The sequence below is a fragment of the Streptomyces sp. S4.7 genome (assembly GCF_010384365.1).
Lineage (GTDB): Bacteria > Actinomycetota > Actinomycetes > Streptomycetales > Streptomycetaceae > Streptomyces.
The window spans coordinates 6,171,961-6,229,631 of the sequence record NZ_CP048397.1; the positions used below are offsets into that span (position 1 = coordinate 6,171,961).

At 69.3% G+C, this 57,671-nt stretch carries 40 protein-coding genes and 1 pseudogene (2 of these 41 only partly in view); 28 read left to right on the forward strand and 13 right to left on the reverse strand.

Features of this window, described 5'->3' with window-relative positions:
* From SSPS47_RS27560 to SSPS47_RS27580, 5 genes are all read left to right on the forward strand, one after another.
* On the forward strand, positions 1-2,991 hold the 3' end of the coding sequence (locus SSPS47_RS27560; protein ID WP_164253311.1) for a DEAD/DEAH box helicase. Its footprint begins 3,723 nt before the window's first position; 2,991 of the gene's 6,714 nt are visible here — the last part of the coding sequence; its start codon lies off the left edge, out of view; it ends in the stop codon at positions 2,989-2,991.
* The gene (locus tag SSPS47_RS27565; protein WP_164253312.1) at positions 2,988-5,300 is read left to right on the forward strand and encodes a UvrD-helicase domain-containing protein; all 2,313 of its coding nucleotides are present in this window, start codon (positions 2,988-2,990) and stop codon (positions 5,298-5,300) included. Before SSPS47_RS27560 ends, SSPS47_RS27565 begins: the two co-directional genes overlap by 4 nt.
* A 99-nt stretch (positions 5,301-5,399) precedes the next feature.
* Complete coding sequence (locus SSPS47_RS27570) at positions 5,400-6,245, forward strand: DUF429 domain-containing protein (protein WP_203183152.1); 846 nt, start codon at positions 5,400-5,402, stop codon at positions 6,243-6,245.
* Between the two features lie 126 nt (positions 6,246-6,371).
* A complete protein-coding gene (locus SSPS47_RS27575; RefSeq protein WP_164253313.1) occupies positions 6,372-7,679 on the forward strand; it encodes a hypothetical protein in 1,308 nt (435 codons plus the stop codon).
* A 41-nt stretch (positions 7,680-7,720) separates the two neighbouring features.
* Positions 7,721-8,593: a hypothetical protein gene (locus SSPS47_RS27580; protein WP_164253314.1), complete on the forward strand. Its 873-nt coding sequence runs from the start codon at positions 7,721-7,723 to the stop codon at positions 8,591-8,593.
* A gap of 43 nt (positions 8,594-8,636) precedes the next feature.
* Here the strand turns inward: SSPS47_RS27580 and SSPS47_RS35670 are convergent.
* A pseudogene (locus tag SSPS47_RS35670) lies at positions 8,637-8,881 on the reverse strand (IS701 family transposase); the annotation flags it as partial.
* A gap of 244 nt (positions 8,882-9,125) precedes the next feature.
* Here SSPS47_RS35670 and SSPS47_RS27585 point away from each other — a divergent pair.
* From SSPS47_RS27585 to SSPS47_RS27610, 5 genes are all read left to right on the forward strand, one after another.
* Entirely contained in the window at positions 9,126-12,032 is a 2,907-nt protein-coding gene (locus SSPS47_RS27585; protein ID WP_239065076.1) for a putative dsRNA-binding protein, read from the forward strand.
* Between the two features lie 136 nt (positions 12,033-12,168).
* The gene (locus SSPS47_RS27595) at positions 12,169-12,624 is read left to right on the forward strand and encodes a hypothetical protein (protein ID WP_164253315.1); all 456 of its coding nucleotides are present in this window, start codon (positions 12,169-12,171) and stop codon (positions 12,622-12,624) included.
* A gap of 2 nt (positions 12,625-12,626) precedes the next feature.
* Positions 12,627-13,160 (forward strand): hypothetical protein, encoded by a 534-nt coding sequence (locus SSPS47_RS27600; RefSeq protein WP_164253316.1) that lies wholly within the window; start codon positions 12,627-12,629, stop codon positions 13,158-13,160.
* Between the two features lie 24 nt (positions 13,161-13,184).
* Positions 13,185-13,412, forward strand: coding sequence for a hypothetical protein (locus SSPS47_RS27605; protein ID WP_164253317.1), 228 nt, complete (start codon positions 13,185-13,187; stop codon positions 13,410-13,412).
* Positions 13,413-13,596: 184 nt separating this feature from the next.
* A complete protein-coding gene (locus tag SSPS47_RS27610; RefSeq protein WP_164253318.1) occupies positions 13,597-14,757 on the forward strand; it encodes a hypothetical protein in 1,161 nt (386 codons plus the stop codon).
* A 78-nt stretch (positions 14,758-14,835) separates the two neighbouring features.
* Here the strand turns inward: SSPS47_RS27610 and SSPS47_RS27615 are convergent, their stop codons facing one another.
* From SSPS47_RS27615 to SSPS47_RS27625, 3 genes are all read right to left on the reverse strand, one after another.
* Positions 14,836-15,621, reverse strand: a complete 786-nt coding sequence (locus SSPS47_RS27615) for a hypothetical protein (protein WP_164253319.1) — start codon at positions 15,619-15,621, stop codon at positions 14,836-14,838.
* A 424-nt stretch (positions 15,622-16,045) separates the two neighbouring features.
* Entirely contained in the window at positions 16,046-17,575 is a 1,530-nt protein-coding gene (locus SSPS47_RS27620; protein WP_164253320.1) for a UDP-N-acetylglucosamine 1-carboxyvinyltransferase, read from the reverse strand.
* Between the two features lie 139 nt (positions 17,576-17,714).
* Positions 17,715-17,915, reverse strand: a complete 201-nt coding sequence (locus tag SSPS47_RS27625) for a DUF4236 domain-containing protein (RefSeq protein ID WP_147875161.1) — start codon at positions 17,913-17,915, stop codon at positions 17,715-17,717.
* Between the two features lie 226 nt (positions 17,916-18,141).
* Here SSPS47_RS27625 and SSPS47_RS27630 point away from each other — a divergent pair, with 226 nt between their 5' ends.
* The 3 genes from SSPS47_RS27630 (at position 18,142) to acnA (ending at position 22,477) form a co-directional block, all read left to right on the forward strand.
* Positions 18,142-18,723 carry a YdeI/OmpD-associated family protein gene (locus tag SSPS47_RS27630; RefSeq protein ID WP_164253322.1) on the forward strand — a complete coding sequence of 194 codons (582 nt, stop codon included), beginning with the start codon at positions 18,142-18,144 and terminating at the stop codon, positions 18,721-18,723.
* Between the two features lie 189 nt (positions 18,724-18,912).
* Complete coding sequence (locus SSPS47_RS27635; protein ID WP_164253323.1) at positions 18,913-19,584, forward strand: dihydrofolate reductase family protein; 672 nt, start codon at positions 18,913-18,915, stop codon at positions 19,582-19,584.
* A gap of 178 nt (positions 19,585-19,762) precedes the next feature.
* Complete coding sequence (gene acnA, locus SSPS47_RS27640; protein ID WP_164255075.1) at positions 19,763-22,477, forward strand: aconitate hydratase AcnA; 2,715 nt, start codon at positions 19,763-19,765, stop codon at positions 22,475-22,477.
* 138 nt (positions 22,478-22,615) lie between these two features.
* On the opposite strand, the gene SSPS47_RS27645 is transcribed toward acnA, so the two are convergent.
* Positions 22,616-26,458 carry a GH92 family glycosyl hydrolase gene (locus SSPS47_RS27645; RefSeq protein ID WP_164253324.1) on the reverse strand — a complete coding sequence of 1,281 codons (3,843 nt, stop codon included), beginning with the start codon at positions 26,456-26,458 and terminating at the stop codon, positions 22,616-22,618.
* Positions 26,459-27,109: 651 nt separating this feature from the next.
* Between SSPS47_RS27645 and ngcE the strand changes: the two genes are divergently transcribed.
* The 10 genes from ngcE to SSPS47_RS27695 all read left to right on the forward strand — a co-directional run bounded on the left by ngcE (position 27,110) and on the right by SSPS47_RS27695 (position 40,936).
* Positions 27,110-28,558 carry an N-acetylglucosamine/diacetylchitobiose ABC transporter substrate-binding protein gene (ngcE, locus tag SSPS47_RS27650; RefSeq protein ID WP_147875157.1) on the forward strand — a complete coding sequence of 483 codons (1,449 nt, stop codon included), beginning with the start codon at positions 27,110-27,112 and terminating at the stop codon, positions 28,556-28,558.
* 48 nt (positions 28,559-28,606) lie between these two features.
* Positions 28,607-29,536, forward strand: coding sequence for a sugar ABC transporter permease (locus tag SSPS47_RS27655; RefSeq protein WP_164253325.1), 930 nt, complete (start codon positions 28,607-28,609; stop codon positions 29,534-29,536).
* Positions 29,536-30,459 carry a carbohydrate ABC transporter permease gene (locus SSPS47_RS27660; protein WP_164253326.1) on the forward strand — a complete coding sequence of 308 codons (924 nt, stop codon included), beginning with the start codon at positions 29,536-29,538 and terminating at the stop codon, positions 30,457-30,459. Before SSPS47_RS27655 ends, SSPS47_RS27660 begins: the two co-directional genes overlap by 1 nt.
* Positions 30,460-30,837: 378 nt before the next feature.
* Positions 30,838-32,037, forward strand: a complete 1,200-nt coding sequence (locus SSPS47_RS27665) for an ROK family transcriptional regulator (RefSeq protein WP_147875154.1) — start codon at positions 30,838-30,840, stop codon at positions 32,035-32,037.
* A 121-nt stretch (positions 32,038-32,158) separates the two neighbouring features.
* Positions 32,159-33,271, forward strand: coding sequence for a substrate-binding domain-containing protein (locus SSPS47_RS27670; RefSeq protein ID WP_239065077.1), 1,113 nt, complete (start codon positions 32,159-32,161; stop codon positions 33,269-33,271).
* A 196-nt stretch (positions 33,272-33,467) separates the two neighbouring features.
* Positions 33,468-34,256, forward strand: coding sequence for an ATP-binding cassette domain-containing protein (locus SSPS47_RS27675; RefSeq protein ID WP_164253327.1), 789 nt, complete (start codon positions 33,468-33,470; stop codon positions 34,254-34,256).
* Positions 34,253-35,545, forward strand: coding sequence for a sugar ABC transporter permease (locus SSPS47_RS27680; RefSeq protein ID WP_147875152.1), 1,293 nt, complete (start codon positions 34,253-34,255; stop codon positions 35,543-35,545). The genes SSPS47_RS27675 and SSPS47_RS27680 overlap by 4 nt, the downstream gene beginning before the upstream one ends.
* A 243-nt stretch (positions 35,546-35,788) precedes the next feature.
* On the forward strand, positions 35,789-37,726 hold the full coding sequence (dxs, locus tag SSPS47_RS27685; protein ID WP_164255081.1) for a 1-deoxy-D-xylulose-5-phosphate synthase: 1,938 nt from the start codon (positions 35,789-35,791) through the stop codon (positions 37,724-37,726).
* 185 nt (positions 37,727-37,911) lie between these two features.
* A complete protein-coding gene (locus SSPS47_RS27690; protein ID WP_164255083.1) occupies positions 37,912-39,375 on the forward strand; it encodes an amino acid permease in 1,464 nt (487 codons plus the stop codon).
* A 37-nt stretch (positions 39,376-39,412) separates the two neighbouring features.
* Entirely contained in the window at positions 39,413-40,936 is a 1,524-nt protein-coding gene (locus tag SSPS47_RS27695) for a glycosyltransferase family 39 protein (RefSeq protein ID WP_164253328.1), read from the forward strand.
* On the opposite strand, the gene SSPS47_RS27700 is transcribed toward SSPS47_RS27695, so the two are convergent.
* Positions 40,912-41,304, reverse strand: a complete 393-nt coding sequence (locus tag SSPS47_RS27700) for an NYN domain-containing protein (RefSeq protein ID WP_164253329.1) — start codon at positions 41,302-41,304, stop codon at positions 40,912-40,914. The genes SSPS47_RS27695 and SSPS47_RS27700 overlap by 25 nt on opposite strands.
* A 102-nt stretch (positions 41,305-41,406) precedes the next feature.
* Here SSPS47_RS27700 and SSPS47_RS27705 point away from each other — a divergent pair, with 102 nt between their 5' ends.
* Entirely contained in the window at positions 41,407-42,564 is a 1,158-nt protein-coding gene (locus tag SSPS47_RS27705; protein ID WP_239065078.1) for a hypothetical protein, read from the forward strand.
* A 654-nt stretch (positions 42,565-43,218) separates the two neighbouring features.
* Here the strand turns inward: SSPS47_RS27705 and SSPS47_RS27710 are convergent.
* From SSPS47_RS27710 to SSPS47_RS27730, 5 genes are all read right to left on the reverse strand, one after another.
* Entirely contained in the window at positions 43,219-45,354 is a 2,136-nt protein-coding gene (locus SSPS47_RS27710; protein ID WP_164253330.1) for a 3-hydroxyacyl-CoA dehydrogenase NAD-binding domain-containing protein, read from the reverse strand.
* The gene (locus SSPS47_RS27715) at positions 45,351-46,571 is read right to left on the reverse strand and encodes an acetyl-CoA C-acyltransferase (RefSeq protein WP_164253331.1); all 1,221 of its coding nucleotides are present in this window, start codon (positions 46,569-46,571) and stop codon (positions 45,351-45,353) included. Before SSPS47_RS27715 ends, SSPS47_RS27710 begins: the two co-directional genes overlap by 4 nt.
* 431 nt (positions 46,572-47,002) lie before the next feature.
* Entirely contained in the window at positions 47,003-48,286 is a 1,284-nt protein-coding gene (locus tag SSPS47_RS27720) for a ribonuclease D (RefSeq protein ID WP_147875146.1), read from the reverse strand.
* An 87-nt stretch (positions 48,287-48,373) separates the two neighbouring features.
* Positions 48,374-49,033, reverse strand: a complete 660-nt coding sequence (locus tag SSPS47_RS27725; protein WP_078074498.1) for a response regulator transcription factor — start codon at positions 49,031-49,033, stop codon at positions 48,374-48,376.
* Positions 49,034-49,278: 245 nt separating this feature from the next.
* Positions 49,279-49,953 carry a DUF3000 domain-containing protein gene (locus tag SSPS47_RS27730; RefSeq protein WP_164253332.1) on the reverse strand — a complete coding sequence of 225 codons (675 nt, stop codon included), beginning with the start codon at positions 49,951-49,953 and terminating at the stop codon, positions 49,279-49,281.
* 91 nt (positions 49,954-50,044) lie between these two features.
* On the opposite strand from SSPS47_RS27730, the gene hemE reads away from it, so the two are divergent.
* Positions 50,045-51,136, forward strand: coding sequence for a uroporphyrinogen decarboxylase (gene hemE, locus SSPS47_RS27735; RefSeq protein WP_147875144.1), 1,092 nt, complete (start codon positions 50,045-50,047; stop codon positions 51,134-51,136).
* Positions 51,137-51,141: 5 nt separating this feature from the next.
* On the opposite strand, the gene SSPS47_RS27740 is transcribed toward hemE, so the two are convergent.
* Complete coding sequence (locus SSPS47_RS27740) at positions 51,142-52,527, reverse strand: FAD-dependent oxidoreductase (RefSeq protein WP_164253333.1); 1,386 nt, start codon at positions 52,525-52,527, stop codon at positions 51,142-51,144.
* Between the two features lie 69 nt (positions 52,528-52,596).
* Complete coding sequence (locus tag SSPS47_RS27745) at positions 52,597-53,511, reverse strand: DUF4349 domain-containing protein (RefSeq protein WP_239065079.1); 915 nt, start codon at positions 53,509-53,511, stop codon at positions 52,597-52,599.
* A gap of 250 nt (positions 53,512-53,761) precedes the next feature.
* Between SSPS47_RS27745 and hemG the strand changes: the two genes are divergently transcribed.
* From hemG to SSPS47_RS27760, 3 genes are all read left to right on the forward strand, one after another.
* Positions 53,762-55,219: a protoporphyrinogen oxidase gene (gene hemG / locus SSPS47_RS27750; RefSeq protein ID WP_164253335.1), complete on the forward strand. Its 1,458-nt coding sequence runs from the start codon at positions 53,762-53,764 to the stop codon at positions 55,217-55,219.
* A gap of 4 nt (positions 55,220-55,223) precedes the next feature.
* Positions 55,224-55,940, forward strand: coding sequence for a hydrogen peroxide-dependent heme synthase (hemQ, locus tag SSPS47_RS27755; protein ID WP_147875140.1), 717 nt, complete (start codon positions 55,224-55,226; stop codon positions 55,938-55,940).
* A 1,343-nt stretch (positions 55,941-57,283) separates the two neighbouring features.
* Positions 57,284-57,671: the beginning of a hypothetical protein gene (locus SSPS47_RS27760; RefSeq protein ID WP_239065080.1), read on the forward strand. Its footprint extends 629 nt past the window's final position; 388 of the gene's 1,017 nt are visible here — the first part of the coding sequence; its start codon is at positions 57,284-57,286; the stop codon falls past the right edge of the window.

Sequence of the window (57,671 nt, forward strand, 5' to 3'; positions counted from 1 at the left end):
GTCCGCGGCATCCGCAGCGCGATTGAGAAGGCCGAGCGGGAGTGGGAGCGTGAGAACCAGAAGCTGCGCACCCGTATCCGTACGATCCGTTCCGCGATCGACGAGCTCAAGGACGGCGACGACGAACAGGCGGACACGAAGGCGGAGTTGGAGGCCGAACTCGGCGCCCTCTCCAAGCAGGGTGCCACGCGCCAGCGCCAGCCCTCGCAGACCGTGCTGTGCGACCTCGGCCTGCTGCCCAACTACGCCCTCATCGACGCCACGACCACCCTCGAAGCCACCGTCTTCTGGCCCGAGGGCACCACACCGGAAGGCCGGCCCCGCTACAAGTCGAAGTCGTTCTCCTACGGGCGACCGCGCGGCTTCGCCCTGTCCGAACTCGCCCCCGGCAACACCTTCTACGCCGAGGGCTACAAGCACCGGATCACCGGCATCGACATCGTCACCGGCCGGGACCAGGACTGGCGCCACTGGCGCTTCTGCCCCTCGTGCGGCTACGTCCGCACCGAGAACGCCGAGAACGACATCACGCCCTGCCCGCGCTGCGGGGAGGCGGGCATCGCCGACTCCGGCAGCCTGTGGCAGATCGTCCAGCCCAGCGTGGTGACGGCCCGCGACAAGCGGGAGGACGCCAGGATCGGCGACGAGAGCGACGACCGTGACCGCCGCTTCTACACCGTCGTCGACATGGTCGACATCCACCCCGACCACTTCGCCAAGGGCAAGTCCTGGCGGCACACCAAAGAGATCTTCGGCGTCGACTACACCCGCCGTGCCGTCATCCGCCGTATCAACACCGGACCGCTCAGCATCGGCGCCCAAGAGAACGACCAGCTCGCCGGAAAGCCGGTGCGCATCGCCCCCTTCCACGTGTGCACCGCCTGCGGAGCAGCGAGCGCAGACGGGCGACCCGTCTTCGACGACGACCGGGACGCCGTCGACAACTCCGCCAACCGTCAGCGCGAACTCAAGCACCACACCCCCTGGTGCCCGCTGCGGCGCGGCAAGAAGGGCGTACCCCAGGAACCGGTCCTGCTCGCCCACGAGTTGGAGACCGAGGCGCTGCGCATCCTGTTGCCGGCCGCGACCGTCCTCGTCGAGGAGAAGGTCCACTCCTTCCAGGCGGCCCTGCGCCTGGGCGTGGACGGCGCCTTCGGCGGCGACCCGCAGCACCTCGCCACCACCCTCGCCACCATGCCGGACCGTGACACCGCGGAGACACGACACTTCCTGGTCCTGTACGACCGCCTCCCGCACGGCACCGGCTACCTCGACCGGCTCACCGACCCCGCGGCCTTCCGTCAGGTGCTGGAGGGCGCGCGCCGGCTGCTCGTGGAGTGCCCCTGCAACGAGGAGGGCGGACCGGCCTGCCACCGCTGCCTGTACCTCTACGCCGACGAGCAGTACATCGAGCGCGTGTCCCGCCAGGCCGCCTTGGAGATCCTCGACGAACTCCTCGGCACCGACACCGACGCCTGGGACACCAAGAAGGTCGGCAACACCGATCAGATCGGTCTGGACGGACAGGTCGAGTCCGATCTGGAGGCACGCTTCCTCAAGGCCCTGCGCGGGTGGGTCGGACAGCGCGGCGACGCCGTGCTGGAGGAGAGCGGCGACAACAGCGCCTATCTGCGTCTCGACGAAGTCGGCACCGTGCACGGCTGGCGTCTGACCGCCCAGCGCAACGAGGGTTACACCCGTACCGACTTCACCTTCGAACGCGTCGACGGCCCCAAGCAGAAGATCACCGTCTATCTCGACGGACACCGCTTCCACGCCTCCCGTCGGCACAACCGGCTTGCCGGCGATGCCGACAAGCGCAACCGGCTCCGGGCCGAGGGACGTGCCGTCTTCCAGCTCACCTGGGACGACCTCGACGCCTTCGAGCGGCAGACGAACACGGCCGAGTCCGGCGCGGGGCGGGAGGCGGCCGAGCCGGTGTGGCCGCCGTACCCGCGCAGTGCCCAGGACCTCGCCAAGCAGCTCTTCGCCGACCGTGGCGGCGACGACCTCGCGGCAACTGCCTTCACCGACCCGATGACCATGCTCCTCGCCTACCTCCGCAGCCCGGACGACGCGGCCTGGGGCCAGCGGGCATCAGCCATGGTCGGCGGGCTCCTCGGGACCGGCCAGGAGATCCTCGTCGGCAACGGCACCCCCGACCAGACGTGCCAGACGCTCAGCGGGCTCCTCGACGCCTGGGGCCGCACCGACGGCATCGACCCGGCGCCCGTCCAGGGCACCGGCACGCTCAACCTGTTCCAGACCTGCGACCAGTCCGGTCTCCCCGTCGCCTTCCTCGTGGATGCGGCCACCGGCCACTGGTCCGCCCTGGCCTGCCTCGACGACACCGCGCTCGACCAGCTCGGCACGCCCGAACACAAGGCGCGCTGGCGCGCCTGGCTTCAGTGGTCCAACATCCTGCAATTCCTTGCCCACGACGGCGGCGACGGCATTCAACTCACCACAGCCACCGCCGTGCGCTTCGACATCTCGGTCCTCAAGGCATTTGGCGGCCTTGGTGAACTCGAATCCCTCGTCGTGCGGTACGGCACCGGCACACCCGCGCCGCAGCCCGTACCCGCAGAGGCCTCCAACGAGACTCCCCTCGAAGCAGCGGTGCGGGATCTGCTGTGGGACCAGGAGATCCTCGAATACCTCGACGAGGACGAACCCGACGCCCCCCTCACCCGCCTCGCCCACGTCTTGGCCGACGGCGGCAAGAAGGCCCCCGCTTACGGCTACGAGCTCGGCGAACGCGGCTGGCTCGCCGACTTCGTCTGGGACCACGGCACCCCGCAGATCGCCGTCATGGCCGAGCCGTACGACCAGGAGGACGAGGAAAGCGACAAGACCTGGAGTGCTTATCGCGACGCCGGGTTCACCATCCGCTCGGCCGACGACTGGCTCGCCGATCTCGATGCTCTGTTGAGCGTGCTCCCCGACGCCGCCGCCCGTCCCGACTCCGAAGAACAGAGTGCCTCACGATGACCGCACGCCTGAGCCTCTACCAGAAGGCCGAGAACGAGCTCTACAAGATGGACTCGTCGGTCAAGACGAAGTTCTACGACTTCTGCCACCAGTTCCGTATCGACCCGGATCACCCCAGCCTCGACCTCAAGCCTCTCAAGGGCGACGGCCGGATCTTCCGAGCCAAGATCGACCGTTCGTACCGGGCGCTGCTGGCCCGGGCGGGGGTCGGCGCCGACGGTGTCCAGCAGTGGCTGATCGTTGCCGTCCGCCACCGCAAGGACGTCTACGAAGAACTCACCGTCGCCATCAACCGGATCACGGGCGAGATCGAGTTCGTCGACCTCGGCGTCGTCGGTCAGAGCGTCCTCCAGCGCGCGGGACTCCAACTCACGCCGGCCCAGGACGAGCACACGGCACCGGTCGAGCCCACGCCCGCCCCCGTCGTGACGCCGCAACCGACCGCCCCCGCCGAACCGCTCCTCACCGGCTGCACCCCCGAGGACCTGCGCCGGCTCGGTGTCGCCGACGCCCTCATCGGCCCGGCCCTCGCCGTCACGACCGACGAGGAATTCGACCAGCTCATCGCCGGCGCCCCGCGCCTGACCGCCGAGGTCCTCACCGGCCTCGGCTCCGGCATGTCCGTCGACGAGGTCGAGCGTGAGATCACCGAGCCTGCCTCCACCGAGCTCGAACCGGGCTTCGAGAACGACATGGCGGCGGCCCTCACCCGTACCGCGGTCACCACGGTCGACGACGACATCCGCAATGTGCTGGCCGAGGGCGACTTCCGAGCCTGGAAGGTCTACCTCCACCCCACCCAGCGCAAGATCGTCGAACGGAACTACAGCGGCCCCGGCCGGGTCAGCGGCGGCCCCGGCACCGGCAAGACCATCGTCGCCCTGCACCGGGTCGCCCGCCTCGCCGCGGCTCTCCCGCCCGGCCACGGCAAGCCGATCCTGCTGACCACGTACACCAAGAACCTCACCGCCGACCTGCGCTCCCGGCTCACCTCGCTCATGGACCCGGCGCTGCTCGGCCGCGTCGACATCAAGCACATCGACCAGCTCGCCCAGAGTGTCCTCAACGAGAACACTGCGCCCGGCGCGCAGCGCAGCCTGATCACCGACGACCGGGCGCTGGACGTGCTGCGCGAGGTCCTCTTCGAGCACGACGAGCAGCGCTGGGACGCCGAGTTCCTCTTCGATGAATGGGAGCAGATCGTCCTCGGCCAGTCCCTCGGTACCCGTCAGGACTACTTCAAGGCCCGTCGCGCCGGTATGGGCCGCCCCCTCAACCGCCCCGAACGCGCCGTCGTCTGGAAACTGCTCGACCAGTTCGCCCTGCGCCTCAACGGCATGGGCCGGGAGACCTGGGCCCAGGCCGCCGAGCGCGCGGCGCGGTACGAGATGGAACGCGCCCGCAAGATCCAGACGAGAGCCGAACGCAAGGCGGACATCGGCGGCGGCGACCTGGCCCACCTCGACGACAACAGCTCCGCGATGCGCTACCTGCGTCACCGCTACCGTCACATCGTCGTCGACGAGGCCCAGGACCTCAGCCCCGCCCACTGGAAGATGCTGCGCGCCATGGTCGCCTCCGGCCCTGACGACCTGTTCATCGCCAGCGACACCCACCAGCGGATCTACGACCGGCAAGTCACCCTTTCCACCGTCGGCATCAACATCCGCGGTGGCCGCTCCTCGAAACTGACGCTGAGCTACCGCACCACCCAGGAGATCCTCGACCAGGCCGCCAAGGTCGTCCGTGGGGGCACCTACGACGACCTCGACGACGGCACCGACACCCTCGACGGCTACCACTCCCTGCTGCACGGCCCCGCCCCCGAGTACGTCGCCTGCGCAGACTGGACCGACGAGATCACGCAGCTCGCCGAAGCCCTCAAACAGTGGCGCGCCGACATCACCCAGCCCACCGAGGACGGCACCGTACGCGACCCCAGCGGCACCATGGCCGTCTGCGTCGCCGACGGCGACATGGCCGGCCGCGTCGCCGCCGACCTGGAGACGAAGCACGGCATCACCACAGCGACCCTCACCAAGGACGGACCGCAGGGCGGCGGCGAGGTCCACATCGGAACGATGCACCGATTCAAGGGACTTGAGTACCAGAAGCTCGCGATCATCGGCGCGAGCGACGGCATCCTCCCGCGCACCGCTGTCGTCGAGAAGTACGAGACGACCGACCCCAAGCGGTACGAACGCGAACTCAAGAAGAGCCGCAATCAGCTCTTCGTCGCAACCACCCGAGCCCGCGACGCATTGCGCATCTCCTGGCACGGCAGGTCTAGTCCGTTCCTGCCGTTGTAGGCCGAGTCGGACTCTGTGCCGCTGCGACCACCGCCATGGGTCAGCGCCGCTGTGACTGATCCGTGCACAACCCGGACAGGACACGGAGGGGAGTTCCAGATGCAGGTGAAGCCCGTGATAGCGCAGGCTGACGATGTAGTGGAGGACGGCGCCATGGTGACAGTGGGCGTTGATCTGGCCGGGCGCACCGGAACTACAGGCGTGTGCCGCGTGACGTGGGGTCGGCGACCTACGGCTGAACTGCTTCCCGCGAAACACGACGACGACCTGTTGGCAGCGATGCGGTCCGCGGACATGACGGGGCTGGACTCGCCCCTGGGCTGGCCGGTTGCCTTCACAGCCCTGCTCACTGCGCACCGGACCGGTGTCGAGCTACCTGCGCTCGCTAACCACGCAGCGTGCGCCGACGGTCGCCCCGGACTCGGCAATACCTTCACTCACCGGCTGACCGATGACGTGGCGTGGAAGCGCACTGGGGCGGGCAAGCAGCGTCCGCTGTCGGTGTCGGCCGACAAGCTCGGCATCGTCGCCATCCGCGCGGTCGGCCTGCTGGCTCGGCTGGCCGAGGGCGGTCCGGCGATACCGCGCGACGGCTCGGGTCCAGTTGTCGAGGTCTACCCGGCGTTCGCGCTGATCCAGTGGGGACTCGCCCCGGAGGGGACCTATAAGGGCAAGGACGCCACGGCTGCGCGGTCCCGGATTCTTGCCGGTCTCGAGGCCGGCCTAGACCTGGACCTGTCCGACCGGGTTCGTGTCCGGTGTGTGGCCAGCGACCACGACCTGGACGCCCTGATCTCGGCGGTCGTCGCACGGGCCGCAGCGTGTGGGATGACCCATTCGCCGACCACTGAGGAGGAGCATGCCATGGCCGCGGTCGAGGGCTGGATGCATCTCCCTCGACGAGACCTTCCGCTCACCGCTGTGCGGGACGGAGTAGCTCTCTGACCTCCTCGCGAATCCGCTCGACTCACACCGTCCGGTCCAGCTGGAGCACCACCTCGAGTCCGTGAAGGTCCTGCCCCGCCGAGGCAAACGGCCGGGCGCTATGCCGCGGCCGTCACCCTGCACGAGATGGCGAGCGGCGAGCGGCCGTTGTGGGGCGACGGGCGCACCGACCCGCTCACCAACGAGTCCGCCGAACTGCACATTGCCGGTGAACTCTTCCACCGCCTCTTGCAGTCGGGCCTGACCGCCTTCTTCCGGCGCGCCCTGCACCGCGACATCGAGCACCGCTTCGACACCCTCCGGCAGATGAAGGACGCCTGGCAGAAGGTGTTCCGGGACGCCGACAGCGACCTGCCGCCGACGACCCCGTCCACCGTGGGTTCCGAGGGGGAGGACGCGGAGCAGGCACGGGACCGCGCAGCCCTGGCAGCCGGCGCGGAGACGGAGCTGGAAGTCGCCGGTCTGTCGCCACGCGCGGTCACGGTGGCCGCGGGCCTCGGCGCAACAACGGTCGGGCAGCTGCTGGAGATCCAGCCGTCGGTCATCCACAAGACCCGCGGCGCCGGTCCGCTGGTCCGCAAGGAGCTGAACCGCCGTCGCAGTCAGTGGGCGGCGGCACTGCGCGGGAAGCCCGCCGCGGCTGCCGTGCTCAAGTCCGCCGCCTCCGTGAAGGAGGGGGGCCCGGAAGCGGGCGTCACCGGCATCCTGTCGGTCGACGACATGGCAGGGCTGTTGACCCCGGCGCCCGGCCGCAAGAGCTCGCACCGCGTCGACGTCGTACGGCTCACGCTCGGGCTGCCGCCCGAGGACGGCGGCCTCTCAGCACTGGGTGCCTGGCCCGTCCAGGCGCGGATCGCCGACCACCTCGACATCAAGCAGCCGCCGGTCTCCCGTCACCATCGAGCCGAGATCAAACGGTGGGCGGAGGCCGAGTGGTTGCGGCCGGTGTGCACCGAACTGGTTGAGATCGTCGCGAACTTCGGCCGCGTGATGACCGCCCCCGAGGCCGCGCAGGAGTTGCGTGCTCTCCACGGTGCCCAGGACGACACACCTGAACGTGTACTGGCCAGGTCACTGGCCGTCGTCCGGGCCGCCGTCGAGGCGGAGACCCGCGAGGAGGAGGGGCACGAGCCCCGGCTCGCCGTGCACCGGCGCGGTGACACGGTGCTGCTGGCGGCGGGGTCCCTGCCCGGCACCGACGACCCGAACCCCCACGAACTGGCGGACTACGCCGCGGCCCTCGGAACGAGCGCGGAGAAGCTCGCCGGCCGTGAGCCCCTCCCGGGCCGCGCCGAGGTGGTGCGGGAACTGCGTGCGGTACCGGCCCCGGAGTGCTTCGCGCCGCTCGCCGACACCCGACTGGTGGCGCTCCGCGCCGCCGTGGCAGCACAGGTCGAGTACAGCCCCGTCTCGAGCTGTACCGGCGTGACCTGAGCCTGGAACGCGCGCTGCGGATCTCGCAGGCGGGGGCTGGGATGCGTGCCGACCGTGGCATCACCGCGACGGAACTCGCCGCCCGGGTCCGGGCCCGCTTCCCGGATCTGGACGTCCTGGCCGATGTCCGGGAGCCCACGCACGTCGTCCTGGAGGACGCCCTTCAAGCGGCTCGCTTCGACCTCCGGCACAACGACGAGGCGGGACGCCTCTATTTCCCGGTGCCGAAATCGACCGGCCCCTGGTCCTCCACCGGCTCGCACACGAGCATGCTGCCCCCGGTCCGTGCGCACCTTCGCCGCGTGCCCGCCGACCCGCACGGCGCACTGCGCGAGCGGCTCGCCGAGAGCGCCCACCGCGGCGGCTTCCTCGCGCTCACGGTCAAGGTGGCCCGCCTGCCGGGCACGGCCGAGACGGTGGCTGCTCGCTTCCCGGTCGTTCCGGTCGACTTGGGGGCCTTGTTCCTGCGGGAGTTCAGGCGGCTCACGGCGGAGAAGGGCCAGGACTGGCAGGTGGTCCTCCGCGCCGATGCCGCCTCCGCCCCAGGCCGCATCAAGCCAGGCCTCGCCACCTTCGTCCGTGTCGTGTGGCAGCGTGTCGTAGAGGACCTCGACTCCCGTGCTTCCGAGCCGCGCACGGTTCTCTTCCTCCACGATGCGGGCCTGGTCTCCCGTTACTGGGACGAGGGCGGCCGTGCGTTCCTGGTCGCCCTCCAGGCCGCCGCCCGCCGCCCGCACGAGGGCCCGCACGGCCTGTGGCTGCTGTGCCCGGTGGAGTCCAGCACCCAGGACCCGCATCTGGACGGCAGCCAGGTCGAGGCGCTACGCAACGATGGTGAACTGGCTTACCTGGACGGGGGGTTCCTTACGGAGTGCCGCGGCGCAGCCCCATCGTCACCTTCGAGGAACGGTTGAGAACTCCAGTTGTAGAGCGTGAGTTTCATGCATGAGCGGCTTGTCACCGGTAGTGACTGGCTGGGCACGGGCTTGGTGACGACGTCGCCAGTGGGACCAATCGAGCCGGTGGGCTGTGCCGTAGACGAGTCGGACGACGAGCGTGTTGAACAGATGCTGGTCTCGTTGCAAGAGAGCGGTATCAATTTGTTTGGCCACGGGCGGCCGGCGCGTCCGCGTGGACGTGGTCAGGAAAGCGTGGGTGAGCGTGGTGAGGGTGACCCAGCGGTGTCAGGACACACGCCGCACCCCGGGCCGCCGACTGCACGAGTCGTTCGTCCCATCCGGAAGACTCACCCGAACTCCTGCCAAACGAATATGCAGCGACTTACGCTGATCAGGGGAGTCCCGCCGTGATCATCCGCAGGGATGGCGCACGGCGGCAGGAGGGGAAAGGACAGGCCGGGGAGGGTCGGCCCGCACACCGCCGGGGAGCGCACAGCCGCGCTTGGCAGTCGCTGCGGGCCGCGCCACCCGGTCGGGGGGAGGGGCTATGAACCGTTGGGTCGGCATCGTCGCGTTGAGGGAGCCCTCAGCGCCGACGCCTGTGCACCGCATCGCGCTCGCCATCGAGGCCGCGCGCAGACGCACGTCCTACCGGCTGGGCAGCAGGGACGTGCCGTACGCGCGGATGCGGGCGGCGCTGCGCACACTGGGGCAGGAGCACGCGCGTCACTACGAGTGGGAGCGGTACACGTACTGCGTCGAACTGGCGGGAGACTTCTTCGACGGAGGACAACCACCGGCCGGGCTGCCCTTCTGGCTCATGGCCGAGCTCCAGGACGTTTTAGACGGCAGGAACGCCCCGAGCAGGGCGGTCGGCGGGCGGATCAAGCGGTTCTCGGCGCGGAAGCCCCAGCGCTCCGACCGCCACCGAGTACCAGTGCCGCCACCACGCCGGAGCAAGCGCCCGGCAGTCCGGGACATCCGGCCCGCACAGCCCAAGGCCGGCCACCGCCCGCCGCCCGAGAGGGTCGAACCGTACGCCCGCGTCGCACGGCAACTGGAGGTCCGCGACATCGACCGTCCCGCGCTGTGCGAGCCACCCGCCGCCCTCGTCGGCACCTTCGGAGAGGTCGTGCGCGCGGTCGTACAGGAGAAGGCCGGGAATTGGGCGGCCGGCTCCGAGACGACGGCCTGGCTCGGGCTCGCGTCCTCGCACCGCAGCCACCTCTATGAGAGCGGACTGTCCGAGGCGGCCGTCAGCCCTCTGGTGCTAGGCATGCTCGACCGGCTCGGACGCACCACGCTCGCCGTCGTCCTGCTCGACGCGTACACCAAGTCCCAGCGGCCGGAGAAGGTGGGGACGCAGTCGGCCGAGCACAACCGACGCTGGACGGTCGGCGCGCGCGCCCTCGGCCAGTGGGCCATGGGATGCGGGCTGGTCCGCATGGGGAGCGGCGAGGCCCAGCGTCCCGCGCCGTCCGTCGCGGAGACCGTCGCCCGGCAGATCCTCGGCACCCTCAGCCTGCTCGGCGCTCACGAGACCGCCCGGCGGCTGGTCGAGGCCGTCTGTGACGGCCTCGACCAGCCAGTCGACGAGGCCGGTGGAGCGGACCCCACCACCAAGGCGCAGGAGGTCTTCGCCAAGGAAGGCCTGACGTTCGAGTACGACGAGGACGGCCCGGACCACAGCAAGACCTTCCTCGCCACCGCACGCACCCGCACCGGCCGCGTGGCGGTGGGCACTGGAGCGAACAAGAAAACCGCACGGGCAGCCGCATCCCGTGCCCTGCTGCGTGATCACCCGCCGACCGACGCGAAGGTCTCCGCTGCCACCCGTCCGGGAGCCGCCGCGACCGCAGGGCCCACCGAGCCGCCGCGCTCGTACCGGACCGCGCACCCGGCACACCAGGACGCTGTCGCCGACCTGCTCGCCATGTTCGAACTGAGCGGCGACCAGGCACGCGGGCTGCTGACTCAGGCGCTCACCCACTCCTCGTACGTCTACGAGAATGCCCCCGCGGCGACCGCTGCCCGGCAGCGCGACAACCAACTGCTCGCCCATCACGGTTCAGTGGTCCTAGACCATTTGAGCACGCTCACCAAAACCCGCCGTGTCCTCGTACATGGGCTGGTGCCGGACGAGGACGAGGCCCGTATTCACACCCCCGCCAACGAGGACACCGTACGCCTCGGTGCTGCCCTCGCCATCGCCGAAGGTGTGTTGGCGGGGCACGGGGCGGACAAGCAGCGGATCGGCATGGCCGCTGACGGCGCCCAGGCCGTCGTCGCGGCGGCATGGCGCGCCCATGGGCCCCGGCTGCTACGTCGCCGCCCGGTCGTCCTGGACGACTGGCTCACCGAACTCGAACACCGGCACGACCCGACAACCGTCCTTAACTACCTCGCGAGCGCCTTTGGGATGACGTATACGTTCGAGCACCAGCTCACCGGCCTGGATCACATGCAGTCCTTCACCTCGACCCTTGTTCTGTGCGATGCCCGCGGCCGCACTCAGCGGTGGACCGTGGCTCCTGAGGGACCGGGCTCCAAGACCGACGCCGACCGGGCAGTCGCCCAGGAGGTGCTCGACATCCTCGCCGCTCCGGCCGACGACCTCGTGGAAGCCCTCACAGACCCCGAACGTGGTCTGCTGACCTACCTCCTCCGTGCCCAGCTCGACGGACTCGGCCAGACGACAGAGCGGCAGCGCACACGCATCGTGTCCCGCGGCGAACTCGGCACGGACCTCCTCGTCACCGGTGACACCGAAGCCTTCCTCACCTGGTCCGATCGCATCACGGTCCTTCTGGGGACGGACGGCACCAAGGCACTCGAAGTGTCCGAGGCACTACGGGAGTTGTACCGCAAGGTCATCGACGATGCCCGGCGCGGACCGCGCTCCCTGCTCCGCCGGATGGCGGCGGACGCGGGCACCGTCACGGCCGACGCAGTGCGGCGGCATGCCGCCGATGCCGTTCGGCGCGCACTCGCCACGGGACCTCGGACCGCCTCTGTACGCGATGTCGTCCAGGACTGGTGGCGAGACCAGGCACCGCACACCGGCGTCACCGTCCGCGACGATATGCGGCTGGAAAGCTTCCTGCCCCTGCCCGTCCACCTGAGTGCCCTGCGCGAGACGCTGACCTGGTGCGGCGAGGCCGCCGCAGCCGCCGGAACCCGGATCGACATCGAGCTGACCGTTCAGGACGGCACCCTCCACCTGTGGATCGGGCTGCCCGGCATCGACGTGGGTGTTGCCTGCGACGACTTCGCCCAGCTTCTTTCGCGCACCTTGCCGTACACGGACTGTCTCGTCGACGACGACCACGTCCTGCTCCGCCTTCACCGCCGGCCCGAGCGCCACCCGCTGGCCCCGCTGGCGGCGGCGGGACTCGACGCCTACATGACCGCTTCCACCGCGAAGAAGGAACCGATCTCCTGTGTCACCCCGTAAATCCGCCGTCGCCCACCAACACGGCGACTGGGCGGTCCCGTACCAGCCGGCTGACATCGCAGACCTAGACCCGAGGACCGCGAGCCGACGCGGCGGGATCCCCAGGCCGCCGATGCAAGATGCCGTCCACCGGCTCGTGGAGGCCGAGGGACCGATCCACCGTGAAGTCCTGGTGCGTCACCTGGGCGAGTTGCTCTACGAGCCTCAGCCCGCACGCATCAGGGGGCGGGTGGAAGACGCCGCGGACCGGCTGGTCGCCGAAGAACGTGTCAGCGAAACGAACGGCTTCTTCGATCTGCCCGACCGCACCTGCACCTACGCGCGTTGGCCGCTTCCTGGCCTCACCAAACGCCCGGCCGAACACGTCTCACCCGCCGAGCGGCAAAGGGCGCTTCTCGGCCTCGTCGAGGACCGGCCCGGTTTGCTCAATGCCGAACAGGCCGTCGCCGCAGCCGCCGGCTTTTTTGGCTGGTCGCCGCGCGCGGGCGGCGCCCCTCCCCGACTGATGTCCGACCTGTACCTGCTGCGGGACACCGGAGTCCTCACCGGCTGGCCGGACAGACTCGAACCCGCAACCGGGGCCGGTAAGTGATCATGTCAGTCGAACGATCGATACCTTTCTCCAAGGTGCCTGAACCGGAGGTGGCCCGGAGACCGAAACGGTTCATGGTGATTGGTCTGACAGCCCTGGTGGCCGTCGGTGGCGTCGGCGCGATACTCGCCGTGCGGGAACCATGGGTGGACAGGACTCCCTTCACCGCACGCAGCTACAGCGTGCTCGGCGCCGCCCTTGTTCGTGGACGAGGGCAACGGAACCTGTCATGCGAAAAGTGCGGCGTCACGGAAAAGTTGCTCGGAGAGGACAAGCAAGTCCTGGCGACCGGCCACGGACAGGGCGGAGAGATTCTGTCCTCCGAGTACGGCGACGCTGCCGGCGACTGCCTCGCGTACACGGCATTCACCGGCGTCCCGGCGGGTGAGGACGCCTATTTCCTCTCTTCCGACGACCGGCTGTACAGGGCCGACGGCAAGGGGGTCGGACCGACCGAGGAGTCGGAGATTGATCTGCGCCAGTCGCTGAGCGAGGCCAAGGAAGGCTGGCTGGACTTCCGTGCCTCTACCGGCTGAGGTGGCAAAGCGACAGGTCGTGTCGTGTCAGGGGTGCGCCGGCTCTTCGAAGCCGCCTCCCGCCGTCCGGACAAGGGCTCGCACGGCCTGTGGCCGCTGTGCCCGGCGGAGTTCCGCCTCCAGGACCCGCATCTGGACGGCAACCCGGTCGAGGCGCTGCGCAACGATGGTGAACTGGCCTACCTGGAGGGGGTTCCTCCAGGAATCGGCGTAGAAGGCGGAAGCGGAGCGGTCAGTCTGCGGGCCCGGTAAAAATGCGTCCATGGTTGCGATCATCAAGTGCCGTGATTACGAGTACCCGTACCTCAAGACTCTCGAGGAGCTTCACCAATCTCGGCGACACGACTGGGAGTGGACGGTTACGCGGCCAAGCGACTTGTGGCCCAAGGGTAGACATCTGCTTCTGATAGCAACTGCCGACTCCTACGGACAGTTCATGATCACTCGCCTGGGGAGGTCTTCCAGAGGTAAAAAGGCAGCGGACAAGGAACAGCAACTCCGTGTTACTTACGTCCGCGAGCTCCCACGGCCTCTTCCCCTCCGTGAACTCCTTGCCGGCTTGCCCTCGCGTCTCCAGCGCCACCTCGTCGAGGAGGGACAGCAGACCAAGAGGACGGGCGAGGCGATACGGGCCCTGCTGATCGAACTCCGGCCCGAACTGGGCGCAGTCGTCAACATGATCGAGGACGCCACCGCCCCGTGGGACTTCGGAAACAAGCGCGCGGGGCAAGAGCTGGCGCTGCAACGCGACGCCACCCTCGCCGTTACGCGCATGGCAGGCTTTCGAGTCCCTCGCCTCGCCGAATGGGATCCCCCGGCCGAAGAGCTTTACGACGACAGGATGCCGCCTCTGTTCCTCGACCTCATGATGGGCGATCAACCGGCGCTCGAGGACCATCTGGTCAACCATGACACCCGCACGATGCTGGGGTGGATCAGCGAAGAGACCAACCACGTGGCGTGGCGCGAGTTCCGTGAGTACGACCGGACCCTCCTGGTGGTCAACGCCAACCGCACTCCGGCGGAGCGACTTCTCGGCTGCGACATCATTTTCTACAACGTCTCGCGCCACAGCCTCGTCTTCGTGCAGTACAAGAAGCTCAACGCGGAACGAGGGGGCTTCTACTACCCGAACAGCGACCGGAACCTTGCCAAGGAGCTGCTCCGGATGCGGAGCCTGGACCGCTATGCGGAGTCGCAGGCCGGTGTGGGTGGGGAGCAACGACTGGACGCCAGCCCGAGTTGGATCAAGCTCTGCCATCCGCGTTCCGTGCTTCCGCACACCAACGAGATGATCCACGGGATGTACTTCTCCCGCCGACAGTTCGAGTCGCTGAGTGACGACGCCCGGTTGAAGGACGGCAACAACGGCGCTTTGCGCTTCGGCTTCAAGAACGTCCCGGGCTACCTCGACAACACCCTGTTCGCGCGCCTCGTGGAAACGGGCCAGATCGGTACGACCGGCACGAGCACCGATCTCGTCCGCCAGCAGGTGATCCGGAGTTTCCGAGGCCAGCGCAATCTGGTGCTCGCGGCGCTCAGCGGTGAGGAGCCGCCGCAGGCGCAGCGGAACGCGCAGCGCCGCGAGGGACGCTGAGCGTGTGACTCGGCCCGTAGGACGGTGGCGGCGGCCGGCTGAGCGCGCTCCGCGTCACGGGACGGCTGCCGCCCGCCGTCACACGGGCATCCGGGGCACACCGCCCCGGCGGCTGATGCCGAAGGCGAGGCGGTAGATGTCGGGCAGGTCGACGGTGTCCGTGCCCCGCCTGGTCACGATGCCGAGGTCGTCGAGCTCCTCGAGGAGTGCCACGGGATCGTCGATGTTGTGCGGGCTGCTGCCTCCCTTCTCGCTCTCCAGCAGGGCCCGCACCTTCGAGGCGAGCGATCCCACGTGCCAGGCGTAGTGCACGGTGGTCGCCTCCATCGGGAACTGGTTGCCTTCGAGTTGTTCGACGGCGAGCGCCGCCCACCCAAGATCGTCCTTGAGTTCGGCCACGCGGATAGCGGAGGCAGTGCTTAGGCTTTCGGAGATGGCCTCGTAGTGCAGGGGCACAGGATGCCCGGCCCAGCGCTCGCCCGTCAGCCGCGCCGCCTTGCCCAGGCTGGACAGCCGGGTCCGCGGGCTCACCTGGGCGTTGCCGTCCTGCAGATGGTTCGGAATCCAGGTGTAGGTGTGGCCTTTACGCCGGTCCTTGCCCATGAACGGCCCCGCAAGGCTGATGAAGACCTCTTCCTGCCGCTTCTGGTCGGCGAGGAGCGCCACCGGGGGCAGATACCGTCCGTCGCCCTCCGCGCGCCACTCTCCCGTCGCCTCGCGGAACTTCTTCGCCTCGGGACCGTCGTAGTTGCCGAGCTGGTGGAAGAGGAGCCCGTAGAGGTTCTCGCGGCTCCAGCTGAGGTTGGTCGCGTTCGCGCCGAGTTTGGAGGCGTCCGCGAACGCTTTGGGCGCGCTGTCGTACATGTCGGGCCGTACGAAGATTTTGGCGCGCAGTGTTCCGGTGGTGAGCCGCAGTTCCAGCGCGAACGAGCTCGGCGACCTGCTGGCCGGTGCGCGTGGAGGTCCGGGCTGGAACTGGCCGTAGCGGTGTAGTGCGCTTGATGCGCGTGCGCGGCGAGGACTGAACTCTGAATCTCAGGAACGCCAGTGGCACCGTCGGTGCGGACATTGCGAGGCCCCTTTGGCGAGCACTCTCCGTGAAGGCTGACGGATACTCAGATATCTCTGATGCATCGTCACCAATTTAAGATCATCTTGCACGTGCGTTGCACAAGGTGATGGAAAACAGCGATGATCAATGAAGGGTCCCGCAAGTGCGTAACAGCAGGTCAGCAGGCATTTAGGAGTGTCTTGCCCCTCATCTCCTAGGGGCACGACACTCCGCCAATCAGATGTCCCGGAAGATCTCGATCTGCGCGCCCACCGAGTTCAGCCGCTCCGCCAGGTCCTCGTAACCGCGGTTGATCACATACACGTTGCGCAGCACCGACGTGCCCTCCGCCGCCATCATCGCCAGCAGCACGACCACGGCGGGACGCAGCGCCGGCGGGCACATCATCTCCGCCGCGCGCCAGCGGGTCGGGCCCTCCACCAGGACCCGGTGCGGGTCCAGGAGCTGGAGCCGGCCGCCGAGGCGGTTGAGGTCCGTCAGATAGATGGCGCGGTTGTCGTAGACCCAGTCATGGATCAGGGTCGTGCCCTGCGCGACGGCCGCGATCGCCGCGAAGAACGGCACGTTGTCGATGTTCAGGCCCGGGAAGGGCATCGGGTGGATCTTGTCGATCGGCGACTCCAGCTTCGAGGGCCGTACGGTCAGGTCCACCAGCCGCGTACGGCCGTTGTCCGCCGGGTACTCGGGCGTACGGTCGTGGTCCAGGCCCATCTCCTCCAGCACCGCGAGCTCGATCTCCAGGAACTCGATCGGTACCCGGCGGATCGTCAGCTCGGACTCGGTGACCACGGCGGCGGCGATCAGGCTCATGGCCTCGACCGGGTCCTCGGAGGGGGAGTAGTCCACATCGGTGTCGATGCTCGGCACACCGTGCACGGTGAGCGTGGTCGTGCCGACGCCGTCGACCCGTACCCCGAGCGCGTCCAGGAAGAAGCACAGGTCCTGGACCATGTAGTTCGACGACGCGTTGCGGATGACGGTGACACCGTCGTGCCGGGCGGCGGCCAGCAGCGCGTTCTCGGTGACCGTGTCGCCGCGTTCGGTCAGCACGATGGGCCGGTCGGGTGACGCCGAGCGGTCGACCACCGCGTGGTACAGCCCCTCGGTCGCCGTGATGTCCAGGCCGAAGCGGCGCAGCGCGATCATGTGCGGCTCGATGGTGCGCGTACCGAGGTCGCAGCCGCCCGCGTACGGCAGCAGGAAGTTGTCCATGCGGTGCAGCAGCGGGCCGAGGAACATGATGATCGAGCGGGTACGGCGGGCGGCTTCCGCGTCCATGGCGGCCATGTCCAGCTCCGCCGGCGGCACGATCTCCAGATCCATGCCGTCGTTGATCCAACGGGTGCGTACACCGATGGAGTTGAGCACCTCGAGGAGCCGGTAGACCTCCTCGATACGCGCCACCCGACGCAGGACGGTGCGCCCCTTGTTGAGCAGCGAGCCGCAGAGCAGGGCCACACAGGCGTTCTTGCTCGTCTTGACGTCGATGGAGCCGGAGAGCCGACGTCCGCCGACCACCCGCAGATGCATCGGACCGGCGTATCCGAGCGACACGATCTCACTGTCGAGCGCCTCACCGATGCGCGCGATCATCTCAAGGCTGATGTTCTGGTTGCCGCGCTCGATGCGGTTCACGGCGCTCTGGCTGGTGGCCAGCGCTTCGGCGAGCTGTGTCTGTGTCCAGCCCCGGTGCTGCCTGGCGTCACGGATGAGCTTGCCGATGCGTACGAGGTAGTCGTCTGCCATGGCGCCAGGTTATCTCATATGTGAGATGAGTGAGCTTGTGGGGTGCGCCATTCGTGGAGCCCCTGCCACGCCCTCCATCCTGGCCCGGCCCGCGGTGGTCGGCGACCGGGGCGCGGCCGGACGGGTTCACCCGACCGGTTCAGCGGCTGCGGCGCTTGGTTGTGGTCTTGCGCCAGCCGAAGGGGCCGGGCAGATCCATCGACGTGGTCCGCCGGCCGGTGCTGCTCGTGGTGTGCCGTGGGCCCTTTCCGCCGCCGCTGGTGATGGACCACGACCGCTTGTTGATGTTGAGCCGTACGCCCGGCAGGATGCGGATGCTCTTACGGAAGGTGATCGGCACGGTGGTCTCCTCAAGTCGGACCGGATGAAGTCCCGTTGGGAGTACGGGTTTCCCGTGGTCGCCCATGCATGTATGCCGGTGCGGACATTGACGGAGCGTCACGAGCCGCCGACGACGGCACGGCCGCCCCGCACGCTTTCCCGACCGGGCTCCGACCGCGCTCCGACCGGGGTCCGTCCGGTCATTCAGGACAGGATCTGACCTGAATGATGGTTAGCGTGGCGGTATGGAATCGATCGACGGAGTGGAAATCCTCGCGTTCGCGGACGGCGCCGAGCTGGAGGCGTGGCTGGCCGACCACCACACGCTCCAGTCCGGCGTCTGGCTGAAGATCGGCAAGAAGAACTGCCCGCGGCCGGCGGTCGGTTACCTTCAGGCCGTCGAAGCCGGCCTCTGTTACGGCTGGATCGACGGCCAGGCCAGGTCCTACGACACGGACCACTATCTCCAGAGGTTCACACCCCGCCGGCCGAGGAGCGTGTGGTCGAAGGTCAACGTCGGACGGGCCGAGGTGCTCATCGAGGCCGGGCGGCTGCGCGAGCCGGGCCTCGCGCAGGTAAGGGCGGCGCAGGCGGACGGCCGGTGGGACGCGGCGTACGAGTCGCAGAAGAACGCGACCGTGCCGCCCGACCTGATCGCCGCGCTGGAGGGTGACAGCCGGGCGCGGGAGGCTTTCGAGCGGCTGGACAGGTCGACCCGGTACCGCGTGCTGCTCCGCCTGATGACCGCCCGCACCCCCGAGGTCAGGGCGGCGAGACTCGACCGCGCGCTCGCCGCGCTGGTGTCGGGCCGGACGCAGAGCCTGTGACCACCCCTACGATCTGTCCCATGAACCGTTACGAACCGGGCCAATTCCGGCGCGCCCGGTGAGCCGTACGGCGCGTCGCTCGCAACGGCGGGCGATCCGTGTCGAGATCGGTGGCGGCCGATCGACGTCCTTTCGACAGCGCGGACGCGTGCGTGCGCGAACGCGGCACCGACAGGCAGGAGCACTCTCATGACGGTCACCGTCACCGCCGACATGGTCATGTCGCTGGACGGCTACATCGCGGGCACCGGCCACAGCGTCGCCAACCCGGCGGGCCACGGCGCCGACCGGATCGGCGGCTGGATCCACGCCCAGTCCAGCTGGCGCGAGCGCTCGGGAATGACCGGCGGTGAGGCCGACCAGGACTCCGACATCATGCGCGAGTGGTTCGAGACGACCGGCGCGGTGGTCATGGGACGGCACATGTACGACTCCGGGGCGGACTTCTGGGGCGAGGACCCGCCGTTCCGCGCCCCGGTCTTCGTGCTGACCAACCGGCCGGGGTCCACCCTCGTCAAGGAGGGCGGCACCAGTTTCACCTTCGTCACCGACGGCATCCACAGCGCGCTCGACCGGGCCAAGGCCGTCTCCGGCGGCCGTAGCGTCGACATCGCCGGCGGCGCCGACACCGTCCAGCGGTATCTGAGGGCCCGCCTCGTCGACGAACTCCAACTGCATGTGATCCCCACGCTGCTCGGCGCCGGTCTCCGGCTCTTCGACAACCTCGGGACGGACACGCACGACCTCGAACCGGTCCGCGTGGTGGACACCCCCGGCGCCACCCACGTCAAGTACCGCGTCCTCAAGTGGCGGCGGCGGAAACCGGCGCCCGGGCATGACCTCGCAGCGGTCATGTACTAGAGTTATCTCGACATCGAGATATCTGCCGAAGGCGTACCGCAGCCGCCAGGCAGTAAGGCGAGCCTAACTTAGCCTTACCTTAGCGGATCGGCGAGCAGCCCGTTGGCGGCACCGCGCGGCGTCAGCCGCACATGCGTCGCGGCGCGGTAGTACGCGCACATTCATGAAGGAGACTGTCGTGTCGGCGAACAGCTTCGACGCCCGCAGCACGCTGCGCGTGGGCGACGAGTCGTACGAGATCTTCAGGCTGGACAAGGTCGAGGGCTCAGCGCGCCTCCCTTACAGCCTGAAGGTGCTGCTGGAGAACCTGCTCCGCACCGAGGACGGCGCGAACATCACCGCCGACCACATCCGCTCGATCGGTGGGTGGGACTCCCAGGCGCAGCCGAGCCAGGAGATCCAGTTCACCCCGGCCCGCGTGATCATGCAGGACTTCACCGGTGTGCCCTGCGTGGTGGACCTCGCCACCATGCGTGAGGCCGTCAAGGAGCTCGGCGGTGACGCCGCGAAGATCAACCCGCTGGCCCCGGCCGAGTTGGTCATCGACCACTCCGTCATCGCCGACAAGTTCGGCACGCCCGAGTCCTTCGCGCAGAACGTGGAGCTGGAGTACGGCCGCAACAAGGAGCGTTACCAGTTCCTGCGCTGGGGCCAGACCGCGTTCGACGAGTTCAAGGTCGTCCCGCCCGGCACCGGCATCGTCCACCAGGTCAACATCGAGCACCTGGCCCGCACCGTCATGGTCCGTAACGGCCAGGCGTACCCGGACACCCTCGTCGGCACCGACTCGCACACCACCATGGTCAACGGCCTCGGTGTGCTCGGCTGGGGCGTCGGCGGCATCGAGGCCGAGGCCGCGATGCTCGGACAGCCCGTCTCGATGCTCATCCCGCGCGTCGTCGGCTTCAAGCTGACCGGCGAGCTGACCCCGGGCACCACCGCCACCGACCTCGTCCTCACGATCACCGAGATGCTGCGGGGGCACGGTGTCGTCGGCAAGTTCGTCGAGTTCTACGGCGAGGGCGTCGGCGCCACGTCGCTCGCCAACCGCGCCACCATCGGCAACATGTCGCCGGAGTTCGGCTCGACCGCCGCGATCTTCCCGATCGACGACGAGACCATCAAGTACCTGAAGCTGACCGGCCGCGACGAGCAGCAGCTCGCGCTGGTCGAGGCGTACGCCAAGGAGCAGGGCCTCTGGCTCGACCCGGCAGCCGAGCCCGACTTCTCCGAGAAGCTGGAGCTCGACCTCGCCACGGTCGTCCCGTCCATCGCCGGGCCGAAGCGCCCGCAGGACCGCATCGTCCTGGCCGACGCCAAGCGGCAGTTCGCGCTCGACGTGCGCAACTACGTGACGGACGACGAGGAGGCGGGCAAGGAGTCCTTCCCGGCCTCCGACTCGCCGGCCTCCGCCAACGGTGTGCCGACACGCCCGACCCCGGTCACCACGCCCGACGGATCGACATACGAGATCGACCACGGCGCCGTCACCGTCGCCGCGATCACGTCCTGCACCAACACCTCGAACCCGTACGTGATGGTCGCCGCCGCGCTCGTCGCCAAGAAGGCCGTCGAGAAGGGCCTCACCCGCAAGCCGTGGGTCAAGACGACCCTGGCGCCGGGCTCGAAGGTCGTCACCGATTACTTCGACAAGGCCAACCTCACGCCGTACCTCGACAAGCTCGGCTTCAACCTGGTCGGTTACGGCTGCACGACCTGCATCGGCAACTCGGGCCCGCTGGACGAGGAGATCTCCAAGGCGGTCAACGACAACGACCTGGCCGTCGCCGCGGTCCTCTCCGGCAACCGCAACTTCGAGGGCCGGATCAACCCCGACGTCAAGATGAACTACCTGGCGTCCCCGCCGCTGGTCGTGGCCTACGCGATCGCCGGCTCCATGAAGGTCGACATCACGCGTGACGCGATCGGCGTCGACCAGGAGGGCAAGCCCGTCCACCTCGACGACATCTGGCCGACCGAGGCCGAGGTCAACGAGGTCGTCGCCTCCGCCATCGGCGAGGACATGTTCAACAAGTCCTACCAGGACGTCTTCGCGGGCGACGCCCAGTGGCAGGCGCTGTCGATCCCGACCGGCAACACCTTCGAGTGGGACCCGGAGTCGACCTACGTACGCAAGCCCCCGTACTTCGAGGGCATGACGATGGAGACGACCCCGGTCGCCGACATCACCGGCGCCCGTGTGCTCGCCATGCTGGGCGACTCGGTCACCACCGACCACATCTCCCCGGCCGGCGCGATCAAGGCGGACACCCCGGCGGGCAAGTACTTGACGGAGCACGGCGTCGGGCGGCGTGACTTCAACTCCTACGGCTCGCGCCGGGGCAACCACGAAGTCATGATCCGCGGCACGTTCGCCAACATCCGCCTGCGCAACCAGATCGCGCCCGGCACGGAGGGCGGCTACACCCGCGACTTCACGGCCGCGGACGGTCCGGTCTCCTTCATCTACGACGCCTCGCAGAACTACCAGGCGGCCGGCACCCCGCTGGTCGTCCTCGCGGGCAAGGAGTACGGCTCGGGCTCGTCCCGCGACTGGGCGGCGAAGGGCACGGCGCTGCTGGGCGTCAAGGCGGTCATCGCCGAGTCCTACGAGCGCATCCACCGCTCGAACCTGATCGGCATGGGCGTGCTCCCGCTCCAGTACCCGGAGGGCGGTTCGGCCCTGTCCTACGGCCTGACCGGCGAGGAGACGTTCACCTTCACGGGCGTCACCGCGCTCAACGACGGCACGACCCCGGCGACCGTCAAGGTCACCACGGACACGGGCGTGGAGTTCGACGCGGTGGTCCGCATCGACACCCCGGGCGAGGCGGACTACTACCGCAACGGCGGGATCATGCACTACGTGCTCCGCAGCCTGATCCGCAAGTAGGCCTGATCCACGCGTGGTCCGGTCCGCGAGCAACCCCGGCGGACTCGGGCGGCAGTTGACGAGGGGCCGTGTCCCACGCGTGAAAGCGCGCGGGACACGGCCCCTCGTCGTACGCCGGGAACCCTCCAGGTCACCCGGCTACCGCAGCAACTCCACCTCCGACAGCTCCGGCTGACCCTTCGTCACCAGCCGGTACTTCGCGTACGACCCCGGCGACGTCACCGTGAACGCCCGCGTCTGCTGGTCCCAGTCGAAGGACTGGCCGGACCGCTTGTCGAGCGTCTTCCAGCTCTCGCCGTCCGCCGAGCCCTGCAACTCCCAGGCGGCCGGCGACTTCTCCGCCGTGGACGACGTCAGCGTGTACTGGACCGCCTCCGTCGCCGACGACACCGGCAGATCCACCTCGCCCGCCGCCGGGCCCGCCGTCTTCGACGAGTTGTCGAAGAGCGCGCCCGACCCGGTCAGGGCGTCACCGCGCGGCGACGGCACCTTGTCGTCCTTCGCGATCGACACCGGCGCCGCGTCCTTGCCGGTGCCCCACGCGGACGGCTTCGCGCCCATGTCGAACTCCAGCGTGCCGCCCTTGGCGAGCAGGTCGTGCGGCAGCGCAGTGGAATTCCACGCCTTGCCGTTGACCTTCAGACCCTGCACGTAGATGTTCTTGTCGCTGTTCTTCGGCGCGGAGACGACGAGCTTCTTGCCGTTCTCCAGGTGCACCGTCGTCTTCGTGAAGAGCGGCGAGCCCACCGCGTACTCCCCGCTGCCCATCACCAGCGGGTAGAAGCCCATCGCGGAGAAGAGGTACCAGGCCGACTGCTCGCCGTTGTCCTCGTCGCCGTGGTAGCCCTGCCCGATCTCGCTGCCGGTGTAGAGGCGGCCGAGGACCTCGCGGACCTTCTCCTGCGTCTTCCAGGGCTGCGAGGCCGCGTTGTACATGTACGTGGCGTGGTGCGCGACCTGGTTCGAATGGCCGTACATGCCCATCCGGACGTCCCGCGCCTCCGTCATCTCGTGGATGACGCCGCCGTACGAGCCCACGAACTCGGCGCCCGCGGTCTCGGGTGTCGCGAAGTACTCGTCCAGCTTCTCCCCGAGACCGGCCCGCCCTCCGTAGAGGTTGGCGAGGCCGCGGGAGTCCTGCGCCGCCGTGAAGGCGTAGCCCCAGCCGTTCGTCTCGGTGTAGTCGTAACCCCACACCCGCGGGTCGTACTTGTCGCTCGGGACCCGCCAGTCGCCCTTCAGGTTGCGGCCCTGGAAGAAGTCCGCCTCCTTGTCGAAGAGCGAGACATAGCTCTGCGCGCGGTTGAGGAAGTACTCGGACTCCTCCTTGTACCGCTTCTTGCCCGTCTCCTTGTAGAGCTTCTCGCCCATCTTCGCGATGCCGTAGTCGTTGAGGTAGCCCTCCAGCGACCACGACAGGCCCTCATGGGTCTCCGTGGAGGCGTAGCCGAGGAACGGCGAGGTCTCCATCCCCTTGCGGCCCACGCCCGCACTCGGCGGCTTCACCGTCGCGTTCTTCAGGGCCGCCTCGTACGCCGCCTTCGCGTCGAAGTCGATGCCCTTCACATACGCGTCGGCGAAGGCCACGTCCGAGCTGGTGCCGGTCATCAGGTCGGCGTAGCCGGGGGAGGACCAGCGGGAGATCCAGCCGCCGTCCTTGTACTGCTGGACGAAGCCGTCCACCAGCTCCCCGGCCTTCTTCGGCGTCAGGAAGGAGTACGCCGGCCACGTCGTCCGGTAGGTGTCCCAGAAGCCGTTGTTGACGTACACCTCACCCGTGACGATCTTCGCGCCCGTGTGCGTGGGGGAGTCGGTCCCCATCTTCGGTACGAAGGGGCTCGCGTACTGCTGCCTCGGCTTCTTCTTCGTACCGGTGTTCTCGAAACCGGAGTTGGGATACAGGTAGAGCCGGTAGAGGCTGGAGTAGAGCGTCGTGAGCTGGTCCTTGTTCGCTCCCTCGACCTCCACCTTCCCCAGGATGTCGTCCCAGGCCCGCTGCGCGTTCTTCTTGACCCGCTCGAAGCCGAGGTCGGCCGGCAGCTCGTCCGCCAGGTTCTTCTTCGCCTGGTCGACGCTGATCAGCGAGGTCGCGATCCGCAGGTTGACCGTGCGGTCTTGGCCCGCGTCGAAGCGCAGATAGCCGGTGACGTCCTCGCCGCCACCGCCCGGCAGCTTGCCGCTGTCGGTGACCGCCGCGTCGAAGACGCCGTACACGAACAGCCGTGTGGCGCCCGCCGAAAGGCCGCTCTTGACGTCGGAGTAGCCGGTGAAGGACCGGTTCCCGGCGTCGAGTGTCAGCCCGCCCGCGTTGGTGATGTTGTCGAGGACGACGCTCGCGTCGTCACCGGGGTAGGTGAACCGCATCGCCGCCGCGTGGTCGGTCGGGGTGACCTCCGCCTTGAGACCGTTCTCGAACGTCACGCCGTAGTAGTGCGGCTTGGCGATCTCGTTCTCGTGCCGGAACGGCAGCGCGCGCTCGGAGCGCGACGCGTCCGGCGTGCCGCCGGCCGCCGACGGCATCAGCTGGAAGGTCTGCCGGTCCCCCATCCAGGGGCTCGGCTCGTGGCTGGCCGACAGCGCCTCCAGGGTGGGGAGGTTGTCACCGTTGTTGCCGCGCGCGTACTCGTACAGCCAGCTCGTCGACCCCGCGTCCGTCACCGGCGTCCAGAAGTTGAAGCCGTGCGGCACGGCCGTGGCCGGGAAGGTGTTGCCGCGCGAGAAGGAGCCGCTGGAGTTGGTGCCGCGCGTGGTGGACGCGTAGTCCGAGAGGTGCGCGAGGCGCTTCTCGGGCGCCTTCACCGCCAGCGCGATGTCGTCCACCCAGCCCTGGAACTTCGCCGGGCCCTTGGGGGAGTCGTACGCCACGAGTATCCGGTCCACCGTCCTGCCGGCGGCGACGGAGCCGATCCGGGAGGCGACGGCGTTCCACTGGTTCACGTACAGCCGCTTCGCGGCGCCCTGGCCCTGCGGGGTCAGCAGGCCGCCGTGCGAGTCGAGGGCCCTCAGGTCGCTCAGGTAGGTGCCGTCGGTGAAGGCGAGGTCCACCGAGACGTTCGTGGCCGGGTAGCCCAGGTCGGTCTCCGGCATGGCGGGATAGATCTTGTACGACAGCTCCGTGTTCGCGCGCACGGGGGTGTTGACGTCGAAGACCTTGTTGTACGAGTAGCCGCGCCCCTCGGGCTTGTGCGAACCGGCGTACTCCAGCGCGCGCTTGCCCGTGAATCCGGCGTTGGACTTGGCCGTGGGGGAGCCGCCGGGGCCGCCGTCGATCTGGCTGCGCATATCGGCGGGCGGCGGTGTGTTGGTGTCGCCGTCGGAGAACTGGACGTCGGCGAGCTGGGTGGCGTCGCCGGCGCCGTTGTTCTTCGTGATCTCCAGCCGGTAGTGCGCGTACTCGGTGGAATTGTCGAAGTCGTATGACTTTGTCTGGAATCGTTCGCCGAAGGTCTGGTCCACTTGGGTATCGAGGGTCTTCCAGTCCTTCCCGTCCGTCGATCCCTTGAGCGTCCAGTCCTTCGGGTCGCGCTCGGCGTGGTCGTTCGCCGAGGTCAGCGCGTAGGTCAGGACCTTGACGGGCGTGTCCAGGTCGAACTCGATCCAGGCGGTCGGCTCGAAGGCCAGCCACTTCGTGCTCGACTGGACGTCGACCAGGTTCTCCTTGCCCTCGCCGGAGTCCGCGTTCTCGTCGCTGGCGCGCAGCTCCACGACCCGGTCGGTGACATTGCCCGGGATGCCGGCGTTGAACTCGCCGTTCACGCCGGAGGACCGCTTCTTGCCGTCCGGTCCGGTATCGACCGTATTGCGCCAGTCCGGCTGGGCGTCGCCCTCCTCGAAGGACGACGCGAAGGAGTCCTTGGCGGCGTCGGCCTTCGCGGGCTGTGCTACGGCTGCCGAGTGTGCGGTGACGACGAGCAGTGAAGACACAGCCAGCAGAGCGGCGTTGCGGCGCTGCGTGAGCCGGGGTCTATGTATGCGCTGCATCCCGAGCCTTCCTCTTCCGGAAGCATGATGGACAACGTTGTCAAAAATGATGCGCGGGTTAAGTAGTGATACAAGAGGTGCAAGGTGTCAAGGGTGTTGCCGAAGAGAGATGACGAGAACCGGCCATTCTGCCCGAAGTGATTCGTGGAATGTGCACGCAACCGGCCACGCGGAGAGCGTGCGAGGGCCCTCGCGGAGAGCGTGCGAGTGGTCCGGATATCGCGGCGCGCGCGATCCGGAAAATACGGCGAGATCCGTACGGATGCCGCATGGGGCCGCTGAAACCCGTCCCAGGTCTCAACTAGGGAAAGACTCCCGCCCAAACCTGCTTTCGATCTTGCTCAGTCGACCTGAAGTGGACTATACCTGTCGGCGTCCGCCTCGCCAGGTTTCGAACGGCGAAGGACCGAGAGACGGGGGACGGTTGGGTGCCGTGACGCACCCCGCCGACAACCATTCAGGCCGTCCCTGCTGTAATCACGCACCACGCTTCACGTACGACAAGACGAACGACACGCGTACGCCGATCAGCACCACAATCCTGCACGACCCAGCTTCATTTGACCGCGGTGGCGGGGCCCTTCTGCCTCAGGCGAGAAGGACGGGCGACCGGTACACCGCCTGAGTCCTGGAGAAGGCGAGGACTTGAGCATGGGATCCACCTCCGCTCACAGCAATGAGGGCCTTGGCCGTCGCGATCTGATCAAGCGTTCAGCCGCAGTCGGCCTGATCACGGTGCCGACGATGAGTTTCCTGGCGTCCTGCGCGAGCAGCGACAGCGGCGGCGACGAGAAGGTCGAGAAGGGCAAGACCTCGGCGAAGAACCCCCTCGGAGCCAACGAGACGGCGCAGCTCGACGTCGTCATCTTCAACGGCGGTTTCGGTGAGCAGTACGCCATCGACGCGGAGAAGCGGTACAACGAGGCTTTCCCGAAGGCCCCGAAGGTCAAGCACGCGGCCACCGAGAAGATCCAGTCGACGCTCCAGCCGAGGTTCAACGGCGGCACCCCGCCGGACCTGATCGACAACTCCGGCGCCGAGCAGATGGACATGGGCGTCCTGGTCGGCAAGAAGCAGCTCACCGACCTCACCGCGCTCATGGACGCCCCGTCGTACGACGACCCGGCCAAGAAGGTCCGCGACACCCTGCGCCCCGGCATCGTCGAGATGGGCCAGTTCGACGGCGACCCCGTCTGGATCATGTACTACGCCTACACGGTGTACGGCGTCTGGTACTCGCAGAAGGCCCTGGAGAACCTCGACGCGACGTACCCCGAGACGTGGGACGACATGCTCGCGCTCTGTGCCAAGGCGAAGAAGAAGGGCATCGCCGGCTGGACGTACGCGGGCAAGCACCCGTACTACATCCCGTTCTCGCTCTACCCGCTGATCGCCAAGATCGGCGGCGTCGAGGTCCTCGACAAGATCGACAACCTGGAGCCGAACGCCTGGAAGGACCCGGCGGTCAAGACGGCCTTCGAGGCGTACTACGAGCTCTTCAAGAAGGGCTACATCCTCCAGGGCACCCCCGGACTGGACCACATCCAGTCGCAGACCGCGTGGAGCAAGGGCAAGGCGCTCTTCATCCCGAACGGTTCGTGGGTGGAGAACGAGGCGGCCAAGACCATGCCCGCCGACTTCAACCTCGCCGTCGGCGCGCCGTCCAGCATGGACGCCTCCGACAAGCTGCCGTTCGGTACCCTCTGGGCGTCCGGCGGTGAGCCCTTCATCGTCCCGCAGAAGGCCAAGAACCCGCAGGGCGGCATGGAGTTGCTGCGCATCATGCTCAGCGAGGAGTCGTCGAAGAACTTCACCTCGCAGGTGAAGTCGCTGACCGCCCTCAACGGCGGCACGGACGGCATCGAGCTGACGCCGGGCCTCAAGTCGGCCGTCGCCACCCTGGAGAAGGCGGGCGAGAACGTCGTCAACCCGCGCATCCAGGACTGGTACGTCAAGCTCCAGAAGGAGCAGATCGGTGTCGCCGGCCTCGGCGAGATGATGGCCGGGCGCGCCACCCCCGCCGAGACCATCAAGAAGATCCAGGGCTACGCGGATGCCGCCGCGAAGGACCAGTCCATCAAGCACTACAAGCACCAGTGAGCAGGCGTCACCAGCGGCGGCATCCGCACACAGATCGGGGTCGGATCCATGCAGCACGGTAAATACCGGTTCATCGTGGGGTTCTTGGTCGCCCCCTTGACGTTGTACGCGATCTTCGTCATATGGCCGTTCATCCAGTCCATCTACTACTCGTTCACGGACTGGACGGGGCTGAGTTCCGACTTCAAGATGGTGGGCTTCGACAACTACACGAAGATGTTCGATGACGACATCTTCTGGAAGTCGTTGCAGCACAGCGTGCTGTTCGTGCTGCTGCTGCCGCTGGTGACGCTCGCCCTCGCGCTGTTCCTCGCCTTCATGATCAATGTCGGCGGGCGGCAGCGAAAGGGCGCGACGATCACGGGTGTACGCGGTTCGGGTTTCTACAAGATCGCGTATTTCTTCCCGCAGGTTCTGTCCATCGCGATCGTCGCCCTGCTTTTCCAGTTCGCCTACAACCCGGAGAGCGGCGCCATCAACGCGGCACTCTCCGCGGTGGGTCTGGACAACATCCAGCCGCTCTGGCTGGGTGACCCGGATCTCGCGCTCTGGTGCGTGATGGCGGTGCTGATCTGGAGCACGGTCGGCTTCTTCGTCGTCCTCTTCTCCGCCGGAATGGCCTCCATTCCGAAGGACTACTACGAGGCGGCGCTGCTCGACGGCGCGGACCGGTTCACGACCTTCTTCAAGATCACGCTTCCGCTGCTCTGGGACACCGTGCAGGCGGGCTGGATCTACATGGGCATCCTGGCGCTCGGCGCCGAGGCGTTCGCGGTCGTACAGATCATGACGGTGGGGCCGGGCGGTGGCGGACCCGACTACTCGACGACGGTCCTGCCGCTGTACGTCTACCAAACGGCCTTCAGAGACGCCCAGGCCGGTTATGCCACAACGATCGGTGTCGCTCTGCTCGTGGTGACGCTGTCCTTCGCGGCAGTCGTGACGAAGCTGGGCCGGCGCGAGCGGCTGGAGTTCTGATGAAGACCACTGACACACCCCCCGCCGCGCAGGACGGGGAGCCGCGGGACCGGCCGCCGGTGACCAAGGTGAACGTCCCGGCGGAGAAGGACAAGCGCGAGGGCACCGTCCTCAACGTCTTCTCGCACGGCGTGCTGGTCATCTGGGCGCTGCTGGTCGTCCTGCCGCTGCTGTGGGCGGTGATGTCCTCCTTCAAGGACGACAACTCCATCTTCAGCTCGCCGTGGGCGCTGCCGGACAAGCTCCACTTCGAGAACTGGTCGCGGGCCTGGACCCAGGCGCACATGAGCGACTACTTCCTCAACACCATCCTGGTGGTGGGGGGGTCGCTGACCGGCACCCTGGTGCTCGGCTCGATGGCGGCGTACGTCCTGGCGCGCTTCGACTTCCCCGGGAACCGCTTCATCTACTTCCTCTTCATCGGAGGGATGAGCTTTCCGATCATCCTGGCGCTGGTCCCGCTGTTCTTCGTCATGAACAACATGGGGCTGCTGAACACCACGCACGGTCTGATCCTGGTGTACATCGCCTACTCGCTGCCGTTCACGGTGTTCTTCCTGTCGTCCTTCTTCAGGACGCTGCCGAGCTCGGTGGCGGAGGCGGCGATCATCGACGGCGCCTCGCACACCAGGACGTTCTTCCAGATCATGCTGCCGATGGCCAAGCCGGGTCTGATCAGCGTGGGCATCTTCAACTTCCTCGGCCAGTGGAACCAGTACATGCTGCCGACGGTGCTCAACACCGATCCGGACAAGAAGGTGCTCTCGCAGGGGCTGGTGCAGCTCGCGGTCAGCCAGGGCTACAAGGGCGACTACTCCGGGCTGTTCGCCGGACTGGTGATGGCGATGCTGCCGGTGCTGGCCGCCTACATCATCTTCCAGCGTCAGGTCGTCGCGGGTCTGACGGCGGGAGCGCTCAAGTAGCCGCGCCGTCCCGTCGGGCGGCCGCGCCGCCCGACGGGTTCCGCCGCTTCACCGAACCGCCCTCCGGCCTCTCGCCGGGGGGCGGTTCGCCGTGTTCCGGGACCACGCGAGGGGGGTTCGTTCGGTATCCATCCCGAGCCGATGAGCTGATTTTCGCCACCGGACCCCAGTGGAATTCGCCAAATCGGTGATGTTCGCAGGTCAGATGCGTAAGAACGGTGCTCATCCGAGTCCGGCACTGCTCAAGGTCTTGACGGGAAGCGGCCCCAAAGGCTGAGCTTAGAGTTCACAAGTTGGAGATACGTCGGGGTTTCATAGGCGCGACCCCGGCCGGGGGCGGTGGTCGTGCCGCCTGCCAAGGGCAGGAGTGGATCAGTTGTGGAGACTCCAGGGTCGCAGTCGTCTCTGCACCGGGCGAATCTGGAGCGGGTCGTGCGCGCGGTGCGCATGGCCGGCTCGCTCACCCAGGCGGAGATCGCCCGGAGCACCGGACTGTCGGCGGCCACGGTCTCCAACATCGTCCGCGAGCTCAGGGAGGGCGGCACCGTCGAGGTGACGCCCACCTCGGCCGGGGGCCGCCGGGCCCGCAGCGTCTCGCTCAGCGGTGACGCGGGCATCGTCATCGGCGTCGACTTCGGCCATACGCACCTGCGGGTGGCCGTCGGCAACCTGGCCCACCAGGTGCTCGCCGAGGAGTCCGAACCGCTCGACGTCGACGCCTCCTCGGCGCACGGCTTCGGCCGGGCCGAGGAGCTGGTGGAGAGGCTGATCGAGGCCACCGGGATCGGCCGCCAGAAGGTCATCGGGGTGGGTCTGGGGGTGCCTGGCCCGATCGACGTCGTCTCGGGCACGCTCGGCTCCACCTCGATCCTGCCGGGCTGGACGGGGATCAATCCGGGCGAGGAGATGGCGGGCCGGCTCGGCGTGCCGGTGTACGTGGACAACGACGCCAATCTGGGTGCCCTCGGCGAGCTGGTCTGGGGGAGCGGCCGGGGTGTGAAGGACCTCGCGTACATCAAGGTCGCCAGCGGTGTCGGCGCCGGCCTGGTGATAGAGGGCCAGATCTACCGCGGCCCGGGCGGTACGGCGGGTGAGATCGGGCACATCACGCTCGACGAGTCGGGCCCCGTCTGCCGCTGCGGCAACAGGGGCTGCATGGAGACCTTCACCGCGGCCCGCTACGTACTGCCGCTGCTCAGGTCCAGCCACGGCCGCGATCTGACCATGGAGCGGGTCGTGCAGCTGGCCAGGGAGGGCGATCCGGGCTGCCGCCGGGTGGTCGCCGACGTCGGGCGCCACATCGGCAGCGGCGTCGCGAACCTCTGCAATCTGCTGAACCCCAGCCGGGTGGTGCTCGGCGGTGATTTGGCGGAGGCTGGGGAGCTGGTCCTCGCGCCGATAAGGGAGTCGGTGTCCCGGTACGCGATCCCGAGTGCGGCCAGACAGCTCTCGGTGCTTCCGGGGGCCCTCGGCGGACGCGCCGAGGTGCTGGGTGCGCTCGCACTCGTGCTGAGCGAAATGGGTGATTCGACCCTACTTGAGAGCACGCTGCCCGTCGGCTCGCCTGTCTTCACTTAGATAACGAATGGCACCGTTGTCATCTCGTTAAGGATTTACTCCTTGACGCTGCGTCCGAGGCGGAGTTGACTTCCAGCCACCTCGGCCGCAACGTCGCGGCCTCGTCAGGGAGGTTTCTGAAGTGAACGCACATCTCCGACGTGCTGCCGTGGCTGCCGCCGCCACCGCTATGGCCGTCTCGCTCGCCGCCTGTGGAAGCGCCAAGGAGTCCGGTGACTCGGCGAAGGAGTCGTCGAAGAAGAAGGACGGCCCGCTCACCATTGGTCTGCTCCTTCCGGAGAACCAGACCGCGCGCTACGAGAAGTTCGACAAGCCGCTGATCGAGAAGCGGGTCAGCGAACTGACCGACGGCACCGGCAAGATCGTCTACGCCAACGCCAAGCAGGACGCGTCGACGCAGAACCAGCAGGCCGACACCATGGTCACCAACAAGGTCGACGCGCTGATCGTGGACGCCGTGGACTCCAAGGCCATCGCGGGCTCGGTCAAGAAGGCCAAGGAGGCCGGCATCCCGGTCATCGCCTTCGACCGCCTCGCCGAGGGCCCGATCGACGGCTACGTCTCCTTCGACAACGAAGAGGTCGGCCGCGTCCAGGGCCAGGCGCTCCTGGACGAGCTGGGCCCCAAGGCGAAGGACGGTGACATCGTGATGATGAACGGTGCCATCACCGACCCGAACGCCAAGCTCTTCAAGCAGGGCGCCAAGTCCGTCCTCGACGGCAAGGTGACGATCGGCAAGGAGTACGACACCAAGGAGTGGAAGCCGGAGAACGCCAACGCCAACATGGAAGGCGCGATCTCGGCCCTGGGCAAGGACAAGATCGTCGGCGTCTACTCCGCCAACGACGGCATGGCGGGCGGCATCATCACCGCGCTCAAGGGCGCCGGCATCAGCCCGCTCCCGCCGGTCACCGGCCAGGACGCCGAACTCGCCGGTGTGCAGCGCATCGTCGCCGGTGAGCAGTTCATGAGCGTCTACAAGCCGTACCCGGCCGAGGCCGCCATCGCCGCCGAGATGGCCGTGAAGGTCGCCAAGGGCGAGTCGCTGGACTCGATCGCCAAGACGGAGCTCGACAGCGCCACCACCAAGGGCATCCCGTCGGTGCTCGTCCCGGTCGTCTCGCTGACCCAGGACAACATCAACGACACGGTGATCAAGGACGGCATCTACACCGTCGACGAGATCTGCACCGCGAAGTTCAAGTCCAAGTGCGACGCCATCGGCCTCAAGTAGCCGACCGGTCCGACCGCGGAAACCCGCCCTGAAGCCTGTCCGGCGCCCCGCCCTCAACTGTCCCGCTACCGGGCGGGGCGCCGGACGGACCACTTCAAGGCTTTTCCCGTGTCCCCCGCAGTTCTCTCTTCTGCTCGACCCCCGCGCCCACCCAGCCCCCGGGCGCGGTATCCCCGCCGGCCAGGCGGCGAAGGAGATGGTTTACGTGACCGCTACGCCCGTGCTGGCGTTGCGAGGGGTCTCCAAGCGGTTCGGTGCCGTGCAGGCGCTCACCGACGTAGAGCTTGAGGTCCACGCCGGACAGGTCGTCGCCCTCGTGGGCGACAACGGCGCCGGCAAATCGACGCTCGTCAAGACGATCGCCGGAGTCCACCCCATCGATGACGGTGTCATCGAGTGGGACGGCAGGCCGGTCGCGATCAACAAGCCGCACGACGCCCAGGAGTTGGGCGTGGCGACGGTGTACCAGGACCTCGCGCTCTGCGACAACCTCGACGTCGTGGGCAATCTGTACCTCGGCAGGGAGCTCCGCTCCTGGGGTGTCCTCAACGAGGTCGAGATGGAGCGCCGCGCCCGCGAGCTCCTCAACACTCTGTCGATCCGCATCCCCAGCGTGCGCATACCGATCGCCTCGCTCTCCGGCGGCCAGCGCCAGACCGTGGCCATCGCCCGGTCCATGCTCGGCGAGCCCAAGCTCGTGATCCTCGACGAGCCCACCGCGGCCCTCGGTGTCGAGCAGACCGCCCAGGTCCTCGACCTGGTCGAGCGGCTGCGCGAGCGCGGTTACGCCGTGATCCTCGTCAGCCACAACATGGAGGACGTCCGCGCGGTCGCCGACAAAGTCGCCGTGCTGAGGCTGGGCCGCAACAACGGCTTCTTCGACGTCGCCAGCACTTCGCAGGAAGACATCATCTCCGCGATCACCGGTGCCACGGACAACGCCGTGACCCGACGCGCGGCGCGCAACGTGGAGGTTAAGAAGTGAGCTTGGACAAGACCTCCGCACCCGTCGGCACCGCCGACGACGCGCCCGCCCCCGCGGCCGGCGCCACCACCGTCGCGGTGGACCCCCGGCTTCTCGTACGCGAGCAGGGCTTCGCCGGTTATCTGTCGGAGTTCAAGCGCAAGATGCGCGGCGGCGACCTCGGATCGATACCCGTCGTCATCGGCCTGATCATCATCTGGGCGATCTTCACCAGCCTGAACTCGAACTTCCTGACGGCCGGCAACCTCTCCGACATCTCCGTCGCCATGGTCGGCACCGGCATGATCGCGGTCGGCATCGTCTTCGTCCTGCTGCTCGGCGAGATCGACCTGTCGGTCGGCTCCGTCAGCGGTGTGGCGGGCGCCGCCTTCGCGGTCCTCGCCGTCACGCACGGCATGGCGGAGTGGCTCGCGCTGATCCTCGCCATCCTGACCGGCGCCGCCGCGGGCGCCATCCACGGCTTCTTCTTCGCCCGGGTGGGCGTGCCCGCGTTCGCCGTCACCCTCGCCGGCCTGCTGTTCTGGAACGGCTTCATGCTCCAGATCCTCGGCGACAACGGCACGATCAACCTGGACTCCGAGGGCCTGGTCGCCAAGCTGACCGGCTACTACTTCACCGACGTCGCCGCCGCCTACGCGCTCGCGGTGATCGCCGTGGCCGGCTTCTTCCTGTCGTCGTTCTTCGACAACCGCCGCCGCGCCGCCGCCGGTGTCCCGTCCCGGCCGCTGAGCGAGATCATCGTCCGTACGGCGCTGCTGGCCGTCCTCGCCTTCGCCGTGGCGATCATGTTCAACCAGTACAAGGGCCTGCCCCTGGCCGTGCTGATCTTCCTGGTCGTACTGGTGGTGACGGACTTCGTCCTCCGCCGCACCAGCTTCGGCCGCAAGGTCTTCGCGCTCGGCGGCAGCGTCGAGGCGTCCCGCCGTGCGGGCATCAGCGTCGTCGGCGTCCGGATCGCGGTCTTCTCCATCGCGGGCACCTTCGCCGCGATCGGCGGTCTCTTCATCGCCTCGAAGATCACCTCCGCCAACCAGGGCGCCGGTGCCGGTGAGCTGCTGATGAACGCCATCGCGGCCGCCGTCATCGGTGGCACCAGCCTCTTCGGTGGCCGGGGCCGCACCTGGAACGCGCTGCTCGGTGTGCTCGTCATCACGTCGATCCAGTACGGACTCGCGCTCCAGGGAATCGCCTCGCCGATCCAGTACATGATCACCGGTGGTGTGCTTCTCGCCACCGTCGTCATCGACGCCGTCACCCGGAAGACCCAGAAGACCGCGGGTCGCGCCTGACACCCGTCGTCGCACGTCGTGCCCGGCACCGGAGTCCCGGTGCCGGGCATGTTCGTGTCCCGGACGCACTTTCGGGGCAGGTGCGACCGTCATGCGTACAGATGCTCGTACGGTGAATGACGCGCCGCCCGATGACGCCCGCCCCGGCGGGAACATTAGACTCGGCGGACCGGTATGCCAGATCGTTCAACGCAAGGAGGCACGGTGACACAGCCGCGCGCAGCACGACCGCCCGAGGCGGCGGTGGGCGACGGATGGGACCTGCTGACCCGGGTCAAGGGCCCGCGTGATCTGGACCGCCTCGGCCCCGAGCAGTTGGACCGGCTCGCGAGTGAGATCCGGTCCTTCCTCGTCGACGCCGTCTCCAAGACCGGCGGACACCTCGGTCCCAACCTCGGAGTCGTCGAGCTGACGATCGCCCTGCACCGGGTCTTCGACTCGCCGAAGGACAAGGTCCTCTTCGACACCGGCCACCAGTCCTATGTGCACAAGCTGCTCACGGGGCGTCAGGACTTCTCCAAACTCAAGGGCAAGGGCGGCCTGTCCGGCTATCCGTCCAGGGCCGAGTCCGAGCACGACGTCATCGAGAACTCGCACGCCTCCACCGTCCTCGGCTGGGCCGACGGCCTCGCCAAGGCCAACCAGGTCCTCGGCCGCGAGGACCACGTGGTCGCCGTCATCGGCGACGGCGCGCTCACCGGCGGCATGGCCTGGGAGGCGCTGAACAACATCGCCGCCGCCAAGGACCGCCCGCTCGTCATCGTCGTCAACGACAACGAGCGCTCCTACGCGCCCACCATCGGCGGCCTCGCGAACCATCTCGCGACCCTGCGCACCACCGACGGCTACGAGCGCTTCCTGGCCCGCGGCAAGGACATCCTGGAGCGCACCCCGGTCGTCGGCCGGCCCCTCTACGAGACGCTGCACGGCGCGAAGAAGGGCCTGAAGGACTTCATCGCCCCCCAGGGCATGTTCGAGGACCTCGGCCTGAAGTACGTCGGCCCGATCGACGGACACGACCTGGAGGCACTGGAATCGGCCCTCCAGCGCGCCAAGCGCTTCGGCGGCCCCGTCATCATCCACTGCCTCACCGAGAAGGGCCGCGGCTACCAGCCCGCGCTCCTGGACGAGGCCGACCGCTTCCACGCCGTCGGCAAGATCCACCCCGACACCGGCCTGCCGATCGCCAGTTCGGGCGTCGACTGGACCTCGGTGTTCGGCGAGGAGATGGTCAAACTCGGCAACGAGCGCGCCGACATCGTCGCCATCACGGCCGCGATGCTCCAGCCCGTCGGCCTGGAGAAGTTCGCCAAGGCGTTCCCGGACCGGGTCTACGACGTGGGGATCGCCGAGCAGCACGGCGCGGTGTCGGCGGCCGGTCTGGCCACCGGCGGACTGCACCCCGTATTCGCCGTCTACGCGACGTTCCTCAACCGCGCCTTCGACCAGGTCCTGATGGACGTCGCCCTGCACGACTGCGGTGTGACGTTCGTCCTCGACCGCGCCGGTATCACCGGCACCGACGGCGCCTCCCACAACGGCATGTGGGACATGTCGATCCTCCAGTGCGTGCCCAATCTGCGCATCGCCGCCCCGCGCGACGCCGACCAGGTCAGGGCCCAACTCCGGGAGGCCGTCCAGGTCGACGACGCGCCGACCGTGGTGCGCTTCTCCAAGGGCGCGGTCGGCCCCGCGGTCGCCGCCGTGGGCAAGATCGGCGGCATGGACGTGCTGCGCAGGCCGGCGGAGGGCACCGGCGGGGCCGACGTGCTGCTCGTATCGGTCGGCGCGCTCGCCCCGATGTGCCTGGAGATCGCCGATCTCCTCGACAAGCAGGGCATCTCGACGACCGTGGTCGACCCGCGCTGGGTCAAGCCCGTCGACGAGGCGCTCGCGCCGCTCGCCGAGGGACACCGCGTCGTCGTCACCGTCGAGGACAACAGCCGTGCGGGCGGCGTCGGTTCGGCCGTCGCCCAGTCCCTGCGGGACGCCGGGGTCGACATCCCCCTGCGGGACTTCGGCATCCCGGCGCGCTTCCTCGACCACGCGTCACGCAAGGAACTCCTCGCCGAGATCGGCCTGACGGCGCCGGACATCGCGCGCCAGGTCACCGGACTCGTGTCGAAGATCGACGGCCGCCTGTCCGGCGAACTGTCGGCCGAGGAGATCGCCCGCGACTGACACGACCGAACAGAACGGCGGATGAGCCGGCCGGACTCCCTGTACGGGTGGTCCGACCGGCTCATCCGTGTGAAAAAAGCCCTTCCGGGTACCCGGCCGCCAACCACCTCTCGATCATGGCGGCAACCACACTCGGAGGTACACCGGTGAGCACCCAGCACGACACGGGGCCCAGGAAACGCTCGATGTTCCGTACGAAGAGCGTCGAACAGTCCATCCAGGACACCGAGGAGCCGGAGCACGCGCTCAGGAAGTCGCTCTCCGCGCTCGATCTGACGGTCTTCGGTGTCGGTGTCATCATCGGCACCGGCATCTTCGTCCTCACCGGCGCCGTCGCCAAGGACAACGCGGGCCCCGCCACCGCCCTCGCCTTCGTCGCCGCCGGCATCGTCTGCGCCCTCGCGGCCGTCTGCTACGCGGAGTTCGCGTCGACCGTCCCCGTGGCCGGGTCCGCGTACACCTTCAGCTACGCCTCACTCGGCGAACTGCCCGCCTGGATCATCGGCTGGGACCTGGTCCTCGAATTCGCCCTGGCCACCGCCGTGGTGGCCGTCGGCTGGTCCGGCTATGTGCAGTCGCTGCTCGACAACGCGGGCTGGCACATGCCCGACTCGCTCGCCGGCACCAACGAGGAGACCGGCTTCGGCTTCGACCTGCTGGCGTTCCTGCTGGTCCTCCTGCTGACCGGGATCCTCGTCCTCGGTATGAAGCTCTCCGCCCGTGTCACCGCGGTCGTCGTGGCGATCAAGGTGGCCGTCGTCCTCATCGTCATCATCGCGGGCGCGTTCTTCATCGACTCCAAGAACTACTCGCCGTTCATCCCCGAGGCCCAGGAACAGCCCGCTGGCGCCGGTCTCGACTCCCCCCTGATCCAGCTGATGTTCGGGTACGCGCCCACCAACTTCGGCGTCATGGGCATCTTCACCGCCGCCTCCGTCGTCTTCTTCGCCTTCATCGGCTTCGACATCGTCGCCACGGCCGCCGAGGAGACGAAGCAGCCGCAGCGTGACATGCCGCGCGGCATCCTCGGCTCACTGATCATCTGCACCGTGCTCTACGTCGCCGTGTCCATCGTCGTCACCGGCATGCAGCACTACACCGAACTCACCGTGGACGCACCGCTCGCCGACGCCTTCAAGGCCACCGGGCATCCGTTCTACGCGGGCGTCATCAGCTTCGGAGCCGCCGTCGGCCTCACCACCGTGTGCATGATCCTGCTGCTCGGCCAGACCCGGGTGTTCTTCGCGATGAGCCGCGACGGGCTGCTCCCGCGGTTCTTCTCACGCGTCCACCCCAAGTTCCGCACCCCCTACCGCTCGACGGTGCTGCTCGGCGTGGTCATCGCGATCGTCGCGGGTTTCACCAGTATCGAGGAGCTGGCCTCCCTGGTGAACATCGGCACGCTCTTCGCCTTCGTCGTCGTCGCGATCGGCGTCGTCATCCTGCGCCGTACCCGCCCCGACCTCCCCAGGGCCTTCCGCACCCCGCTGGTGCCCTGGCTGCCGGCCCTGTCCGTGCTCGCCTCCCTGTGGCTGATGCTCAACCTGCCGGCCGAGACCTGGCTGCGCTTCGCCATCTGGATGGCCGTCGGCGTGGTCGTGTACTTGGTCTACGGCCGACGCAACAGCCGCCTGGGCAAGTCAGGCTGACGCTCCCTCAGCAGAACCCGCACGAAAGTCCGCGCGCATGTCCGTCGAGTCGCCGTCCGCCGCAGCACACCTCCCGCACGCCCGACGGGGCCCCACCGGACCGCGGCCCGCCCGGCCCGGTGGAGCGTCCGCACACGGCTACTGGCGAAGGCTGCTGCCCCTCCTGGCGGCCCTGGCCCTCGTCATCCGTCTCCCGTCCTTCCTGCACCCCTTCTGGAGCCCGGACGAGGGCTATCTCGCCGTACAGGCCCGGATACTGGCGCACGGCGGAGAGCTGTACGAGACGGTCGTCGACCGCAAGCCGCCCCTGCTGCCGTGGCTGTACGAGGCGATGTACACGGTCCTCGGCGACGGATCGCAGCACGCGATGAAACTCCTCGCGATCGCCGCCCAGTTCACCACCGCCGCCCTGCTCGCCGCCTTCGCCCGGCGCCGCTGGGGCGACCGGTCCGGCGCCACGGCCGGGGTGCTCTTTCTGCTGGTCTCCGTCGGATTCATCCCGCAGGACACCCAGGCCACCACCTTCGAGGTCTTCATACTGCCGTGGACCGCGGCGGCCGTCCTGTGCGCCGACCGGGGCCGCTGGGGCACCGCCGGAGTGGCGGTCGCCGGCGCGTTCCTCACCAAGCAGACGGGCGGCGTGGTCCTCGTCCCCGTCCTGTGGCTGCTCTGGCGGGCGCACGACCCCGCCGGGCGCCGAACGGGCCTGCCCCGTACGGCGGTCGGCTTCGCCGCACCCGTCCTCGCCGCCGCGCTCGTGACCGACCCGGCGGGCTTCCTCTTCTGGACCGTCACCGGATCGGGGTCCTACGCCTTCTCCCTCACCGGCTCCGAACTCCACGTACTCATCCGCGCGTTCGTCAACTCCCTGCTGATCTGCCTCGCCTGCGCCGGCATCCTCCCGCCGGTCCGCAGGGCCCTGCGGACCGCCCGGCCCGCTGCCGGGAAGCTCACCGATCTCTGGGTCTGGTTCGCCGCGTCCGCCGTCGCCGTCGCCGTCGGCTTCCACTTCTTCGGCCACTACTTCCTGCAACTCCTGCCGCCCATCACCCTGTTGGCGACCGCCGCCCTGCGCTCGCTGCGCCCCGAGCGGCTCAGATCGGTCCTGTCGGTCCCGGCCTGCGTCTGCGGACTCTTCGTCCTCTGGGCCACCGTCGCGCCCCGCTCGGAGCTCGACCACTCCGACCGCGTCGCCGCCGCCGTGCGCCAACACACCGCCCCCACCGACCGCGTGCTCGTGTGGGGGATACACCCGGAGATCTACCGGCTCGCCGACCGCGCGCCCGCCAGCCGCTATCTGACCGCCGGGCTGCTCACCAACTTCAGCGGGGGCAGGGACGGCCCACGGGTGGGCGAGGCGTACGCGGTGCCGGGCGCCTGGCGCGTCTTCGCCGCCGAGATGAGCGCGCGACCGCCCGCGCTGATCGTCGACGACTCACGGGGCAAGCCGTACGCCCCCGAACGCGTCCCGACCCTGCGACGGCTGCTGGCCGGTGGTTACGAGCCGCTCCCCGGCACCGTCGAGGGCACGGTCTTCTACCTGCGCTCGTCCGGGAGTTGACGCACCGTACGGGGCCCGACGCAGCGCGCCCCGTACGCCTCGACCCGGCGCCGCAGCTCCCGGTCGGCGGTGACGACGACACAGGGGCGGTCTCCCGCGCCCCGCGCCAGCTCGGCGATCAGATCGTCACCGCTGCCCGGCGCGGACTCCACCCGTACCCCGGGCACCGACTCCACGCCCCGCGCCCGGCCCTCCACCACCAGCAACGTCTCCACGGGCCCCGGGACCCCCGCGCCGGGCAGCCCGTCCCCGGCGAGGGGCACCAGCCGGTCCCGCAGCCGCTCGGCAGCTCCACGCCGGTCGCGCCACCAGCCGTCGGGCGCCGAACCAACCACGTTGGCCCCGTCGACAATCAGTAGAATCCGCACCTCAGGAGCGTGCCACAACCGGTCGGGGCGGTACGGTTCCCGTTCGCCCGAGAATGCTATCGTCGGGGAAATTTCATGCGCAGGGGAAGGTGGCAGTGGGTCATGGCACTGCGGTCCGCACGGACGTCGAAACGATCCGGACGCGCCCCCGGCGAGGCCCCGGACATCGGCGGCCGACCGGCTGAATCCACGCCCCTCCCGTCGGTCGACGACACACTGCCCGCGACCACCGGCTGGCTGCTGCGCGGCAAGGACGGCAGACTCACCGCGTACGCCCCCACCGAGGACGGCGTGCTGCGGTGGACGGAGGAACGCCTCGGCGGACCGAGCTGGTCGGGCCCCGAACTGCTCCCGGCCCCCGGCCTGTTGCCCTACCTCTCCATCGCCGGCGGCGCCCAGGGCTACGTCCACCTGGTGGGTCTGCGCCGCAAGCCCGCCGAGGGCGGCGAGATCCGCACGGACGTCGTGTACGCCGTCCAGTTCCAGACCGGACGCCCGCTGCGCGACTGGCAGGCACTCGGTACGCCGTACCCGAAGGACCTCGCCCGTGGCGGACTGCTCGGCCTGCCCTCGGCGGTGATCGACCCCAACGGCTCGCTGCACCTGTTCGCCCGCAACGCGGGCCGCGGTCTGTCGTCCCGGATCCAGAAGCCCAGCGGAGCGTGGCTCACATGGGCGGACCTCAAGGGGTCCAGGATGACCGGCGAGGCGTCGGCCGTCGTGGGGGAGGACGGTCTGATCGAGGTCCTCGGCCCGACCGACAACGCGGTCATGCGCTGGCGGCAGCCGAAGGTGGCGGCGAAGGCCGAGCGCGACCTCAAGAGCTTCGCGGCGCGCGTCACCCCCGGCACGCTCACCTCGGAACGCACCGGCGGCGACCGGCTCACGCACTACTGGCGCGACACCGACGACCGCACGGTGCACGCCTGGCGCCTCGAATCGGGCGAGACCGCGCCGCTGGGTGGCCCCGGCACCGGGCCGATAGCCCTGCTGCGTACGCCCGTCGACGGCCACGACTGCACGATCCTGGCCCAGCGCGGCCTCGACGGCCGCCCCGCGCTGGCCGCGTACCCGACGGAGGACGAGGCGGCGGGCGTCACGTGGACCCCGACGGGCGAGGAGTGCGTGGGCGCACCGGCGCTGGCCCTGGACGGGCGTGGCCGGGTGGTGATGGCGGTGATCGCGAAGGACGGCAGCCTGCGGGTCTCCCGCCAGAAGGCGGAGCCGGGCCTGGCGCTGGAGGCGTGGTCGCGGGTCTGAGGCGGTTGCCGGGTCCGCCCGGCGGGCCGGTTCGTCCTCAAGCGCCGCACGGGCTGGGTGGGTTGCGGTTTCATTGTCGGGGTCGGGGTGCGGGGTCTTTGGAGGGGTATGTCCGGACGGCGTGATTCACGGCGCGTGCAGGGCTCGTTGGACCCGCTGACCCATCGTGTTCACGCGCCACAAATCAGCCTGAGTGTCCGGACACACCCCTCCTGCGACCCCGCCCCCTCGCGCCGTCACGTGGCGCTGTTCTCACCCCACCGGTCCGCAGGTTGGAAGGGGGACGCGCAGGGGTCGTGTCCGGACACTCGGGCTGATTCGTGGCGCGTGAGAAGCCCGGTTCCCGATACACCAACGAGCCTTGCGCGCGCCGTAAATCACGCCGTCCGGGCATGACCCCGGAGCGGCACCCGGCCCCCGACCCGCACCAACCGAGCCCGTCCGGCGATTGAGGCCACAACCGACCACCGGCCGGACCCGGTCAACGAAACCCCGCACCAACCGAGCCCGGCCGGCGATTGAGGCCACAACCGACCACCGGCCGGACCCGGTCAACGAAACCCCGCACCAACCGAGCCCGGCCGGCGATTGAGGCCAAAACGGTCACGGGCCGGGCCGGAGATGACTCTCCCGCCCGGCCCGGAACCGTGTCCGCTACGCGGGGACGCTCGCAACCCCCGGCTCCAGGAACTTCTTCCCGTTCACCCGCTCCGAGACGCCCTCCCGGTCCAAGTACGGCGTGATACCGCCCAGATGGAACGGCCAGCCCGCCCCGGTCAGCAGGCACAGGTCGATGTCCTGGGCCTCGGCCACGACGCCCTCGTCCAGCATCAGACCGATCTCCTGCGCCACGGCGTCCAGCACGCGCGCCCGCGTCTGTTCCTCCGTCAGCACCGTGTCGCCCTGCTTGAGCAGCGCCACGACCTCCGGGTCCAGCTCGGGCTTCGCTGTGTTGTCGGCGGCATGCACGTAGAAGCCCCGCTTGCCCGCCTTCACCACGGCCGCCAGGTTCTGCGAGACCGTGAAGCGGTCGGGGAACGCCCTGTTGAGGGTCTCGGAGACATGCAGCCCGATCGCGGGGCCGACCAGTTCGAGCAGGACCAGCGGCGACATCGGCAGACCCAGCGGCTCGACCGCCCGCTCGGCGACGGCGACCGGGGTGCCCTCGTCGATGACGTTCTGGATCTCGCCCATGAAGCGGGTGAGGATGCGGTTGACGACGAACGCCGGGGCGTCCTTCACCAGCACCGCGCTCTTCTTGAGCTTCTTCGCGACACCGAACGCCGTCGCCAGCGACGCGTCGTCGGTCTGCTCGCCGCGCACGATCTCCAGCAGCGGCAGGATCGCCACCGGGTTGAAGAAGTGGAAGCCGACGACCCGCTCCGGGTTCCTCAGCTTCGACGCCATCTCCGACACCGACAGCGACGAGGTGTTGGTGGCGAGGATCGCGTGCGCCGGGGCGACCGCCTCGATCTCCGCGAACACCTGCTGCTTGACGCCCATCTCCTCGAAGACGGCCTCGATGACGAAGTCGGCGTCGGCGAAACCGTCGGCCTTGTCCAGGACCCCCGTGACCAGGCCCTTGTAGCGGTTGGCCTTGTCCTGGTTGATCCTGCCCTTGCCGAGTAGCTTGTCGATCTCGGCGTGGACGTAGCCCACACCCTTGTCGATCCGCTCCTGGTCGATGTCCGTCAGCACCACGGGCACTTCGAGCCGGCGCAGGAACAGCAGCGCCAGCTGGGAGGCCATCAGACCCGCCCCGACCACGCCGACCTTGGTGACGGGCCGCGCCAGCGACTTGTCGGGCGCGCCCGCCGGGCGCTTGGCGCGCCGCTGCACGAGATTGAACGCGTAGATCCCCGACCGCAGTTCACCGCCCATGATGAGGTCGGCGAGCGCGGTGTCCTCGGCGTCGTAACCCGCCTGGAGGTCACCGTCCTTGGCGGCGGCGATGATGTCCAGCGCCCGGTAGGCGGCGGGGGCCGCGCCGTGCACCTTGGAGTCGGCGACGAACCTGCCGCGCTCGACGGCCTGGTCCCAGGCCGCGCCCCGGTCGATCTCGGGACGGTCCACCTTCAGCGCGCCACTCAGGACCGAGGCGGTCCACAGCAGCGACTGCTCCAGGAAGTCCGCACCCTCGAACAGGGCGTCGGCGATGCCCAGTTCATAGACCTGCGCGCCCTTGAGCTGCTTGTTCTGGTTGAGCGAGTTCTCGATGATCACCGTGACCGCACGGTCGGCGCCGATCAGGTTCGGCAGCAGCGTGCAGCCGCCCCAGCCCGGAACGAGACCGAGGAACACCTCGGGCAGCGAGAACGCGGGCAGCGCGGCGGAGACGGTGCGGTAGGAGCAGTGCAGCCCGATCTCGACGCCACCGCCCATCGCGGCGCCGTTGTAGTACGCGAACGTCGGCACCGCGAGCGCGGCCAGCCGCTTGAAGACGTCGTGGCCGCCCTTGCCGATGGCCATCGCGTCCTCGTGCCGCTTCAGCAGCTCGACGCCCTTGAGGTCGGCGCCGACGGCGAAGATGAACGGCTTGCCGGTCACACCGACACCGACGATCTTGCCCTCGGCGGCCTCGGCCTCGACCTGGGTGATCGCCGCGTCGACGTTGGCCAGCGACTGCGGCCCGAACGTCGTCGGCTTCGTGTGGTCCAGGCCGTTGTCCAGCGTGATGAGCGCGAACGTGCCCACGCCGCCGGGGAGTTCGAGGTGGCGCACATGCGCCTGGGTGACGACCTCGTCCGGGAACAGCTCGGCCGCGCCCTTCAGGAGTTCAGCGGTGCTCACTTGTTTCCTCCGTCGAAGTGCGGGTTCTCCCAGACGACCGTCGCGCCCATGCCGAAGCCGACGCACATGGTGGTGATGCCGTAGCGGACCTGCGGCTGCTCCTCGAACTGCCGGGCCAGCTGCGTCATCAGCCGTACGCCGGAGGACGCGAGCGGGTGGCCGTACGCGATGGCGCCGCCGTACTGGTTGACGCGCGGGTCGTCGTCGGCGATGCCGTAGTGGTCGAGGAAGGCCAACACCTGTACGGCGAAAGCCTCGTTGATCTCGAACAGGCCGATGTCATCGATCGACAGACCGGCCTTGGCGAGGGCCTTCTCGGTCGACGGGATCGGACCGAAGCCCATGACCTCGGGCTCGACACCCACGTACGCGTAGCTCACCAGACGCATCTTGACCGGCAGCCCGGCCTCGCGTGCGAACTCCTCGGAGGCGATCAGCGAGGCGGTGGCGCCGTCGTTGAGGCCCGCCGCGTTGCCGGCCGTGACACGGCCGTGCGGGCGGAACGGGGTCTTGAGACCGGCCAGCGACTCCAGCGTGGTGCCGGGGCGCATCGGCTCGTCGGCGGTGGCCAGGCCCCAGCCCGTCTCGCCGCCCTCGGGACTGGTGCGGCGCACCGAGATCGGCACGAGGTCCTGCTGGATCTTGCCGTTCGCGTAGGCCTTGGCGGCCTTCTCCTGCGAGCGCACGGCGTACTCGTCGGCGCGCTGCTTGGTGATGTGCGGGAAGCGGTCGTGCAGGTTCTCCGCCGTCATGCCCATGAACAGGGCCGACTCGTCGACGAGCTTCTCCGAGACGAAGCGCGGGTTCGGGTCGACACCCTCGCCCATCGGGTGGCGGCCCATGTGCTCGACACCGCCGGCGACGACGATGTCGTACGCGCCGAAGGCGATGGAACCGGCGGTCGTCGTCACGGCGGTCATCGCGCCCGCGCACATGCGGTCGATGGAGTAGCCGGGGACGGACTGCGGCAGCCCGGCGAGGATGCCGGCGGTACGGCCGATGGTCAGGCCCTGGTCACCGATCTGCGTGGTCGCGGCGATGGCGACCTCGTCGATCTTCGCGGGGTCGAGGTCCGGGTTGCGGCGCAGCAGCTCCCGGATCGCCTTCACGACCAGGTCGTCGGCCCGGGTCTCGTGGTAGATGCCCTTCGGGCCCGCCTTGCCGAACGGGGTGCGGACGCCGTCGACGAAGACGACATCCCTGATGGTACGAGGCACGATGGCTCTCCTCCAGGGTGCGGGGGTGACTCTGCTGCGGGCGCGCTTTCCGATCCTATGCTACTTACGGGTAACCGCACTTGCACAGGGCCGGGGGGTGTTCCGCGGGTCACGCGCCTCGGCTGCGGTTGCCGGTGGCGGTCGGGGGGCGGGGCCCTTCCGGGGCGCGGTGTCCGGGGTCTTGGTTGCGGTTGTCGGTCGTGGGCGGGGTTCGGGGTCTTTGGAGGGGTGTGTCCGGACGGCGTGATTTACGGCGCGTGAGAAGCCCGGTTCCCCATACACCAACGAGCCTTGCACGCGCCGTAAATCACGCCGTCCGGACATGACCCCGCAGCGGCACCCGGCCACCACCGCGACCACCCCGAGCCCGGCCGGCGATTGAGGCCAAAACCGACCACCGGGCGGCACCGGGCGGCACCGGGAACCCCCGGTCACCCCGTCGCGGCCGTCGCCCCCAACGCCCGCGCCAACAGCGGCGCCACCTGCTCCACCTGCCACCGCCGCGCGCCATGCGCGGCCAACGCCTCCGACACCGCCTCCACGCTCCGCTCCGCCGGCGGCTCCCAGCAGACCCGCCGCACGGTGTCCGGCGTGATCAGGTTCTCCTGCGGCATGTTCAGCCGCTCCGCGAGCGCCGTCACCGAGGCACGGGCGGCCGAGAGCCGGGCCGCGGCCTCCGGGTCCTTGTCCGCCCACGAACGCGGCGGCGGCGGACCGTTCAGCGGCTGTCCGGGCTGCGGCAGCTCCGTGTCGGGCAGCGACTTCGCCCGGTCGATCGCGGTCTGCCACTGTTCGAGCTGGCGCCTGCCCATCCGATGCCCGAACCCGGGCAGCGCGGTGAGGGCCTGCACGTTCAGCGGCAGCGCCAGCGCGGCCTCGATGATCGCGCCGTCGCTCAGCACCTTGCCGGGGGAGACGTCGCGCCGCTGGGCGGCCTGGTCACGGGTGTTCCACAGCTCCCGTACGACCGCCATCTGCCGGCGCCGCCGGACCTTGTGCATGCCGGATGTACGGCGCCACGGGTCCTTGCGCGGGGGCGCCGGCGGGGCGGACGCGATCGCGTCGAACTCCTGCCAGGCCCAGTCCAGCTTGTTCTGCCGGTCCAGCTCCTTCTCCAGCGCGTTGCGCAGATCGACCAGCAGCTCGACGTCGAGCGCCGCGTACCGCAGCCACGGCTCCGGCAGTGGCCTGGTCGACCAGTCGACGGCGGAGTGACCCTTCTCCAGGGCGAACCCGAGTACGTTCTCGACCATCGCGCCGAGGCCGACCCGCGGGAAGCCCGCGAGCCGCCCTGCCAGCTCGGTGTCGAACAGCCGCGTGGGGCGCATGCCTATTTCCCTGAGACACGGGAGGTCCTGTGTGGCGGCGTGCAGGATCCACTCGGTGTCGGCGAGTACGTCGCCGAGGGCGGAGAGGTCGGGGCAGCCGACGGGGTCGATGAGCGCCGTGCCCGCGCCCTCACGGCGCAGCTGGACCAGGTAGGCGCTCTGCCCGTACCGGTAGCCGGACGCCCGCTCGGCGTCGACGGCCAGCGGGCCGGTGCCCGCGGCGAAGGAAGCGATCACCTCGGCGAGCGCTTCGTCGGTGGCGACCACCGGCGGAATGCCTTCGCGAGGCTCCAACAAAGGGATCGGCGCCGTTTCGACGTCGGCCGGGGGAGCGCCCCCGGTGGTTCGCAGTGCTGGGTCTGCTGCGGTCTCTTGGGCGTCGGTCACGTGTCAAGGGTATCTGTGAACGGACGCCGCCCGCCGACGGAACGTTCCGTCGGCGGGCGATGCGGCCGGTGGGGCGGGTGAAACCGGTCAGTGAATGATTCCGGTACGGAGGGCCACGGCGACCATTCCCGCCCGGTCGCCCGTGCCGAGCTTGCGCGCGATGCGGGCGAGGTGGCTCTTGACGGTCAGGGCCGACAGGCCCATGGAGACGCCGATCGCCTTGTTCGACTGGCCTTCGGCGACCAGCCTGAGCACCTCGACCTCACGGCCGGAGAGCTCGCGGTAGCCGCCCGGGTGGCTCGGGGTACCCGGGGGGCGGCGGTGCATGCGGGGTCCCGCGCCGATGGGTGCGGCGCCGGGGCGGCCGGGGTGGCCGATATTCGTACGGGTTCCGGTCACGACGTAGCCCTTGACTCCGCCCGCGAGGGCGTTGCGCACCGCGCCGATGTCGTCGGCGGCGGAGAGGGCGAGGCCGTTGGGCCAGCCCGCTGCCCGGGTCTCGGACAGCAGGGTGAGCCCGGAACCGTCGGGCAGGTGGACGTCGGCCACGCAGATGTCGCGTGGATTGCCGACGCGGGGGCGCGCCTCCGCGATGGACGAAGCCTCGATGACGTCGCGTACTCCGAGCGCCCACAAGTGGCGGGTGACGGTGGAGCGTACGCGGGGGTCGGCCACGACGACCATGGCCGTCGGCTTGTTCGGGCGGTAGGCGACCAGGCTTGCGGGCTGCTCGAGGAGAACGGACACCAGGCCTCCTGGGAAGGTGCGGGACGGACCGGCTCGGGGATGAAGCCGGGGGCGAGCCGTGCTTGAAGGGTCATTGACCTCTTCGGCAGCTACCGTCCCCGCCTTTAGAGAATGATCACGAATTAGTGAGTAACAATTCGGGCAATTCGGAAGCGTGATCGATCATCCTACGAGTGGTCCCCTCTTTGGCCGAGCGAAAACCGGCCATCGGGCGGACCCCGTGAGCCCGCCCGGCCGCCCCCGTCCTACCGCGCCTGCGGACCCCGGCGCTGGGGGAGTGTGACCACGCCCGCGCCCGGCTCGGTGGGGCCGGTCGGGGCCGCCGGCGGCAGGCCCGCGAGCTGGCACAGCAGATCGCACCAGGCGGCCAAGTGCGTTGCCGAGTCCGGGACTCCACCCATGCCCTCACGCGGCGTCCAGGACGCGCGGATCTCGATCTGCGTCACCGGGCGGCGCTCCGAGAGCCCGCCGAAGTAGTGCGACCCCGCACGCGTGACCGTGCCGCTCGGCTCCCCGTACGTAAGACCGCGCGCCTCCAGCGCCCCGGTCAGCCACGACCAGCAGACCTCCGGCAGCAGCGGGTCCGCCGCCATCTCGGGCTCCAGCTCCGCCCGCACGAGCGTCACCAGCCGGAACGTGCCCTTCCACGCGTCGTGCCCGTCGGGATCGTGGAGGAGCACGAGTCTGCCGTCGGCCAGGTCGTCGTCCCCCTGGACGACCGCCGCCTCCAGCGCGTACGCGTGCGGTGCGAGCCGCCCCGGCGGCTTGGTCGGGTCGATCTCCATCTCGGGGCGCAGCCGCGCCGTCCTCAGTGATTCGACGGCCAGCCGGAACGCCGACGGGACGGAGCCCTCCTCCCCGTCCCCCGTGCCTCCGACGCCGTTGGAATGATCAGAAAATTGTCCCTGAGCCGCAGCCATGCGGGGAAGAGTAGGCGGAACGCACGCCCAGTGCGGTGAAGGACACCCGGCCCGGCCCGGCCGCTTCTGTGTACATGCGAAGATTCTGGGCGTGAGCGCCAACGACCGCCCCTCGGGCCAGCCGACGAAGACCGCAGCGACAGCGGCGACACTCGCCACCCGCGACTCCGCCTTCATGAAGGCGTGCAGGCGCGAGCCCGTGCCGCACACGCCCGTGTGGTTCATGCGGCAGGCGGGCCGGTCGCTGCCCGAGTACCGCAAGCTGCGCGAGGGCACGGCGATGCTGGATTCGTGCATGCGGCCGGACATGGTCACCGAGATCACCCTCCAGCCGGTACGCAGGCACGAGGTCGACGCCGCGATCTACTTCAGCGACATCGTCGTCCCGCTCAAGGCCATCGGCGTCGACCTCGACATCAAGCCGGGCGTCGGGCCCGTCGTCGCGAACCCCGTCCGCACGCGCGCCGACCTGGCGCAGCTGCGCGATCTGACGCCGGACGACGTCCACTACGTCACCGAGGCGATGGGCATGCTCACCGCCGAGCTTGGGTCCACCCCGCTGATCGGCTTCGCGGGCGCCCCGTTCACGCTCGCGAGCTATCTCGTGGAGGGCGGACCGTCCCGTAACCACGAGAACACCAAGGCCATGATGTACGGCGACCCGGAGCTGTGGGCCGAGCTGCTCGACCGGCTCGCGGACATCACCGGCGCGTTCCTGAAGGTGCAGATCGAGGCGGGCGCCAGCGCCGTACAGCTCTTCGACTCCTGGGTGGGTGCCCTCGCCCCCGCCGACTACCGGCGCTCCGCGATGCCCGCGTCGGCCAAGGTCTTCGACATGATCGCCGGATACGGGGTGCCCCGCATCCACTTCGGCGTCGGTACGGGCGAGCTGCTCGGGCTCATGGGCGAGGCGGGCGCGGACGTGGTCGGCGTCGACTGGCGCGTACCGCTGGACGAGGCGGCCCGCCGGGTGGGCCCCGGCAAGGCGCTCCAGGGCAATCTCGACCCGGCGGTCCTCTTCGCCCCCACGCGGGCGGTGGAGACGAAGACCGACGAAGTCCTCGACGCCGCGAAGGGGTTGGAGGGACACATCTTCAATCTGGGCCACGGCGTGCTGCCGAACATGGACCCCGACTCGCTGACGCGCCTGGTGGAACACGTCCACACGCGCACCGCCCGGTAGCCCCGCTACCAGCCCGCCTTGCGGACCGCCGCCGTCGCCTTGCGGGCCGCCACCAGGACCGGGTCCCAGACCGGGGAGAACGGCGGCGCGTAGCCCAGGTCCAGCGCGGTCATCCGCTCCACCGTCATCCCCGCCGTCAGCGCGACCGCCGCGATGTCCACCCGCTTCGCGGCGCCCTCGCCGCCGACGATCTGCACGCCGAGCAGCCGGCCCGTACGGCGCTCGGCGAGCATCTTCACCGTCATCAGCCGCGCCCCCGGCAGATACCCGGCGGTGCCGGTGGACTCGATGGTCGCCGAGACGTACCTGAGCCCCGCCGCGCGGGCGTCCTTCTCCCGCAGTCCCGTACGGGCGATCTCCCGGTCGCACACCTTGCTGACGGCCGTGCCGACGACGCCCGGGAAGGTGCCGTAGCCGCCGCCCACGTTGGCGCCGATGATCTGGCCGTGCTTGTTGGCGTGCGTGCCCAGCGCGATGTGGCGCGTGGTGCCCGTGATCAGGTCGAGCACCTCCACACAGTCGCCGCCCGCCCAGATGGACTCATGACCGCGTACCCGCATCGACAGATCGGTGAGCAGCCCGCCGTGCGGGCCGAGCGGCAGACGGGCGGCCTCGGCGAGCTCCGTCTCCGGCCGGACACCGATGCCGAGCACCACGACGTCCGCCGGGTACTCGGCGCCGTCGGTGGCGACGGCCCTGACCCGGCCGTCGTCGCCGGTGAGGATCTCCGTGACGGCGGCGCCCCCGACCGTGGTGATGCCGAGGCCGTCCATCGCCTCGTGGACCAGCCGGCCCATGTCCGGGTCCAGTGTCGCCATGGGCTGTTCGTCGCGGTGCAGGACCGTGACCTCGTACCCGCGCTTGAGCAGCGCCTCCGCCATCTCGACGCCGATGTAACCGGCGCCCACGACCACCGCGCGCCCGCCGTCGCCGCCCGTGCGGGCCAGGGTCTCGATCAGCGCCTGGCCGTCCCCGAGGGTCTGTACGCCGTGCACACCGGGGGCGTCGATGCCCGGCAGCGGGGGCCGGATCGGGCGCGCGCCCGTGGCGATCACCAGCTTGTCGTAGCCCGTCCACGACTCGGACCCGCTGTCCAGATCCCGGGCGCGGACCCGCCGGCCCCCGGTGTCGATCTCCAGCACCTCGGTCCGCATCCGCAGATCGATCGCGCGCTCCCGGTGCTCCTGCGGCGTGCGGGCGACGAGGTCGTCCCGCCGCTCGACGTCGCCACCGACCCAGTACGGGATGCCGCACGCCGAGTACGAGGCGAAGTCGCCGCGCTCGAAGGCGACGATCTCCAGCTCCTCGGGCCCCTTGAACCGGCGGGCCTGCGACGCGGCGGACATTCCCGCCGCGTCGCCGCCGATGACCACCAAGCGCTCCGCTGCCATTGCGCGTCCCTTCGCGTGTGTGCCGGGCACCGTGCGCCCGGCACACAGACGCTACGCGGACGCGCCGGATCAGTCCCGCTTGCCCGCGTCGGGCGACGGGTCCGCGTCGGGCGCCGGTGTCGGTGCCGGTGCCGGATCCGGCACCGCGGCCGGGGCGTGGGACCCGGCCGGGACGGGCGCCGGTGCCGGGGTCCGCGTACGCCGGGAGCGCAGCCGGGCGCCGAAGAGCAGCCACAGCCCGAGCAGCACCGCCAGCGCCGCGACGAACGGCAGGCTCGCGGCGATCACCACAACGATCCACCGCAGCACCGTCACCAGCGCGTCCCAGCCGCCCCCGAGCGCGTCCAGGAAGCCGGGGTCCCCGTCCCCGGAGTCCTTCTCCTCCTTCGGACGCTCGCTGAGGTCGAGCGTGACGGTCGCCATCGTCGTCCGGTCGGCGAGCGACGCCTGCTTGGCCAACAGGGCCTCCAACTCCGACTGGCGCGTGTTCAGTTGCGACTCCAGGGCCACCACGTCCGTGATGTCCTCGGCCTGGTCCATCAACTTCCGTACGCGGTCGACGCTCGCGCGCTGCGTCGCGATCCGGCTGTTCACGTCGACCACCTGCTCGGTGACGTCCTTCGCGTTCGCCGAACGCGCCAACAGCTTCCCGGCGCCCGCCAGTTCGGTGAGGACGGAGTCGTACTCGGCCTCCGGGACCCGCAGTACGACGTTCGATGCCACGTGCGTGTCGTCGATCCGCTCGGTGGTCTCGTCCTCGACCACCCCGCCCGCGTCCAGCGCGACGTTGCGGGCCTTGGCGAGCGCCTTCGTCACACTTTTCACCTCCACCGAGAGGGTGGCGGTGCGGATCACATGGGTCTTCGCGAACTTGTCGTCGACGGCATCGCCCTTGCCGGTCTGCTGCTTGCCGGCGTCCTCGTCCGCCGCGGCTCCCGCCCCCTGCCGGCCCGCCGCCGGCTCGGCCGCGCTCTCGGCCTTCATGTCTCCACTGTCCGAACTCGACGCGCTGCATCCCGCCAGGGCGAGTGAAGCGGTGAGAAGTGCTGCCGCGAATGCGGGAAGTGCACGCATGTCGGTCCCCCAAGGCTGCCGTGCGTGAATGTCGCCGGTTCGACGGACCGGTACGGAAGCGGGTTGCGCTTTTCCGGTCGCGAAGCGGTCACGGTCGGGACTCGGTACGGGCAGGGGCGCGCCGGGCCGACGTCGGGGGTGGTCTGAGAGAGTGGAGACCATGGTGAGCAGCCCGAATCCCACGCCTCTCTCCGCCCCCGCGCCCCATGTCGTCGTCGTAGGAGGCGGCATCGCCGGTCTCGCCGCCGCCGACCGGCTGCTCTCCGCCGGGGCCCGCGTGACGCTCCTGGAGGCGACCGACCGGCTCGGCGGCAAACTGAAGGCCGGTGAGATCGTGGGCGCCCCCGTCGACCTCGGCGCCGAGTCCATCCTCGCGCGCCGCCCCGAGGCCGTCGACCTCGCCCGCTCCGTGGGGCTCGGTGAGCGCCTCCGGCCGCCCGCCACGAGCTCGGCCTCCGTCTGGTCGCGCGGCGAGCTGTACGCCATGCCCACGGGCCATGTGATGGGCGTTCCCGCCGACGCCTCGGCCCTCGGCGGTCTGCTCTCCGTGGAAGGCGCAGCCAGGATCGGCCGCGAACGCGACCTCGGGCCGGTGTCCGTGGGCGACGACGTGTCCGTCGGCGAGTACGTCGCGCAGCGCCTGGGCCGCGAGGTCGTGGACCGGCTGGTGGAGCCCCTGCTCGGCGGCGTCTACGCGGGCGACGCCTACCGCATCTCCATGCGCGCCGCCGTCCCCCAGCTCTTCGAGGCGCTGCGCACCCACGACTCGATGCTCGACGCCGTCCGCGCCATCCGGTCCAGGGCCGCCGAACAGCCCGGCGGCGGAGCCGTGTTCACCGGCATCGACGGCGGCGTGGGCCGCCTCCCGGGCGCCGTCGCCGACTCCGTACGGGCACGCGGGGGCGACATCCGCGAGGAGACGCCCGTCCTCGCACTCACCCGCACCGCGGGCGGCTGGGCGGTCAGGACCGATCAGGAGATCGTCGCCGCCGACGGGGTCGTCCTGGCGAACCCCGCCTGGTCCGCCTCCGCGCTCCTCGCCCAGGAGTCGCCCGCCGCTTCCGCCGAACTCGCCGCGATCGAGTACGCCTCCATGGCCCTGGTGACGATGGCCTTCCCCCGCGCCGCCCTCACGGAGCTGCCCGGTCTGCCCGACGGCAGCGGCTTCCTCGTACCGCCCGTCGACGGCCGCACCATCAAGGCCGCCACCTTCTCCACCCGCAAGTGGGGCTGGGTCGACGAGTCGGCGCCGGACCTGTTCGTCCTGCGCACTTCCATCGGACGGTACGGCGAGGAGGACCAGCTCCAGCGCGAGGACACCGAACTCGTCGAGGTCTCCCTGCGCGACCTCGGCGCGGCCACCGGACTCGCGGCGCGCCCCGTGGCCACCGAGGTGACACGGTGGATCGGCGGCCTGCCCCAGTACCCGGTCGGCCACCTCGCCCGCGTCGCCCGTATCCGCGAGGCCGTCGCGAAACTCCCCGCGCTGCGTCTGTGCGGCGCGCCCTACGACGGCGTCGGCATCCCCGCCTGTATCGCGAGCGCCAGGCGCGCCGCCGACGAGATCATGGCCACGCCGACCCTGGCGCGGGGCACGGATCGGGACACGGGACAATAGCCGTATGACTTCCGCACCAGACAAGATCCCCAACGCGGGCAAGAAGGCCAAGGATCTCAACGACGTCATCCGCTACACGCTGTGGTCCGTCTTCAAGCTGCGCGATCTGCTGCCGGAGGACCGGGCCGGTTACGCCGAAGAGGTCCAGGAGCTGTTCGACCAGCTCGCCGCCAAGGACATCACCGTGCGCGGGACGTACGACGTGTCCGGGCTGCGCGCCGACGCCGACCTGATGATCTGGTGGCACGCCGGGACCGCGGACGAGCTCCAGGGGGCGTACAACCTCTTCCGCCGCACCAGGCTCGGCCGGGCGCTCGACCCCGTCTGGTCGAACATGGCGCTGCACCGCCCCGCCGAGTTCAACAAGTCCCATGTGCCGGCCTTCCTGGCCGACGAGACGCCGCGCAACTACGTGAGCGTCTACCCCTTCGTGCGCAGTTACGACTGGTATCTGCTGCCCGACGAGGAGCGGCGTACGATGCTCGCCGACCACGGAAAGATGGCCCGTGGTTATCCGGACGTCCGCGCCAACACCGTGTCATCCTTCTCGCTCGGTGACTACGAGTGGATTCTCGCGTTCGAGGCCGACGAACTGGACCGTATCGTCGACCTGATGCGTCATCTGCGCGGTTCGAAGGCACGGCTGTACGTACGGGAAGAGGTGCCGTTCTACACCGGCCGCCGCAAGTCGGTCGCGGACCTGGTCGCCGAACTCGCCTGATCCACAGGCGCGGCCCGCGATCCGCCCCGGGCGATCGCACAACTGCGTGACGGCAGGGTCCGCCCCCGGGCGGCCCGGCCGTCCCACCCGGAAGATCAGACGACCGGCGGCAGCCCGCGGCCGGACCTCTCGTCCAGCGACACCGGGTTCGGCTCCGGGCTCCAACGGGCTCTGGCCTGCGGAAACGCGTTGATCTGCGGGAGAGGTCCCCGTTCTTCCTCTCTGTCCGCCGCTGCGGCGATCAGCGTCGATGAGCCCGGCGCCGTGCTCCCACGGGAGCACGGCGAGAAACGCTGGGCCCGGTCCTGGAAGAGGACCGGGCCCAGCGGGTCCGAGTGCTGGCCGGCCTGAGGTGATACCGCTCTGCACGTCCGTTCCAGCAGACCGCAGACGACGGAACACCCTGCCCGGCATCAAGGCGACTGTGCCGACCGCGGACCGAACGTGAGATCCGTCCTCTCCCACCCCCGATCCTGGGGCTGCCACTGCGAGGGTGCACCGCATCCTGGCCCGGCACGGCGTGAAGCCGGCTGTCCTGGCCCGACCGTCGCCATCGGCGAGCCGGTCAGGCGGCACCAACGGGCCCCGCCGGGCGAGTTGGTCCACGTCGACATCGAGAAGCCCGGCAACATACCGGAGAGCGGCGGGCACCGGACCACTGGTCGGCAGCAGAGCCATGAACAGGCCACCACCCCCGCATGGAGCTGCCATCCGTGCCGGATGCAGCCGCATGCCCTCCGACGTCGACGACCACTCCCGCCTGGCCTACGGCGAACTTCTGGCCACGCGCCCGCCCGGGACTGCGGGACAGCCCTACTGAGAAGTGCCCTCTGACCTGCTGTTTCCGTGCATTCTGCCCCTGGCCGCACCGGGAGGATCAGCACGATGGCGCAATTGTCACCCCTCAAGTCGCGAATCGTGTATCGGGAGTCACCCAGCGAACGGATGCGGCGGCGGTGGACGGCTCCGAGAAGCGAAGCAGGCGCTGACGCGGTGCCTTCCCGGGGGAGTTCGAACCTCGTATGACTCTGGCCGCTTACAGTGCGGCGAAAATCACTCAAAGTGCACAAGCGAACACTTGGCGTAAGTATGCGTGTGTGGCTCACATCGGGAGCCAACCAGACTCAGTCACCAAGGAGAAGTGATGAATGCACGCGCCCGCTACGGCTTCACCAGAGCCAGACGCGAGAAGTTGTGGAGCCTGATCGGTGGAGTCGCCATCGCCTCGGCTGTTCTGTCCGGGGGGCATGTAGCGGCAGCGGCCGGTGCTTCAGCGGCATCCAGTCAAGGTGGGGGTGGCGGAGAAACGCCTCCCTGCTCCACGTACGGTGCCCCGGAGTACGGTGATCCGGACTGCGGCGGCCACGCAGGTCCGACGGGTCCGACGGGTCCTGCGGGTCCGACGGGTCCTGCGGGTGCCGATGGCGCTGACGGTGCGACCGGTCCGACGGGTCCTGCGGGTGCCGATGGCGCTGACGGTGCGACCGGTCCGACGGGTCCTGCGGGTGCCGATGGCGCTGACGGTGCGACGGGTCCGACGGGTCCTGCGGGTGCCGATGGCGCTGACGGTGTCGACGGTGCGACCGGTGCGACCGGTGCGACGGGTCCGACGGGTCCTGCGGGTGCCGATGGCGCTGACGGTGTCGACGGTGCGACCGGTGCGACCGGTGCGACGGGTCCTGCGGGTGCCGATGGCGCTGACGGTGTCGACGGTGCGACCGGTGCGACCGG

Coding starts and splice junctions, on each gene's coding strand:
- SSPS47_RS27630 (WP_164253322.1), top strand. CDS start 18,142: ATGGAATCGATCGACGGAGTGGAAATCCTCGCGTTCGCGGACGGCGCC.
- SSPS47_RS27660 (WP_164253326.1), top strand. CDS start 29,536: ATGAAGACCACTGACACACCCCCCGCCGCGCAGGACGGGGAGCCGCGG.
- SSPS47_RS27675 (WP_164253327.1), top strand. CDS start 33,468: ATGGTTTACGTGACCGCTACGCCCGTGCTGGCGTTGCGAGGGGTCTCC.
- ngcE (WP_147875157.1), top strand. CDS start 27,110: ATGGGATCCACCTCCGCTCACAGCAATGAGGGCCTTGGCCGTCGCGAT.
- SSPS47_RS27645 (WP_164253324.1), bottom strand. CDS start 26,458: ATGCAGCGCATACATAGACCCCGGCTCACGCAGCGCCGCAACGCCGCT.
- SSPS47_RS27580 (WP_164253314.1), top strand. CDS start 7,721: ATGCGTGCCGACCGTGGCATCACCGCGACGGAACTCGCCGCCCGGGTC.
- SSPS47_RS27585 (WP_239065076.1), top strand. CDS start 9,126: ATGAACCGTTGGGTCGGCATCGTCGCGTTGAGGGAGCCCTCAGCGCCG.
- SSPS47_RS27610 (WP_164253318.1), top strand. CDS start 13,597: ATGATCACTCGCCTGGGGAGGTCTTCCAGAGGTAAAAAGGCAGCGGAC.
- SSPS47_RS27565 (WP_164253312.1), top strand. CDS start 2,988: ATGACCGCACGCCTGAGCCTCTACCAGAAGGCCGAGAACGAGCTCTAC.
- SSPS47_RS27635 (WP_164253323.1), top strand. CDS start 18,913: ATGACGGTCACCGTCACCGCCGACATGGTCATGTCGCTGGACGGCTAC.
- SSPS47_RS27745 (WP_239065079.1), bottom strand. CDS start 53,511: ATGAAGGCCGAGAGCGCGGCCGAGCCGGCGGCGGGCCGGCAGGGGGCG.
- SSPS47_RS27740 (WP_164253333.1), bottom strand. CDS start 52,527: ATGGCAGCGGAGCGCTTGGTGGTCATCGGCGGCGACGCGGCGGGAATG.
- SSPS47_RS27600 (WP_164253316.1), top strand. CDS start 12,627: ATGTCAGTCGAACGATCGATACCTTTCTCCAAGGTGCCTGAACCGGAG.
- SSPS47_RS27705 (WP_239065078.1), top strand. CDS start 41,407: ATGGCACTGCGGTCCGCACGGACGTCGAAACGATCCGGACGCGCCCCC.
- SSPS47_RS27690 (WP_164255083.1), top strand. CDS start 37,912: ATGTTCCGTACGAAGAGCGTCGAACAGTCCATCCAGGACACCGAGGAG.
- hemG (WP_164253335.1), top strand. CDS start 53,762: ATGGTGAGCAGCCCGAATCCCACGCCTCTCTCCGCCCCCGCGCCCCAT.
- SSPS47_RS27730 (WP_164253332.1), bottom strand. CDS start 49,953: ATGGCTGCGGCTCAGGGACAATTTTCTGATCATTCCAACGGCGTCGGA.
- SSPS47_RS27655 (WP_164253325.1), top strand. CDS start 28,607: ATGCAGCACGGTAAATACCGGTTCATCGTGGGGTTCTTGGTCGCCCCC.
- hemQ (WP_147875140.1), top strand. CDS start 55,224: ATGACTTCCGCACCAGACAAGATCCCCAACGCGGGCAAGAAGGCCAAG.
- SSPS47_RS27620 (WP_164253320.1), bottom strand. CDS start 17,575: ATGGCAGACGACTACCTCGTACGCATCGGCAAGCTCATCCGTGACGCC.
- SSPS47_RS27575 (WP_164253313.1), top strand. CDS start 6,372: ATGGCGAGCGGCGAGCGGCCGTTGTGGGGCGACGGGCGCACCGACCCG.
- SSPS47_RS27615 (WP_164253319.1), bottom strand. CDS start 15,621: ATGTACGACAGCGCGCCCAAAGCGTTCGCGGACGCCTCCAAACTCGGC.
- SSPS47_RS27695 (WP_164253328.1), top strand. CDS start 39,413: ATGTCCGTCGAGTCGCCGTCCGCCGCAGCACACCTCCCGCACGCCCGA.
- SSPS47_RS27570 (WP_203183152.1), top strand. CDS start 5,400: ATGCAGGTGAAGCCCGTGATAGCGCAGGCTGACGATGTAGTGGAGGAC.